Genomic DNA, 45253 nt, shown 5'->3' with positions numbered 1-45253 from the left:
CGGGCGTGCCCGCGAAGGGGCGCAAAGCGGCCCCACTATTTGACAAACGGATCAGATCTTGTCGAACAGGCTCAGCTGCGAAATACGCGCAAACGCCAACTGCGAGGCTTCGAGCATGGCCTGCTGCAGGGTCAACTGAATGGTCGCCGAGGCCATGTCGGTATCGCCAATAGCACTTTGCGTGCTTTTGTTGGCCAACCCCAGGCTTTCGTTTTCCTGCGCCTGAATATCCAGCGAGTTACCACGCGCACCGATAGAGCCACGGGTAATGTCGATGCGATCTCGAGCGCTGGCCAGGTTGGAAATCGCCGAGTCGGTAGCAGCCTTCAACGCTGCCTGCGCCTCAGGCGTGTCCAAGGGCTTTTCCAAGGCGCTGCGCAGCTGCCCCAGGGTGTCCAGCACGTTTTGTGTGCGGTGGGTATTGGCGTTCACCGAGAACTGATCCCCCTCGCCCGGCGCGCTGTCGAACTGGAAGGTCACGCCCGCGACCGTGATCGCATTGCCCACCCCTACCGTGCCCGTCGCAATCGCCTTGCTGTCGGCGGTATACGGCTGTGCATAAAGTGCGTATTCGGTGTCGCTGGTGAAGCGGATCACGGCACCATTGTCAGGGAAGGTGCCGCGGTAGGCTTCAGCATCGGAAATGCTGGTACCGGTCACCTGTGCTGTCGAAGGGTTACCGGCGCTGCGCGTTGCCGTGAGCGTATCCGGCTTGCCTTGCAGGGTGAACACATGGCCCGCCACCACCGCGTTGGCATCGTCACCTTCGGCGAGGTTCAGGTTGACCTCGAAATCAACACCCCGCAGCGAGATCATCTTGCCGCCTTCGGTGTTGACGTCAAACTTGCCCTTACCGGCGGTTTCGCTGGTGATGTCATTGCCAGCGGCATCCTTTACGCTGTACTCCGTGGCACTGGTGAAGGTGACGGTGTACGGCTGGCCAGCGGCGAACTGGTTGCTGTAGGTGTTGGCCGACGTCAACAAGCCATCAGACAACAGCACCTTGCCGTCATTTGGCGTCGGCGCCTGCAAGTTCGACTGGGTACGACTGTTGTTGGTGGCCTGGTCGAAAATACTGAAGCCGGTGTCGTTGGTGGCCAGGCGCAGGGTGTCGGACACCTGCAGGCTCAACTGGGTCTGGTCACCTTGGTAGCTGTAGGTACCATCAGCATTGCGCACATAGGGCGGCGTCGACGATTTGGAGCCGCCGAACATGTAGTCGCCATTGGCATCGCGCGAGTTCAGCAAGCCGAACACATTGGCTTCGATTTCCTTGATCTCACTGGCAATCGAGGTGCGGTCGGCATCGCTCAGGCCACCGTTGCCGGCCTGGATCGCCAGCTCGCTGGCGCGCTGCAGGGCGTCGTTGACGGTGGAAAGCACACTCTCTTCCTGCAGCAACGCATTCTTGACCGTGGTCATGTTGCCGCTGTACTGGTCCAGCAAGGCACTTTGTTGCTGCAACAGCAGCAGCCGCGCAGCACCGACCGGGTCATCCCCGGCAGACTGGATACGCGACTTGGAGGTCACCTGTTCGGTGGTCTTGGCCAGGTCCGAGTAGTTCTTGGAGTAACTGTTGGCGCTGGTCTCATAGAACTGAGCAGTTGAAATTCGCACGGTCAGCCCCTCCTTACAATGCGTTGATCAGGGTCGAAAAGGTTTCTTGCGCCGCCTTGATGATCTGCGACGATGCTGTGTAGTAGTGCTGGAATTTCACCAGGCTGGCTGCTTCGTCATCAAGGTTGACACCCGACACCGCGCTGCGGCTTTCAGTGGCGGACTTGAGCACTGCCTGGGTTGCCGTGGTATCGATGGTGGCCTGACTGGCCTTGGCCCCTACCCGCTCGACCAACGCGGCATAGGACGAGGTGAAGCTGGTGCCGGTGCCGGAGTTGGTGCCCACCGTCGACTTGGTTTGCAGGTCGAGCAAGGCACTGGCGTTGCGGTTGTCGGCCTTGCCGTCGGCATTGAACGACAGGGTGAAGCTGTCGTTGGTTGCCGGGCTGCCGCCAATGGTGGTCTCGACCGCAAAGGTGCGCGGGTTGCCGCTACCATCGAGGATCGGGTTGCCGCTCGCATCGCGCATCGGGACGGCGATGGACAGCTTGTTATCCTGCCCAGGCACAACACTGCCAGTACCGATCTGCGTGCCCTTGGAATCGTACAATTTGTAGCCTTGGGAACCACCACTGGCGGCGTCAAACACGACCCGTACCGGCATGGAGTCGCTGATTGCCTTCTGTACCAGCGCAGTATCGGCACCGCCATAGATATCAAGCGTTTCGCCCAGCGTAGGCTGGGTGATGGTGCCGGTACCGCTGTTGCCACTGCCTGCTGCGGCACTGATCGGCCCGGCAAAGGCCAGTTTGTTGGCATCGGTCAGGGTAGTGGTGATGCTGCCGGCAGCCGCCCGGGTGGGGATTACCTTGAAGCTGTCGCCTGCCGCCAGGCCACCGCCTTTCAGCGACAGGCTGAAGCCGTCGATCACCGGCGCCGGGTCGGTGCTGAGGTCGAAGCTACCCATGTCGATACCGTCGGAGCGGCGCACACTGTACTGGTTGGCGCTGGTGAACTTCACCTCGTAGTCGTAGGTGGTCAGCGCACCGCTGTTGGCGATGGTCACGTCCAGGTTGCCGGAGCCGGTGCTGTTGCTCGACGACGCCAGACTGCGCTGGGCAATGGCGGTGGCGCTATTGATGCTGGAGAACAGCGAGCTGCCGAACTGGCCATTGGCATCCAGGCCCTGCCCCAGTTGACTGTTGATGCTGTCCGACACCACCAGGGCAACACGGCCCAGCTCGTTCATGGACGGCATCAGCACGTCCTGGCGGTAGCGTAGCAGCCCGCCGATCGCACCACCGGTCACCACCGAGGTAACGTCGGAGCTGAAAGACTCGTAGTTGATACGCAGGCTGGCCTGGCTCTTATCCGCGGTACCCGGCTGCACCGACAAGGTGTTGGCCTTGTTGCCGGTAACCAGGGACTGGCCGCTGCCCAGGTACACGTCGTAGTTGCCGTCACGCTCCTGCACGGTCACGCCAACCAGCTCATTGAGCTGACGCACCGCTTCGCTGCGCGCATCCAGCAGGCTGTTGGGCGTGTTGCCAGTGCCCGAGGCCGCCGCGATCTGCTTGTTGTACTCTGCGATATTGGCGGTGAGCTTGTTGACCTGGCCAGCCATGGTGTCGAGCTGGGAGTTGATCGTTTCGTTCTGCTGGGTCAGCTGAGTGCTCACCGCGTTGAAACGGTTGCTCAGGGTTTGCGCCTGGGTCAGCAACAGCTGCCGGGAGGCAACGTCACCGGGCTTGGCCGCTGCTGTCTGCAGGGCCGAGAAGAACGCAGTAAGGACTGAGCTGATGCCGGTATCGCGGTCGGCCAGCAGCTTGTCGATGCTGGTGATCTGGTCCTGGAAGGCAACCGAGTCCGCTTGCAGCGAAGTGGCGGTCTGAAGCTGGTTGTCCAGATACGAGCTGTAGATGCGACGCACGTCGGCCAGCGTGGTACCGGTACCCAGGAACCCCGCGCCGATGTGGTGCGAGGGCCCCGCCGCCTGAACCGTCTGCTGGCGCGAGTAGCCACTGGTTGCGGCGTTGGCGATGTTGTTACTGGTTACCGACAAGGCCGCCTGGCTGGCACTCAGGCCACTCAGGCCGATCGAAATCAGGCTCGACATGATTTAGTCCTTTTATAGATTCGTGGTTCTGCCAGCCATGGCGTATTGCGGGGTTGACTGCATTTGCTGGGCGATGCTGATGATCTTTTTCGCATAGCCCGGGTCGGTCGCATAACCTGCCTTTTGCAGCTCTCTTGCAAACTGCTCAGGGTTATCGGCCGAGTCCAGCGCATCTTGATAGCGCGAATTGCTCTGCAACAGGCTCACCAGGTCGTGGAAGCTGTCCTGGTAGGAGTCGTAGCTGCGGAACGCCGCCGTTTCCTTGACGAACTGGCCATCGCGGAATTCGCTGGTGATCGCTCGCGCCTGCTCGCCCTGCCAACTGCCAGTGGCTTTGATGCCGAACAGGTTGTGGCTGCTGCTGCCATCGCTGTTGCGCATCACCGACTTGCCCCAGCCGGTTTCCAGCGCGGCCTGGGCCACCAGGTAGCGTGGGTCGATACCAATGCGCTTGGCGGCCTGCTCGGCCATCGGCAACATGGTGGCGACGAATTCATCACTATCGGCAAACGCCTTGTTCGGCGCCAGCGGTGGCTGGGCCACGGCACGACCGACAATGCGCAGGCCGTTGTCGGGCACGGCGAAGGCCTTGGCCACTTGCTGGCCGTCACGGGCTGGCACAGCGGCGGTATTGGTGGTGGCCGCCGACGGCACGATACCGGCCAGCAGGCGGTCGGTGAGCTTGCTCGGCAAGGCCAGGCGCCGCGAGTTGAGCGCAGCGACGTCGTTGCGGGTCGTGGACGCGTCCGTGGCATGCACCGGCTCTGCGACCTTGTTGCCCCACAATGCCGGGCCGCTGTTATCGACGCGCGGGAACGGGCTGGTGTTGACCGACGCACTGCGGCCCTTGGTCAGCTGACGCACCAGTACGTCCTGCAAGCCGATACCCCCCCCTTCACGGGACATGCTCACGGCCAACTGCTGGTCGTACATATCGCGGTACTGCTTGACCGTTTCGGTGTTCATCGGGTTGTCGTCGGCCAGCACATCACTGGCCTTGCGTGAGGCCTTGAGCATTTCGCTGATGAACAGCGACTCGAACTCCTGGGCCACCTTGCGCACGTTGGCTTCGCTGTCGCGGTCACCGTGCTTGAGGGCACTCAGGCGGTTAAGGTCGGTATAGGCGCCGCTGTCGACTCTGCCGGAAACCTGGCTTTTGATGTTCATCCGCGCCGTCCTCAGATCACGATCAGGTCGGCCTGCAAGGCGCCGGCCTGTTTCAGGGCTTCGAGGATCGCCATCAGGTCGCCGGGCGCGGCGCCCACCTGGTTCACCGCGCGGACGATTTCATCCAGCGTGGTGCCTGGGCCAAACTTGAACATTGGCTTGGCTTCCTGCTCGGCATTGACCCGCGAACGCGGTACTACGGCGGTCTGGCCATTGGAGAAGGCCCCCGGCTGGCTGACAATCGGGTCTTCGGTAATGGTCACGGTCAGGCTGCCATGGGTGACCGCCGCCGGCGACACCTTGACGTTCTGGCCAATGACGATAGTGCCGGTACGCGAGTTGATGATGACTTTGGCCACCGCCTGGCCTGGGTCGATTTCGAGGTTTTCGAGGATCGACAGGTAATCCACGCGCTGGCTTGGGTCCATCGGCGCACTGACCCGCACCGACCCACCGTCCACGGCCTGCGCCACACCTGGGCCGAGCAGGTCGTTGACCTTGTCGACGATGCGCTTGGCGGTGGTGAAGTCGGGGCGATTGAGGTTCAAGGTCAGGGTATTGCCCTGGTTGAAGCCGCTTGGTACTGCGCGCTCGACACTGGCTCCACCCGGAATACGGCCAGCCGAGGGCACATTGACGGTGATCTTCGAGCCGTCACGGCCCTCGGCGTCAAAGCCGCCCACCACCAGGTTGCCCTGGGCGATGGCATAGACGTTGCCGTCGATACCCTTGAGCGGGGTCATCAGCAGGCTGCCGCCGCGCAGGCTCTTGGAGTTACCGATCGAGGAAACGGTAATGTCCACCACCTGGCCAGGCTTGGCGAACGCCGGCAGGTCGGCATGCACCGACACCGCCGCCACGTTCTTCAGCTGCACGTTGCCGGAACCGGCCGGCACCTTGATGCCAAACTGCGACAACATGTTGTTGAAGGTCTGCAGGGTGAACGGCGTCTGGGTGGTCTGGTCACCCGTACCATTGAGCCCCACCACCAGGCCGTAACCGATCAGCTGGTTGGAGCGCACGCCAGAAATGCTGGCAATGTCCTTCAGGCGCTCGGCCTGGGCGCCAAAGGCACAGGACAGAAGCAGGGTTGCGGCAATCAGCTGCCTCACGTTGAACATGGTCATCCGTACTCAGAAAGGCCAAAGCGGGCTGATGAAGAAGCGGTCCAGCCACCCAGGCTGGCTGGCATCGGCGAACGAGCCAGTACCGGAATAAGTGATGCGCGCGTCGGCCACACGGGTGGACGGCACGGTGTTGTCGGTGGCGATATCGTCGGCACGCACCATGCCGGCAATGCGCACCAGCTCTTCGCCGGTGTTCAGGGTCAGCCACTTCTCGCCGCGCACGGCGATGATGCCGTTGGGCAGTACTTCGGCCACGGTCACGGTAATCGAACCGGTCAGGGTGTTGCCCTGGGTGGCCTTGCTGTCCCCTTTGGTGGCGCGCTCGCCGTTGTAGCCGGCTTCCAGCGACAAGTCACCACCGCCGAACGGGTTGTTGGTGTTCGGTGTGCTGCCAAACAGCGAGGTCAGGCCGATGTCGGCTTTGCTGTTCTTCTGGATCTGCGAGCCCGCGTTCTTGCTGGCCGAGGTTTTCTCGTTGAGGGTGATGGTGATGATGTCACCCACCCGGAACGCCTTGCGGTCGCTGTACAGGTTCTGCTCGAACCCGGCCTGGTAGATCGAACCGTTGTTGGCCGCTGCCGGCAATGGGGTGCGCGGCAACACCGGCGCGTAGTACGGGTCGTTGGGCTTGGGCGTCGGCGCGACGCAACCTGCCAGCAACACCGCCCCCCCCAGGGCGAAAACGGACAACAGACGATTCATGACGCTTACCTCACGGGTGCAACGAAGTGACAGGGCTTAGAGCTGCTGGGTTACGAACGACAGCATCTGGTCGGCGGTGGAAATGACCTTGGAGTTCATCTCGTAGGCACGCTGGGTGGTGATCATGTTCACCAACTCTTCCACGGTGCTGACGTTGGAGTTTTCCAGGGTCTGCTGCTGGGTGGTGCCGAAACCGTTCAAGCCTGGGGTGCCGACTTGTGGCGCACCACTGGCGGCGGTTTCCAGGAACAGATTGTCGCCGATCGCCTGCAGGCCAGCCGGGTTGATGAAGTCGGCGGTCTGGATGTTGCCGATCACCTGTGCAGCCGGGTTGCCGGCGGTGGTGATCGACACGGTACCGTCCTGGCCGACGGTGAACGTCTGCGCGTCGTTTGGCACCACGATCGCAGGCTCCAGAGCGTAGCCGTTGGCCGTGACGATCTGGCCGTCGGAGTTCAGGTGGAAGGTACCGTCTCGGGTGTACGACACGGTGCCGTCCGGCTGCAGGATCTGGAAGAAACCACGGCCGTTGACCGCCATGTCCAGCGGGTTTTCGGTGGTTTGCAGGCTGCCGGCGACGAAGCTTTTCTGGGTGCCGACAATGCGCACACCGGTACCGACTTGCAGGCCCGAAGGCAGCTCGCTGTCCTGGGTGGACTGGGCACCAGGCTGACGCTTGATCTGGTAGAGCAGGTCGGCGAACTCGGCGCGATCACGTTTGAAGCCGGTGGTCGAGACGTTGGCCAAGTTGTTGGAAATGACCGTCAGGTTGGTGTCCTGGGCGGACAGGCCGGTTTTAGCGACCCAAAGAGCCGGAAGCATGTAAGTTCTCCTCGTGCGCCTGTTTTACGGCACCCGTTCAAAAGTGATTAGCCGATTTGCAAAACCCGAGCCATGGCTTCGTCGCCTTCCTTGGCCGTGTTCATCATCTTGACGTGCAGTTCGAACTGGCGGGACAGCGCCAGCACCGAGGTCATTTCCTCGACAGCATTGACGTTGCTGCCTTCCAGGAAGCCTGCCACCACCCGCACGTTGACGTCGGCATCGGCCGGCTGGCCGGAGGTGGTGTGGATCAGGCCATCCAGGCCCTTCGTCAGGCCTTTGGTGTCGGGGTTGACCAGCTTGATGCGGTCGACCTCGGCCATCACCCGCGGGTCTTCACCCATGGAGCGAATGCTGATGGTGCCGTCGGCGCCCACCTCCACTTTCTGCTCTGGCGGGATGGCGATCGGGCCACCGTTGCCCATCACCGGCATGCCATTGCCAGCACGCAGAACGCCGAGTGCATCGATGTTCAGGCTGCCGGTGCGCACATAAGCCTCGCTGCCGTCCGGTGCCTGCACGGCGATGAATCCCTTGCCGGTCACGGCAACATCCAGGTCACGCCCCGTCTCGACCAACGGACCTTCGCTGAAGTCGGTGGCCGGGCGCTCGGTCATGGCAAAGGCGCGCGCCGGAAAGCTGTCGCCAAACACCGGCATCGAGCGGGCCTGCTCTAGGTCACGCTGAAAACCGTTGGTGGAAATGTTCGCCAGGTTGTTGGCGTGGGCCTTCTGCGCCAGCGCGTTCTGGCTGGCACCGGTCATGGCCACATAAAGCAACTTGTCCACAGTATCTCCTCTGCGCGTCGCTGCCGCGCTGTCACTGAGCGGGTTCGAAGCAATAATCGAACCAAGTCTGAAACTGCCTGTTTATGGGGGTTGCAGCGTGACAAGGGACAACAAACGTCAGTTTGTCGGCGGATGTTTGCCGCCAGCGGCAAGGGCTTGCTCAGTTGGTGCGGCAAGCAGCGTTGTTATAGGGGCCGGAATGCCGCACCCAACCATCGCCTGGGTTGCTGGCCGAGCACATGTAGCGGCCGGTGGCCAGGCTTTGCCATTGGTAGAACGGCGCGGGGGCGGCCGAGAGCGGCAAGGCCATGGCCAGAAGGGGAAACAGGGCCAGTAGCGAAAGCCGTTTCATGAGCATGAACCCTCAAGATGTTGGGGCCGCATAGCGGCCCCAATTACAGACAAAACCACACCAGCAAGCGACCATCAGGTCATCTGGATGATGGTCTGCATGATGGTGCTTTCGGTGGAAATGGTCTTGGCGTTGGCCTGGTAGTTACTTTGCGCCTTGATCAGGTTGACCAACTCACCGGTCAGGTCGACGTTGGAGTCTTCCAGCGCGCCGCCGGTAATCTGGCCCAGAGTACCAGTGTCCGGAGCGCCGATCACCGGCACGCCCGAAGCGTAGGACTCTTTCCAGCTGGTGCCGCCAATCGGGGTCAGGCCCTGCAGATTGGCAAAGTTGGCGATAGCCACCTGGCCGATCACCTTGTCCTGGCCGTTGGTGAAGTTGGCGAACATGTTGCCGCTTTCGTCGATGGTCAGGCCCGACAGCTCACCGGTGGCAAAGCCGTCCTGGCTCTTGGCGGTAGTGGCGGAAGCGGCGTTGTACTGGGTGGTGCCCAGCATGTCCAGGTTGACCCCGGCAACGTTGGCGGTAGCACCGTTGGCACCCCATACACCGGCAGCGTTCTTCTGCGCCGGGATCCAGTTGCTAAGGGTAAAGGTCTTGTTGTCTGCGATGGTCAGACCACCCGTTACCGGGCCGGCGGTCATGGCGGCAGTATCCAGGGTACCGTCAGACTTGAATGGCAGCTTGTTGGCCAGCGGCGTGGTCGACGTCGGGTCAGCCGGGTTGCGGCCATCGATGGTGGTGTACATGGTCCAGGAGTTGCTGGCGGCATCCTTGACGAAGTACTGGTTCAGCTGGTGCGCGTTACCCTGGCTGTCGTACACGTCGGTATTGAACGTGTAGTTGTAGGTGCCGGTGTTGGTCGGATCGAACGGCGACTGGGCTGGCGCGGTTGCGGTGGAGTTGAGGTTGACGTTCTCGGAGATGCGTCCGGTCGGGTTCGGCGTCAGGTTCGAGGTGTCGATCTGCAGGTTGGTCAGCACACCCTGGATGATCTTGCCATTGGCATCCACTGCGTAGCCTTGCAGATTGGCGCCCGACGAGCTGACCACATAGCCATCCTTGTCGCTGTAGAAGGCACCGGCACGGGTGTAGATTTTCGAGCCGTTGTCGTTCATCACGAAGAAGCCGTTGCCATCGATGGCCATGTCCAGCGCCTGGCCGGTGCCATTGATGTTGCCGGGGGTGAACAGCTGCGACACGGCGGCAGTCTTCACACCTGTACCCACTACGTTCTTGCCGGCACTGGTGCCGCGAATGGAGTTGGAGTACTGGTCGGCGAACTCGGCACGCGACGACTTGAAGCCGGTGGTGGCGACGTTGGCAATGTTGTTGCCGGTAACGTTCAGGGCCTTGTTTGCTGCATAGAGGCCGCTAAGGCCGATATTGAAAGACATGTGTAACTCCTGTCGTTTTGCTCAGGCCCTAGATGCCGATGCTTTGGATTTTGGAAAGTGCGACACTGCCCAGCCCAGCCAGGTTGAGTGTCATCTCCGAACCGTTGGTACCCATGGTCACACTGGTAACCGAGGCCGGCAGATTGGTGGTCATGGCCGTGGCCTTGCCGTCGATCGAAGCGGTAGCCTTGAAGGTGTAGGTACCTGCCGCCGCCACTTCGCCGTCTTCGTTCTTGCCATCCCAGGTAAAGTCGATCTTGCCGGCTTTCTGAGTACCCAGGTCGAGGGTGCGTACCAGCTTGTCGTCCTTGTCGTAGATGCCCACCGAGGTTGAGGTGCTGGACGACGTCAGGTTGACCGTGCCTTTCATATCCTTGCTGGTGTCGACCACAGCCTTGTCGGTCTGGACAATCACATTGCGCCCGACCAGTGATGAAGCCTGCAGGGCCTGGGAGGACTGCAGCCCTGCCGCGATATAGGTCACCGAATCATTCAGCGATTGCATGCTCTCGAGACTGCTGAACTGTGCCAGCTGGGCGACGAACTCGCCGTTTTCCTGCGGATCGAGCGGGTTCTGGTTTTTCATCTGGGTAACCAGCAACTGCAGGAAAGCATCCTTGCCCAGTGCACTGCCTGCAGCGCCGGTGCTGCTGTCGGTCTTCGACGTCTGCTTCTGCAGCGAGGTCAGGTACGCACTGCTGACGTCAGAGGTGGAATTGGTAGTGGTCATGTAGGCTTCCTATCACTGCCCCAGGGTCAGGACTTTCTGCATCATGTTCTTGGCCGTGTTCATCAGCTCGGCGTTGGTCTGGAACGCGCGACTGGCGGAGATCATGTCAGCCATCTCCTCGACCACATTGACATTCGGGTAGTAGACGTAGCCGTCCTTGTTCGCCGCCGGGTGGTTTGGCTCGTAACGTGCCTCGAGGGTGCTCTGGTCTTCGACGATGCCTTTTACCTGCACGCCCTGCCCTGCTTCACCCTGGTCTTCGAACAGCGACTGGCTGCTGCCGGCCTGTGCGTCCTGGAAGGTGGTAGCGAACACCGGATGGCGGGCGCGGTAGGTCTGGTCAATGCTCGAAGACACGGTCTCGGCGTTGGCGATGTTCGACGCCACGGTGTTCAGGCGCGTGTTCTGCGCGCTCATGCCGCTACCGGCAATGTTGAAAACACTGGAAAGGGACATGGTCATTCTCCCCGCAGGGCGGAAACCAGCCCTTTGAATTTACTGTTGAGCAACGTGAAGCTGGCCTGGAAGCCAATGGCGTTTTCGGTGTAGTTCGATTGCTCGATCTGCGCGTCCACGGTGTTCTGGTCGATCGACGGCTGCAGCGGCGTGCGGTACTTGAGGGTATCGTCAGCGGCGATGGCGAGGCCTTCGGCTTCGATGTGCCGGCTGTTGGTACGGTCCATGGCGAAGCGGCCGCTTTGCTGCTTGCTGGTTTCGGCGGCGAGCACCGAAGAAAAGTCCATGTCACGCGCCTTGTAGTTGGGCGTGTCGGCGTTGGCAATGTTGTTGGCCAGCACTTCGGCGCGCTGGGCGCGGAAGCCGAGTGCCTTTTCGTGAATGCCAAGCGCCTTGTCGAAACTGATGCTCATGTCGGGGAAACCTTCAGAGGTTGACCGGAATGTCGTTGAGCAAGATATAGCAAGGGCTATGCCAACGCGTGCAAAGCCCGGAAACACGGGCTTTCTGGGTAGGGTGGGGTCAGGGTAATGCCAGAAAAGCGGCAAAGGCCTTCCGCCTTGGGCGGCGAAAGCGGCAATTGGTGGGTGGCAAAAGCGGCAAAACAAAAAATTGACGTCAGGGCTTGGCGGTAGAGGTGTTGCGCCTGCGAGATCGAGCGCCGCCCGCGCGGCGCATCGCGAGCTGCGCTCGCTCCTACGTTTGTTTCGGGCCAATTATTCCTGGGGGATTTGCGCGCGGACGCCTTGGCGCATGGCTCGATATCGCGTCGTACAAACAAGACGGTCGCGTGCGTCTGCTACAGGAATACTGGCCCGAAACAAACGTAGGAGCGAGCGCAGCTCGCGATGCGCCGCGCGGGCGGCGCTCGATTTCACTGCCACCACAACCCTTAAGGCAAACCCTACTTGGCCTGGTAAATGATCCCCGGACTGCACTGCACCATCTGGTAATGGTCCGGCAACCCGTTCAGGGCTTCCGAGGCGCCGAGGAACAGGTAGCCACCCGGTTTCAGGGTGCTGTGAATGCGCAGCAGGATGTCCTTCTTCACCTGGGCCGAGAAGTAGATCAGCACGTTACGACAGAACACGATGTCGAACTTGCCCAGGCTGGCATAGCTGTCGAGCAGGTTGAACGAGCGGAACTCGACGCGACTGCGAATGGCCGGTTTCACCGCCCAGCGTCCTGGCCCCTTGGGGTCGAAGTAGCGCTGCAGGCGCTCCTGCGACAGGCCGCGGGCAATCGCCAGGCTATCGTACTCACCGGTCTTGCAGTTGGTGAGCATGGTGCCGGACAGATCAGTGGCCACAATCTGCGCGCCCATCTTCAGCTGGCCCAGGTTGCTGCGCTCGAACTCGTCGATGGCCATCGAGATGGAATACGGCTCCTGCCCCGACGAACACGCCGCCGACCACATGCGCAGGCGCTGGCCGGGGTTGTTGCGGATGAACTCGGGAATCACCTTGTTCTTCAGCACTTCGAACGGGTAGGTATCGCGAAACCACAGGGTCTCGTTGGTGGTCATGGCATCCACCACCTGCTCGCGCAAACCGCCGCGCGGCTGGGCCTGGATACGCTGCACAAGCTCGCCCAGGCTCTTGATGCCCTGTTGCTCCATCAGCTTGTTGAGACGGCTGGAAACCAGGTACTGCTTATTCTCGCCCAGCAGGATGCCACAGGCTTTCTCCAGGAATACCCGGAACTGTTCGAAATCCAAATTACCCGTAGACACTACTGCCGCCTCTTTTCAATCACTGGTGCCGGGGGGCTGCCCCCGGCTGCTTCAATGCGCTGCCTTGATCCGGTCGACCACCCGCTGGGCCAGGTCGTCCGGCTTGAACTTGGCCAGGAAGTCATCGGCGCCGACCTTCTTGACCATTGCCTGGTTGAACACCCCGGAAAGCGAAGTATGAAGGCAGATGTGCAATTTTTGCATGCGCGGGTCGCTGCGGATCTCTGCCGTTAGCGTATAGCCGTCCATTTCCGGCATTTCAATGTCCGAGATCATCATCAGGAACTCTTCTTCCGGCTTTTTGCCCTCGTCCACCAGCTGACGCAGGTAGTTCAAGGCCTGACGGCCATCATTGAGCGCCACCACTTCCACCCCCACGGTCTGCAGGCAACGGCTGACCTGCTTGCGCGCCACCGACGAATCGTCGACGGTCAGCACCCGCATCAGTACGGCCTTGTCCTGCACTTCGGCGTCGATCACCCCGGCCGATACCGATTCCGACAATGGCGACACTTCGGCCAGCACCTTCTCCACATCGATGATCTCGACCATCCGGTTGTCCACCCGGGTAACCGCCGTCAGGTAGTGGTCACGGCCAGTACCCTTGGGTGGCGGATGGATCTCTTCCCAGTTCATGTTGACGATGCGCTCCACCGAGTGCACCAGGAAGCCCTGGGTCTTGGTGTTGTACTCGGTGATGATCACGAAGCTGTTGCGCGTGTCTTCCTGCAGCGGCCGCAACCCGGTGGCCATCGACAGGTCGAGAATCGGGATGGTCGCCCCGCGAATGTTGGCAACGCCACGCACCACCGGGTGCGCCTTGGGCAGCAGGGTCAGCGCAGGGCACTGCAGCACTTCCCTGACCTTGAACACGTTGATGCCGTAAAGCTGCTCGCCATTGAGGCGAAACAGCAGCAATTCCAGGCGATTCTGCCCCACCAGCTGCGTGCGCTGGTTGACCGAATCCATAACACCCGCCATGCCAGACTCCTTAATCTTTCAGCCTTTCGTTTCAACTCGGGTAGCGAGTCGGCACGGGCTTTGCTTTTTTGAGCGTCATGCACACGAAAACGACATTTTTCCGACGATTGACGCGCCTGCTGACCGGCTTGCTGGCCACGCTGTGCCTGCTGGCGCCCGGCGTTCGTACGTTAGCGGACGCGTTCACCTTGCCTGAACAACTTATCGGTGTCACCCAAGGGTTTCTTGAATTCACCGTAGAAGATTACCTGGCCACCACCCAGACAGCCGGCCGTTACGAAATCCAGGTCAACCCGCTGGACCCGCGCCTGCGCATGCCGCTGTGCAGCCAGCCACTGGACGCCTCGCTGGAAAGCCCCGCGCAGCCACTGGGACGGGTGACGGTGCGGGTTCGCTGCGACAGCGCAGCCCCGTGGACAGTGTTTGTGCCGGCCACCGTGCGGCTGTTCCGCGACGTGGTTGTGGTAACCCGCCCGCTCAAGCGTGACAACACGGTTGGCGAGGGCGACGTGGCCCTGCGCGAGCGCGATGTCGGCACCCTTGGCCAGGGCTTTCTGACCGAGCTGGACCAGGCAGTAGGCATGAAGATGCTGCGCCCCACGGTGATCGACCAGGTGCTCACCCCGCAACACCTGGAACAGGCCGAGGTGGTCCGCAAGGGTGACCAGGTGGTGATCATTGCCCGCAGCGGCAGCCTGAGCGTGCGCATGCCGGGCGAGGCCCTTAGCAAGGGCGGGCTGAGCGAGCAGATCCGGGTACGCAACCTCAATTCCAAACGGGTGGTCAAGGCCAGGGTGACCGGCCCCGGCCAGGTCGAGGTCAGTATGTAGGCCTGCCACCAGATTGCGCTGGCAGAGAGGAACCGCTTTTCCTAAACTGTGTCAGAAAACGGGTTCGCGAGCTTGCTGACAGGCGGCAATGCATTTGTGCCTAAAGTTTCTATCGGGTTGGCCGAAAACAAGGCAAGCGTCCAAATACCCAGAGGTTTCTGATCATGGTCATCGACTTCAGTCGTGTAAATAACTCTCCGTCCGTCACGGGCGGCGTGCGCGGCAACACCGCGTCCGGCAGCGCCGAAAAGCCGGCAGCCAGCCAGGAAGCAGCCAGCGCCACCAGCACCAGCGGAGAAGCGGTACACCTCAGCCAAGAGGCACAGCAGTTGCAGAAGATCAGCGACAAGCTGCGCGACGAGCCGGTGGTCAACAGCGCCCGTGTGGCCCAGTTGAAACAGGCGATCGCCGACGGCAGCTACCAGGTCGATGCCGGCCGGGTCGCCAGCAAACTGCTCGATTTCGAAGCCCAGCGCTGACCGTACGGCGCGCTGACTTCACGGACGCTAGAAAAGCCAAGAGTTAGCCATGCACGACACGACCTTGCTGCAACTGATCGAAGATGACATTGCCCCGATGCAGGAACTGCTCGACCTTCTGCACAAGGAGGCGATCGCCCTGCATGGCCGCGACATGCCGCTGCTGGAGCAAATCCTGGCGCGCAAACAGTCGTTGATCATCTTGCTCGAGCAGCACGGCCAGCGCCGCAGCCAGTTGCTTGGAAGCCTGGGCCTGAGTGCCGATCGTGCCGGCGTGCAAGCAGTGGCCGCCCAATCGCCCCACGGCGAGGTGATGCTTCAGCGGCTCGATATGCTGTCGCAACTGATGGACGAGAGCCAGCAGGTCAACCAGACCAATGGCCGGATCATCCAGGTGCAGCAACACGTCACCAACAACCAGATCAGGATCCTCATGGGCGGCGACTCGCCGTCGCTCTATGACAGCCGCGGCAGCACCTCGCCGCTGGCCAAGCCGCGGGCCCTCAGCCAAGTGTGATTTTTCTATCAAGGCACAGAACATACTGGCAAAATGCCGTTACTTGCGTGTGTCGCTTTTGCCTGGAGAACGATAAGCCGTGTTCAATGAATCCGATGCCCCGCAACCGCCAAAGGTGCTGAGCACCCCCTTGGAGATTGCGGCCAACTTGCGGCAGCTGCAGGAAAGCCACGACCCCCTCATCATCACCTTCCACGACCGTAGCCAGCGCTTCCAGAGCTATGTGGTGCACGTGGACCGTGAAAGCAACACCCTGGCCCTGGACGAAATGATCCCCCGCGACGGCGAGAAGTTCATCGAGAACGGCGAGCACTTCCGCATCGAAGGTTTCCACGATGGCGTGCGCATCGCCTGGGAATGCAACCACGCGCTGAAGATTACCGAAGTCGACGGCCACCGCTGCTACAGCGGCCCCCTGCCAGAAGAGATGACCTACCACCAGCGCCGCAATGCCTTCCGCGCCGCGCTGAAGTTGTCGCAGCTGGTCGATATCATCCTCGACGGTGCCCACCTGAAGGGCAACGGCGCCCTGCGCGGCAAACTGCTGGATATCTCGGCTACCGGCTGCAAACTGCGCTTCGACGGCAATGTCGAAGACCGCCTGCAACTGGGCCAGGTGTACGAGCGTTTCAAGGCGGGTAACCCGCTGGGCCTGGTGGACACCATGGTCGAACTGCGCCACCTGCACTATGAAGAGCGCATCAACACCACCTTTGCCGGCGTACGCTTCCATAACCTGAGCGGGCAGGCACAGCGCAAGATCGAGAGTTTTGTGTACCAGCTGCAGCGTGAGGCGCGGCGGTTCGACAAAGACGACTATTGATCGTCGGCTGAATGAAAAAACGCCACCTATTGAGGTGGCGTTTTCATTTGTGTTCTTCCTGTGCCGGCCTCTTCGCGGGTAAACCCGCGAAGAGGCCGGTACAGGCTTACACCGACTTGCTGACTTCTTCCGGCTCAGCGGGCTGTGGCTCAGCCCCCTTCCCTTCATCCTCGGTATCCTCAGCCGCCACCGGTGCCTGCATCACCTCCTGCACGGTCTGCTCATCCACCCGTGGGTCCAGCGCCGCCGACAATGGCGAACCCGCCGCCGGCATCGCCACGTGGCCCAGCGGCGCATCCTGCACCTGATGCAGCCCGGTAACCGCTTTCGGCCGAATGCGCCACACCAGCACCAAGGCGAAGAACACAAAGAACGCATACAGCATCTGTGCGCCCAGCACATTCATCAGCACGCCCGCCGCCAGTGGCCCGATGCACGCACCCACACCGTAGGTCACCAGCAGCATGGCGGTCAGCGACACCCGCCGCTCGCTTTCCACATGGTCGTTGGAAAACGCCACCGCCAGCGGGTACAGACAGAACTGCAGCAACGAAATCAAAAAGCCGATACCGAACAGCAACTCAAGCGGCACACTGGGCAGTATTGCCAAGGGCGCAGCGGCCAACGCCAGGCCAATTGCCACGCTGCGGATCAGCACCGCCCGGTCGTAACGGTCAGACAACCAGCCCAGTGGCCACTGCACCAGCAGGCCAGCAAAAATACAGCTACCCATGAACAGACCGATCTGCTCGGTCGTCATCCCCTGGCTGGAGGCATACAAGGGCGCCAGGCCGTAGAACGAGCCGACGATCAATCCCGAACCCAACACCGTACTGAGCGATTGCGGCACACGCTTGATGAAGAACTTCGGCTCCATCGGCGCCGGGCGCAAGGGCGCCGGGTGAATGCGCCGGGTCATCGCCACCGGCACCAGGCACAGGGCAAAGCACATGGCCACCAGCATCAGCAGCTCCGGGCCAAGCGCGGGGTGCACCACCAGGATCAGCTGGCCAAGCACCAGCCCCAGGTACGAGGCAATCATGTAGCCGCTGAACACCGCACCACGGTGCTTCACGTCAGCCTGCTCGTTGAGCCAGCTCTCGATGACCATGTATTGGCACATCATGCCCAGGCCCACGATCATGCGCAGCCCGACCCAGGCCGGCAGCCAGCTGGTCAGGCCATGGCCTAGCACTGCCGCACCGACGATGCCGGCGCAGGTGGCATAGGCGCGTATGTGCCCTACCCGGCCGATCAGCCGGTGGCCGACCTTGCCGCCCACCGCCAGGCCAAAATAGTTGGCCGCCATCAACGCCCCCACCCACAGGCTGTCGACGTGATCGGCCGCCAGGCGCAAGGCCAGGTAGGTACTGAGCAGGCCCGAACCGATCAACATCATCAGCGCGGCGAAATACAACGACTGAAACGGCTTCCATACATTTCGCATACGTCCCGCAATGCTCCCTGGTCAGGTGGCGGTAGGTGCTAGCAGCATAAGGGCAAACGACGATCCGTGCAGGCCCCCGACTGCAAAATGGTGCAACCGGGGCGTGTCCGGTGCAGGTCCTGTCGCGATCAGGCCTGTGCCGCCAGGACCCGGCGCTCCCACGGGGTGATTTCGTCGAAGAAGTCGGTCAGCTCCAGGGTCTTGCTGGCGATGTAGCCTTCGATGAACTCACTGCCGAACAGTTCCCGCGCCAGCGCGCTGCGCTTGAGCCGCTCCAGCGCCGCATGGAGGGTGCATGGCAAGCTCAAGTGCTCCGGCACCTCGAACTCGCCCTGGATGGCCGGCGAAGGTTGCAGGCGCTGCTCGATGCCGTGCAACCCCGCGGCCAGGCTGGCGGCGATGGCCAGGTAGGGGTTGGCGTCGGCGCCGGGCAAGCGGTTTTCCACCCGCCGCGCGACCGGCGCACTGGCCGGGATGCGCAGGCCCGCAGCGCGGTTATCCTCGGACCAGCAGGCGTTGTTCGGCGAAGCATAGGGGTGGCACAGCCGCTGGTACGAGTTGACGTTGGGCGCAAAGAGCGCAGTGAAGTCGGCCATGCATGCCTGCAGGCCGCCGATGAAATGGTGGAAGGTATCCGTTGGCTGCCCTTGCTCATCGCTAAACACGTTACGCCCGCTGCGGGTATCGACCAGGCTCTGGTGAATATGCATGGAACTGCCAGGCGTACGCGCCAGCGGTTTGGCCATGCACACCACGGTCAGCCCGTGCTTGAGTGCCACCTCCTTGAGCAGGTGTTTGAACAGGAAGGTATGGTCGGCCAGCAGCAGCGGGTCGCCGTGCAACAGGTTGATTTCGAACTGGCTGACACCCATTTCATGCATGAAGGTGTCGCGCGGCAGGCCGAGCGCGGCCATGCACTGGTACACCTCCTTGAAGAACGGGCGCAGGCCGTTGTTGGAACTGACACTGAATGCCGAGTGGCCAAGCTCACAGCGGCCATCGATGCCTACGGGTGGCTGGAACGGTTGCTGGGGGTCGCTGTTGGGGGCAAAGACGAAAAATTCGAGCTCGGTCGCCACCACTGGCGCCAGGCCCAGCGCCGCATAGCGGGCGATCACGGCCTTGAGCTGGCCACGGGTGGACAGCGCCGAGGAGCGACCATCCAGTTCATTGGCGTCGCAAATGGCCAGGGCGCGGCCGTCGTTGCTCCAGGGCAGGCGATGGACCTGGCTGGGTTCGGCGACCAGTGCCAGGTCGCCGTCGTCACTGCCGTAGAACTTCGCCGGCGGGTAACCGCCCATGATGCATTGCAGCAGCACCCCGCGTGCCATCTGCAGGCGGCGGCCTTCGAGGAAGCCCTCGGCGGTCATTACCTTGCCGCGCGGCACGCCGTTGAGGTCGGGGGTGACGCATTCGATTTCATCGATGCCCTGAAGCTGAGCGGTGCTCATGACGCTTGTCCTTGTTGTTGTGCGCTGACAACAACATAGGCTGGGGGTGTTTAAAATATCAAGCACCCTCTTTAGCACCTGTGCTGCCCGCTACTCCCGCAAGGTCATGCCATTGGCCGGCAAGGGTAAAGCAGTCTTGTACCGCACCTGCTTCAAGGCAAAACTCGACCGTATATTCGCCACCCCCGGCAACCGCGTGAGGTAATCGAGAAACCGCTCCAGCGCCTGGATGCTCGGCAGCAGCACCCGCAACAGGTAGTCCGGGTCGCCCGTCATCAGGTAGCACTCCATCACCTCGGGCCGTTCGGCAATTTCTTCCTCGAAGCGGTGCAACGACTGCTCTACCTGTTTTTCCAGGCTGACATGGATGAACACATTCACATCCAGCCCCAACGCTTCGGGCGACAACAAGGTCACCTGCTGGCGGATCACCCCCAGCTCTTCCATGGCCCGCACCCGGTTGAAACAGGGCGTAGGCGACAGGTTGACCGAGCGTGCCAACTCGGCATTGGTGATGCGGGCGTTTTCCTGCAGGCTGTTGAGAATGCCGATATCGGTACGATCGAGTTTGCGCATGAGACAAAATCACCGGTTTTTTGTGTTTATGCGGAATGTTTATCTGCCCCGCTTGGCAAAGGCAATCAACTTGAGAGAAAAATTCTCCTGCCGGACCACTAAGATGTAGGGGACGCTGACTTACCAGTCACAAGCCGGTACTCAGCGGCGGCCGCTTCAGAGCTCACAAAAACAAATACCCGAGCGAGCGTAAAAAGCATGAACGAGTACGCCCCCCTGCGTTTGCATGTGCCCGAGCCCACCGGCCGGCCAGGCTGCCAGACCGATTTTTCCTACCTGCGCCTGAACGATGCAGGTCAAGCCCGTAAACCCCCTGTCGATGTCGATGCTGCCGACACCGCCGACCTGTCCTACAGCCTGGTCCGCGTGCTCGACGAGCAAGGCGACGCCCAAGGCCCGTGGGCCGAAGACATCGACCCGCAGATCCTGCGCCAAGGCATGCGCGCCATGCTCAAGACGCGGATCTTCGACAGCCGCATGGTGGTTGCCCAGCGCCAGAAGAAGATGTCCTTCTACATGCAGAGCCTGGGCGAAGAAGCCATCGGCAGCGGCCAGGCGCTGGCGCTTAACCGCACCGACATGTGCTTCCCCACCTACCGTCAGCAAAGCATCCTGATGGCCCGCGATGTGTCGCTGGTGGAGATGATCTGCCAGTTGCTGTCCAACGAACGCGACCCCCTCAAGGGCCGCCAGCTGCCGATCATGTACTCGGTGCGCGAAGCCGGTTTCTTCACCATCAGCGGCAACCTGGCGACCCAGTTCGTACAGGCGGTCGGCTGGGCAATGGCCTCGGCCATCAAGGGCGATACCAAGATTGCCTCGGCCTGGATCGGTGACGGCGCCACCGCCGAGTCGGACTTCCACACCGCCCTCACATTTGCCCACGTTTACCGCGCCCCGGTGATCCTCAACGTGGTCAACAACCAGTGGGCCATCTCTACCTTCCAGGCCATTGCCGGTGGCGAGTCGACCACCTTCGCCGGCCGTGGCGTGGGCTGCGGCATCGCTTCGCTGCGGGTGGACGGCAACGACTTCGTCGCCGTTTACGCCGCTTCGCGCTGGGCTGCCGAGCGTGCCCGCCGTGGTTTGGGCCCGAGCCTGATCGAGTGGGTCACCTACCGTGCCGGCCCGCACTCGACCTCGGACGACCCGTCCAAGTACCGCCCTGCCGATGACTGGAGCCACTTCCCGCTGGGTGACCCGATCGCCCGCCTGAAGCAGCACCTAATCAAGATCGGCCACTGGTCCGAAGAAGAACACCAGGCCACCACGGCCGAGTTCGAAGCGGCCGTGATTGCTGCGCAAAAAGAAGCCGAGCAGTACGGCACCCTGGCCAACGGTCACATCCCGAGCGCCGCCTCGATGTTCGAGGACGTGTACAAGGAGATGCCCGACCACCTGCGCCGCCAACGCCAGGAACTGGGGGTTTGAGATGAACGACCACAACAACAGCATCAACCCGGAAACCGCCATGGCCACCACTACCATGACCATGATCCAGGCCCTGCGCTCGGCTATGGATGTCATGCTTGAGCGCGACGACAATGTGGTGGTGTACGGCCAGGACGTCGGCTACTTCGGCGGCGTGTTCCGCTGCACCGAAGGCCTGCAGACCAAGTACGGCAAGTCCCGCGTGTTCGACGCGCCCATCTCGGAAAGCGGCATCGTCGGCACCGCCGTGGGCATGGGTGCCTACGGCCTGCGCCCGGTGGTGGAAATCCAGTTCGCTGACTACTTCTACCCGGCCTCCGATCAGATCGTTTCTGAAATGGCCCGCCTGCGCTACCGTTCGGCCGGCGAGTTCATCGCCCCGCTGACCCTGCGCATGCCTTGCGGCGGCGGCATCTATGGCGGCCAGACCCACAGCCAGAGCCCGGAAGCGATGTTCACTCAGGTGTGCGGCCTGCGCACCGTGATGCCATCCAACCCGTACGACGCCAAAGGCCTGCTGATTGCCTCGATCGAATGCGACGACCCGGTAATCTTCCTGGAGCCCAAGCGCCTGTACAACGGCCCGTTCGACGGCCACCACGACCGCCCGGTTACGCCGTGGTCGAAACACCCGCACAGCGCCGTGCCCGATGGCTACTACACCGTGCCACTGGACAAGGCCGCCATCACCCGACCCGGCAATGACGTGACCGTGCTCACCTATGGCACCACCGTGTACGTGGCCCAGGTGGCCGCCGAAGAAAGTGGCGTGGACGCCGAAGTGATCGACCTGCGCAGCCTGTGGCCGCTAGACCTGGACACCATCGTCGAGTCGGTGAAAAAGACCGGCCGTTGCGTGGTGGTACACGAGGCCACCCGTACCTGTGGCTTTGGCGCAGAACTGGTGTCGCTGGTGCAGGAGCACTGCTTCCACCACCTGGAGGCGCCGATCGAGCGCGTCACCGGCTGGGACACCCCCTACCCCCACGCGCAGGAATGGGCTTACTTCCCAGGGCCCTCGCGGGTAGGTGCGGCATTGAAAAAGGTCATGGAGGTCTGAATGGGCACGCACGTCATCAAGATGCCGGACATTGGCGAAGGCATCGCGCAGGTCGAGTTGGTGGAATGGTTCGTCAAGGTCGGCGACATCATCGCCGAGGACCAGGTGGTAGCCGATGTCATGACCGACAAGGCCACCGTGGAAATCCCGTCGCCGGTCAGCGGCAAGGTACTGGCCCTGGGTGGCCAGCCGGGTGAAGTGATGGCGGTCGGCAGTGAGCTGATCCGCATCGAAGTGGAAGGCAGCGGCAACCATGTGGATGTGCCGCAAGCCAAGCCGGCCGAAGCGCTTGCGGCCCCGATAGCCGCTAAACCTGAACCACAGAAAGACGTTAAACCGGCGGCGTACCAGGCGCCTGCCAGCCACGAGGCAGCGCCTATCGTGCCGCGCCAGCCGGGCGACAAGCCACTGGCCTCGCCGGCAGTGCGCAAACGTGCGCTGGATGCCGGTATCGAACTGCGTTATGTGCATGGCAGCGGCCCGGCCGGGCGCATCCTGCACGAAGACCTCGACGCGTTCATGAGCAAACCGCAAAGCGCTGCCGGGCAAACCCTCAATGGCTATGCCAGGCGCACCGACAGTGAGCAGGTGCCGGTGATCGGCCTGCGCCGCAAGATCGCCCAGCGCATGCAGGACGCCAAGCGCCGGGTCGCGCACTTCAGCTATGTGGAAGAAATCGACGTCACCGCCCTGGAAGCCCTGCGCCAGCAGCTCAACAGCAAGCACGGCGACAGCCGCGGCAAGCTGACACTGCTGCCGTTTCTGGTGCGCGCCCTGGTCGTGGCGCTGCGTGACTTCCCGCAGATCAACGCCACCTACGATGACGAAGCGCAGATCATCACCCGCCATGGCGCGGTGCATGTGGGCATCGCCACCCAGGGTGACAACGGCCTGATGGTACCCGTGCTGCGCCACGCCGAAGCGGCCAGCCTGTGGACCAATGCCAGTGAGATTTCACGCCTGGCCAACGCTGCGCGCAACAACAAGGCCAGCCGCGAAGAGCTGTCCGGCTCGACCATCACCCTGACCAGCCTCGGCGCCCTGGGTGGCATCGTCAGCACGCCGGTGGTCAACACCCCGGAAGTGGCAATCGTCGGTGTCAACCGCATGGTTGAGCGGCCTGTGGTGATCGACGGCCAGATCGTCGTACGCAAGATGATGAACCTGTCCAGCTCGTTCGACCACCGCGTGGTCGATGGCATGGACGCCGCCCTGTTCATCCAGGCCGTGCGTGGCCTGCTCGAACAACCCGCCTGCCTGTTCGTGGAGTGAGCATGCAACAGACTATCCAGACAACCCTGTTGATCATCGGCGGCGGCCCTGGCGGCTATGTGGCTGCCATCCGCGCCGGGCAACTGGGCATCCCTACGGTGCTGGTGGAAGGCCAGGCGCTGGGCGGTACCTGCCTGAACATCGGTTGCATTCCATCCAAGGCGCTGATCCATGTGGCCGAGCAGTTCCACCAGGCCTCGCGCTTTACCGAAGCCTCGCCGCTGGGCATCAGCGTGGCTTCGCCGCGCCTGGACATCGGCCAGAGCGTGGCCTGGAAAGACGGCATCGTCGACCGCCTGACCACCGGTGTCGCCGCCCTGCTGAAAAAGCATGGGGTGAAGGTGGTGCACGGCTGGGCCAAGGTGCTTGATGGCAAGCAGGTCGAGGTGGATGGCCAGCGCATCCAGTGCGAGCACCTGTTGCTGGCCACGGGCTCCAGCAGTGTCGAACTGCCGATGCTGCCGCTGGGTGGGCCGGTGATTTCATCGACCGAGGCCCTGGCACCGAAAACCCTGCCGCAACACCTGGTGGTGGTGGGCGGTGGCTATATCGGCCTGGAGCTGGGCATCGCCTACCGCAAGCTCGGCGCCGAGGTCAGCGTGGTGGAAGCACGCGAGCGCATCCTGCCGACTTACGACAGCGAACTGACCGCCCCGGTGGCCGAGTCGCTGAAAAAGCTGGGTATCGCCCTGCACCTTGGCCACAGCGTCGAAGGTTACGAAAATGGCTGCCTGCTGGCCAACGATGGCAAGGGCGGACAACTGCGCCTGGAGGCCGACCAGGTGCTGGTGGCCGTGGGCCGCCGCCCACGCACCAAGGGCTTCAACCTGGAATGCCTGGACCTGAAGATGAATGGCGCCGCCATTGCCATCGACGAGCGCTGCCAGACCAGCATGCACAACGTCTGGGCCATCGGCGACGTGGCCGGCGAACCGATGCTGGCGCACCGGGCCATGGCCCAGGGCGAGATGGTGGCCGAGATCATCGCCGGCAAGGCACGCCGCTTCGAGCCCGCCGCGATAGCCGCCGTGTGCTTCACCGACCCGGAAGTGGTCGTGGTCGGCAAGACGCCGGAACAGGCCAGCCAGCAAGGCCTGGACTGCATCGTCGCGCAGTTTCCGTTCGCCGCCAACGGCCGCGCCATGAGCCTGGAGTCGAAAAGCGGTTTCGTGCGCGTGGTCGCGCGGCGTGACAACCACCTGATCCTGGGTTGGCAAGCGGTTGGCGTGGCGGTTTCCGAACTGTCCACGGCGTTTGCCCAGTCGCTGGAGATGGGTGCCTGCCTGGAGGATGTGGCCGGCACTATCCATGCCCACCCGACCCTGGGTGAAGCGGTACAGGAAGCGGCACTGCGCGCCCTGGGCCACGCCCTGCATATCTGACACTGAAGCGGCCGAGGCCGATTTGGCCCGCCGCGCCGAGAGGCGCTGCGGGTCTTTTTTCATTCATGCGGCCAGCACCGGTTACTCGGCAATGGCGTTCTTGCCAGCCCCCTTGGCCCGGTACAGCGCCTTGTCAGCCCGTGCCAGCAGTGCATGCTGGTCTTCCCCTTCCTGCCACTGCACCACGCCATAACTCATGGTCAGTCGGCAATCGCCCACCGGTTCCCGTTGCGCCATCACCTGACGCAAGCGCGCAGCCATTTCAAGCGACTCCCCCAACGTGGTCTGCGGCAGTACGATAACGAACTCATCCCCGCCCCAGCGCGCCAACAGGTCCAGTTCGCGCAGGCAGGTCCGCAGGCTGTCGACCACCCGCACCAGCGCTGCATCGCCCCGGGCATGCCCGTAGCGGTCGTTGATCGGTTTGAAATCATCCAGGTCCATGGCGATCAGCGACAACGGCTGGCGGAAACGCTGCGCCCGCTCACACTCCTGCTGCAGGGCTTTTTCCAACCGATAGCGGTTGGCAATACGGGTTAACGCATCGCGCTCGGCCAACTCACGGTTCTCGTCCAGTTGCCGCTGCAACTGCTGGTTCACCCAGGACAACTCACGGGTGCGCTCGGCCACTTGCCCTTCCAGCGACTGGTTCTTCTGCTCCAGCTGCGCTACCAGGCGTTTGCCGGCGTCGATGTTGCGGTGCGCACCGAGCATGCGCGCCACCGAACCGTCTTCGTTACGGTCGATGATGTAGCCGCTGTCCTCGATCCACAGGTAGCTGCCGTCGTGGCAACGGCAGCGGTATTCGATGAGGTAGCGCTCGTTGCGCTGGCTGATGTACGCCTCGAAATGCGCCATTACCCGTGGGTAGTCCTCCGGGTGAATCACGCTTTCCCAGGAGAGTACCGAGTTGGCCATGGAGTGGCTGGCGTAACCGAGCATCGCGTACCAGCCCGGGTTGCGGTAGACGTAGCCGGTGTTGGCATTCCAGTCCCAGATGCCATCGCTGATCAACTCGAACAATGTGTGCAACTGCTGTTCACTGAAGCCGGCGGGGGCCGGCCTGGTTTCCTGATTCATGGACGCTCTCCCTGATGCCCAGCAACTGCGCTCCGGTCAAGGGGCTGCCGACAATGTGTAATTTGCCGCAGGCGGCAAGGTCATGCCTCTGACGGGCAAGCATATGCCCGCCGTGTCACGACCGGAATAGCCCCAGCGCTCTATTTACGCGCCACCCCGGCTGGCATGGCATTTGCCCCTCCTCGCCTGCCACTCACATTTCCAAGGAGGATTTCATGACGATCGCCCTCAACGGCCTCGGCTGGCAGGCCGCAGTCCACCAGCAACAACGCACCAGCGGCGTCGACCCGGCGGCAGGCGATATGCTGCAGTTCCACCTACCGGTAGTGGCCAGAAACGCCACGGCGCAACAGGGTAGTGAGAATACCTCGCAGCAGGACGCCGAAGACGCCCGCGAAGAAGCGTTTGCCAAGCTCAAGCTGCAATTGCAGAACCCTGGCACCAGCATCGGCCCGTCCGCTGACGCAAGCACGGAAGTAACCAGCAGTGCCAGGCAGGCGTTTCACGACTTCATGTCCAAGTCGCCCGCTGAGATGATCAAGGAAAAGCTGCTGCGTGAACTGGGCCTGACCGAGGACGACTACAACGCCTTGCCACCTGAGAAGAAGGAGCTGGTCGACCAACAGATCGCCCAGCGCATGAAGGACGATGTCGAGGCCAAGACCCTGGCGAAGGTCGACGCCTTGGCCACCGGCAACGAGGAGGAAGCACTGACGACAAGCCAGGTGTAAACCACTGCAGGCACTGAGCTGCTTGCTCAAGAAGTAAGGCTCAAGCCAACTGCAACAGCGCCTCCTCCACCGCAGCCACCACCTGGTTGCCCTTGGCACCCGGCAGCCGCCACGCGGCAATGGTCATGCCCAAGGGCACCGCGCAGTCGATTGGCGCCACCAGTTCGCCGCTGTCCAGGTAGCGTTGCACCAGGCTTCTGCGCCCCATCAGTACACCCGCAGCGAGCAAGGCCTGCTGCAATGCAATCGAGTACAGGGAAAAACCCGGACCGCGAGCCACGAACTTGTGCCCGGGCATAGCTACGCCGGTCCACACCGCCCAGTCATTCCAGCCTACGTCAGCAATGCAACGGGCATTGGCAAGGTCCGCAGGGGTGATGATGCTCTCTGCCAGGGCCGGTACGCATAAGGGCAGCACTTCTTCCGTGGCGATCCTGCGCTGCCAGCGCTCGGTTTTTTCGGTGTAGAACAGGCACAGGTCGAATGGGCTGCGTTTGAGGTTGGGCGGCTCATCCACCGTCGTAACCGAGATCTCGATGGGCGCCAACAAGCGGGTCAGTTCCGGCAGGCGTGGCCCTATCCACAACTGCGCCAGGGCCGGCGACGTCACAATGTGCACCCGCTGCGGCGCAGCCAGCCGCCGTAACGTGCGCGCGGCAGCTTCCACTGCATCGAACGCCTCGGTGAACTGGCTTTTCACGCTTTCACCCAAGGGCGTGAGGCGCACGCCCTTGGCATGGCGCTCGAACAACGCAGCGCCGTATTCGTTTTCCAGCGTCTTGACCAAAGCTGCGATGGCCCCTGGGGTGACCTTGAGTTCGAGTGCGGCACGTGCGAAACCACCCAGGCGCGCAGACGCCTCGAAGGCGCGCAAGGCATTGAGCTGGAGCGAGTGCCGGGTGGGGCTGTCGAGATACACGGTAGAAGGCCTATATTTTTTAGGCCTACTATTCCAGAAATCTGACGTTGTGGCCAACTGTCAGGCGCATTAACGTGAGGGTGTCCATGCGCCTTCCGAACATATCCAAGGAACTCCCATGCAGTACCCAAGCGCGACCCAAGCATTCAAGCAGGGCGCACAAAGCGTTCTGCCGTTGACCTCCGGGATTGTGCCTTTTGGCCTGATCACCGGGGTTACGGCAATCGGCATGGGCCTGTCACCGGCCGACGCCATTGGCATGACCTTGCTGTTCTACTCCGGCTCTGCACAAATGGTGGTGATGCAGTTGATGCAAAACGCCGCCCTGCCAGTGACGATGGTGGTTACCGCACTGGTGATCAACCTGCGCTTTCTGATGTACAGCGCCAGCCTGGCCCCACACCTGGGCCACCTCCCGCGCCGCCACAAGTGGCCAATGGCGTTCATGCTCTCGGACCAGTCCTTTGCCCTGTGCACACTGAAAATGGGCGCAGGCGGGCTAGGCCAGCAGGCCTACCCCTATTACGCTGGCACGGCGATCACCATGTGGTTCGGCTGGAACCTCTCGGTGCTGGCGGGCATGTACCTGGGCGCAGGCATTCCGGAAGACTGGTCATTGGGTTTTGCCATACCGTTGTCGTTCCTGGCCTTGCTGATACCCGGCATTCGCAATACCGCCATGCTCGGCGCCGCGCTGACCGGTGGCGTGCTTGCGGTGCTGGCCGTTGACCTGCCCTACAACCTTGGCCTGCTGACCGGCGCCGTGGGCGGGATCATTGCCGGGCTGGCCATCGAGAGCCGGCAAAAACAGCACGCCGTACCTGAAGCCTATACAGAGCAGAACGCATCATGAGCGAAACGACCCAGTGGATAACCTTCGTGCTGATTGGCCTGGGCACCTTCGCCATCCGGCTGTCGTTTATCGAACTGCACACGGTGTTGCGCATCCCGCCGCTGTTTCGCCGTGCACTGGCCTATGTGCCGGCCAGTGTACTGGCTGCGCTGGTGTTGCCGGCCGTGGTCTTCCCTGACCGACATGCCGGGTTCGACTGGACGAACCCGCAGCTACCCGCGGCAATACTGGCGGCGCTGGTAGCCTGGCGCACACGCAGCACGATGCTGACGCTGGTTGTGGGCATGGGAGTGTTGTGGGCGCTGAAGCACTGGGGGCTTTAGGGGAAAGTGTCAGCCACGCGGCATGAAGCGCAACAGCCCTTAGGAAAAATCCGCAGGATGTTGTGCACAGAATTCGTTTGAGGTCCTTGGCCTTACTGTCCATGGTGGCAGCCTGGTAGCTATTTGCCACGCGTGGACGCAGGCGCATGACAGTGCCTGCGTAGGGGGACGTTGTCGGCCCCCAATAATAAGAGAGGACAAGGAAATGCAATCCAACAGTTTGAAACAAAGCCTGAAGCAGCGGCACATCACCATGATTGCCCTGGGCGGGGTAATCGGTGCCGGGCTGTTCATGGGGTCTGGCGCGTTAATCGCCTCCGCGGGCCCTGCGGCCATCCTGTCGTACTTTATCGGGGGGTTGGTGGTCACCCTGGTCATGTTCATGCTCGGCGAAATGGCCTGCCGCAACCCGGATGCCGGTTCGTTCTCGACCTACGCCAACACCTACCTCGGTGACTGGGCCGGGTTTGCTGTCGGCTGGCTGTACTGGTTCAAGTCGATGATGACCATCACCCTCGAAGCCGTGCTGTTGGGCGCGATCCTGCATGACTTTCTACCTTGGTTGCCGATCTGGGCAGGCGCTTTCCTGATGCTGGTAACGCTGATGGCCAGCAACGCCTACTCGGTACGTTCCTTTGCCGAAGTGGAATACTGGCTGGCCGCGATGAAGGTCGCCACCATTGTCATCTTCATGCTGCTGGGCATTTCGATCCTGCTTGGCCTGCATAGCAACATTCCCTCCCCCGGGCTGGTCAACCTCACCGCCCATGACGGCTTCATGCCCAACGGCCTGTCACCGGTGATGGCCGGCGTGATCGTGGTGATCTTCTCGCTGGGCGGCAGCGAAATTGCCGCCGTGGCTGCAGGTGAGTCGGAAAACCCGCGACAGAACGTGATTCGCGCAATCAAGAGCGTGATCCTGCGGGTGATGCTGTTCTATGTAGGCTCGGTGTCGATCCTGATCCTTTGCCTGCCGTGGACCGACAAGGCCAACCTGGCTTCACCCTACGTTTCGCTGTTCAGCCTGGCCGGGTTCGGTGGTGCTGCGGTGGCCATGAAACTCGTGCTGTTCGTCTCGTTCATGTCGGTGATGAATTCGTTCATGTTCTCCAACTCGCGCATGCTGTTCTCCCTCAGCCAGCGCGGGCACGCACCCAAGCTGTTCTCGCGCACGAGCGCCAAAGGTGTGCCGATCAATGCATTGCTGCTTAGCCTGTCGATCTGCACGATGATCCTGACCGTTCACTTCATCAGCGGCGGCGACCTGTTCATGACCTTGGCCAAGAGCACCGGCAGCCTGGTGATGGTCGTATGGATCTTCATCATCATCGCCCACGTGGCCATGCGCTGGAAAACCCGCCACGAAGCGATCGACCCGACAGCCTTCCGGGCCTGGCTGTTCCCGTATGCCAACATCGTCGCGTTGTTCGCCTTGCTGGCGGTGATCGGCACCCAGGCATTCGAACCGGCGTCACGCTTCCAGTTCTGGTTCACAGTGCTCACAGTGGTACTGGTGGTGGCGGGGTACTTCGTGATGCGTCAGCGCCTGGCCGGTCGCAAGGCAGACGAACAACACCATCGCGCGTTGCAATGATGGAGGGCGGGCATGTGGGGAAACAGGAAATGGCGTCCCAGGCAGGAATTGAACCTGCAACCTTCCCCTTAGGAGGGGGATGCTCTATCCAATTGAGCTACTGAGACGCAAGCGCCGGCAGCGAGCGCTGCACAGCGGGACGGCCAGCATGTTAACCAGCATGCTGGCGTTTGTCATGCCTCTACCTGGCTTTTTCGCGTAATCCTTTTCTGGCACTGCTACACCGGCGGCAGCACCCCTTCATCGCGAAGCAGCCCGAACAGGGCCGCGACCGCTGCCTCCAGGCTTGTCGAGTTGTCCAGCACATGCACCGAAGGATCGGACAACACCTGCAAACGAGCACTGCGCGCCAACCGCTGCTCAACCTCTTCGACGCTTTCGCGGCCCCGGGCCAGCAAGCGCTGGCGCAGCACATCCGGCCTGACCTCAACCAGCACTGCCAGCATGCCCGGATAACGCTGACGCGCTTCGGGCAGGTAAGCCCGCGAGCCATTCACCAGCACCGCCTTGCCCGCCGCCAACCACTCATCCACCTGGCGGGGAATGCCATAGCCCAGGCCATTGGCCCGCCAGCACATGGCAAATGCGCCCTGCGCGCACAGGGTTTCAAACTGTTCCGCCGTGACCCCTTGGGCAGCTTCGCCCTTGGCTTCGGCGGAGCGGGTAATGACCCGACGGGCAACCTCTACCCCGGCGGCTGCCAGCCGCTCACGCGAAGCATCGATCAGGGAATCTTTTCCCGAACCTGACGGTCCTACCAGAAATATCAGCCGGCCTGTCCCTGATCGGCGGTCGCTTGCGTCATGTTGCATAGCCACTATGCTCTATGGAGGGAAACCGGCGCATTCTAGGGGTTTTCCTGTCCTTTTGCTGTGTTTTACCAGTTTTTGGCGGCAAAAGACTGACGGTCAGGCAAGCCGGATCATGTAAAACTTTTCAAACCAGTGCTCATTTCTGATAATTGGTACTGGCATAAAGCCTTTATCCGGCTCACTATTTGTCACAGAATTGACGCCAAGGAAACGGCGACCATGAGGCAAGATGAGCATCCATTTTTCACTGACGGTTGAACATTTTGTCGTCGCCACGGTCGTACTTCCACCCCGTGCGGCCAATTTGAGAACCGCTTCCCCTGAACCAAACTCCGGTCAATTTATATGCGCCCAATGAAACAGGCTATTTATTCGAGCCGCACCGCTGACAAGTTCGTCGTCCGCCTGCCAGACGGGATGCGTGAGCGCATTGCCGAGGTAGCGCGCAACCATCACCGCAGCATGAACTCCGAAATCATCGCGCGCCTGGAGCAGAGCCTTATCCAGGAAGGTGCGTTGGGTGACGAGCTGAGCATGCGCCTGGACAGCCCTGAGCTGTCCCTGCATGAGCGCGAGTTGCTGCAGCGCTTCCGCCAACTGTCTCACCGCCAGCAGAATGCCTTGGTCGCCCTCATCGCTCACGATGTGGAAATGGCCGCCGACGCCTCCTGAGGCCTGCAAGCGAGCACAAAAAAGCCAGCGTAAGCTGGCTTTTTTGTGGGTGGCTGGTTCTGCAAGAGACGCGAGCATTCGTAGGACCGTGTAAGTCACAAAGGCAGGATTACAGCAGGAACAGCGTGGCCAGACCGAGGAAGATGAAGAAGCCGCCACTGTCGGTCACGGCAGTGATCATCACACTCGCCCCCATCGCCGGGTCGCGCCCCAAGCGGGCCAATGTCATCGGGATGAGCACACCCATCAGCGCCGCCAGCAACAGGTTCAAGGTCATCGCGGCGGTCATCACCACGCCCAGCGACCAGCTGCCGTACAACCAGAAAGCCACGGCACCAATCACTCCGCCCCACACCAGGCCGTTGATCAGCGACACCGCCAGTTCCTTGCGCATCAGGCGGCTGGTATTGCCCGGCGATACCTGGTCCAGCGCCATGGCGCGGACAATCATGGTGATGGTCTGGTTACCCGAGTTGCCACCAATACCCGCAACGATCGGCATCAACGCAGCCAACGCCACCAGCTTTTCGATCGACCCCTCGAACACCCCGATCACTCGCGAAGCGAGGAACGCGGTAATCAGATTGATCGCCAGCCACGCCCAGCGGTTGCGGAACGAGCGCCAGACCGAAGCAAAGATATCTTCCTCTTCACGCAGACCCGCCATGTTGAGGACTTCGCTCTCGCTCTCCTCACGGATCAGGTCGACCATCTCGTCAATGGTCAAACGGCCGATCAGGCGCTCGCCCTTGTCTACGACAGGTGCCGATACCAGGTCGTAACGCTCGAAAGCCTGCGCCGCATCATAAGCATCTTCCTCGGGCTGGAAGGACACCGGGTCGGTCGCCATGACCTCCGCCACCTTCTTCTCCGGGTCGTTGACCAGCAGGCGCTTGATGGGCAACACACCCTTGAGGATGCCGTCGTAATCGACCACGAACAGTTTGTCGGTGTGGTTGGGCAGCTCTTTCAGGCGGCGCAGGTAGCGCAGCACCACTTCCAGGCTGACGTCTTCGCGGATGGTGACCATCTCGAAGTCCATCAGCGCACCGACCTGCTCCTCGTCGTAGCTCAGCGCCGAACGCACACGTTCGCGTTGCTGGGCATCGAGGGTTTCCATCAGCTCATGGATAACGTCGCGCGGCAGCTCTGGGGCCAGGTCGGCCAGCTCGTCGGCGTCCATTTCCTTGGCGGCGGCCAACAGCTCGTGATCGTCCATGTCAGCGATCAGCGATTGACGAACCGAGTCGGATACTTCCAGCAGGATGTCGCCATCGCGATCCGAGCGCACCAGCTGCCAGACCGTCAGGCGGTCTTCCAGAGGCAAGGCTTCGAGGATATAGGCGATGTCGGCGGGGTGCAGGTCATCAAGCTTACGCTGCAGCTCGACGAGGTTCTGGCGGTGGACGAGGTTTTCCACCAGGTCGTTGTGCGCGCCTTCCTGGCGGTGAGTCAGGTCTTCGACCACACGCTGGCGCTGCAGCAATTCGACCACCTGGGCCAGGCGATCCTGCAGGCTCTCTTGCGCTTTTTTTACTTCTACTTCCGTCATAGGCGAACTCCACTCCCAGCAGCGGAGCACGCCGGGAGAATCAATCGGTCAGATCTTTCTGTATGAATCGTGTTAGCGAGTAACTACTGGGTAAGTCCATGGTGGTTTTCCACAAGCCCCGGCGGGGCTGACGGGCGCAATCATACACTGCTAAAGCTGTCAGATCGCTTAAATTTTTGGCCAGAACAATCGTTTGCGTGATAAAGCTAGGACAACGCTCGAAGCTATCAGTGCGACGGTTGTTGTGGATGGGAAAGCACATTTGTCTGGGTTGCCGCACGGCGGCGCCAAGCTACACCACAATCATTACAGAAGAGCGTAGATCGACATCACCAACAATTCATTGGCGCAGAAAAACAAAAAGCCCGCTCAAAATGAGCGGGCTTCTTGATGGGGTATGGCGGACTCAGCAGGATTCGAACCTGCGACCGCTCGGTTCGTAGCCGAGTACTCTATCCAGCTGAGCTATGAGTCCGTGGTGGTAATTTTAGACCAGGTTACCACTGGTTGACTGAAACAGCTTTGCAAGCAGAGCCACTTCAAAAAGTGGCGGACTCAGCAGGATTCGAACCTGCGACCGCTCGGTTCGTAGCCGAGTACTCTATCCAGCTGAGCTATGAGTCCGCGATTGGCAGTTTTAGACCAGATTACCGCTGGTTGACTGAAGCAGCTTTGCAAGCAGAGCCACTTCAAGAAAGTGGCGGACTCAGCAGGATTCGAACCTGCGACCGCTCGGTTCGTAGCCGAGTACTCTATCCAGCTGAGCTATGAGTCCGCGATTGGCAGTTTTAGACCAGATACCGCTGGTTGATTGAAGCAGCCTTGCAAACAAAGCCACTTCAAAAGTGGCGGACTCAGCAGGATTCGAACCTGCGACCGCTCGGTTCGTAGCCGAGTACTCTATCCAGCTGAGCTATGAGTCCGTGTCTTGCCGCGCATTATAGGTCGCTGAAACATTTTTGCAAGAATGTTTTCGTTTAAAATCAACGACTTAGTATTCTTACCGTTTACAGCGCCCTACGCAAATAATGGCGGTGAAGGGGGGATTCGAACCCCCGATACCCTTATGAGGTATACTCCCTTAGCAGGGGAGCGCCTTCGGCCACTCGGCCACCTCACCGCAACACGAGGCGAATATTAAAGAACCTCTTTCACCTTTGCAACCCTTTTTTTGAAAAAAACTTCAAAAAAATTAAAGGCTTGGCTCTTCATCCTTCTCCTTCTTGATCCGCAGGTAGATTTCCTCGCGGTGAACAGCCACTTCTTTCGGGGCGCTGACGCCAATACGCACCTGGTTGCCTTTGACGCCAAGCACCGTCACGGTGATCTCGCCGTCTCCAATGATCAGGCTCTCGGCGCACCGACGAGTCAGAATCAACATAGCTTTCTCCTTACGCAAAACATTCAGGGGTAACAGTCTTGGGTATCAGGGCCAGTCGTGGACGACGACGGGACCCCAGTTACGCGCCACACAGGGCAGGACAGGGCCTGCGTGGCGAGCAGAAACGCGAAGGGCGCGGCACCAGCCGCGCCCTTCCAGGCAGCGCCTTACTCGCCCTGTCGGGCAGGAGCGTCGAGCTCAAACGCGGTGTGCAGCGCGCGTACGGCCAGCTCCAGGTACTTCTCTTCGATCACGACCGAGACCTTGATCTCGGAGGTGGAGATCATCTGGATGTTGATGCTCTCCTTGGCCAGGGCTTCGAACATGCGGCTGGCCACACCGGCGTGCGAACGCATGCCGACGCCAACGATCGAGACCTTGGCGATCTTGGTGTCGCCAATCACTTCACGGGCACCGATTTCGCGGGCGGTGTTTTCCAGCACGCTTTGCGCCTTCTCGTACTCGTTGCGGTGTACGGTGAAGGTGAAGTCGGTGGTGTTATCGTGGGCAACGTTCTGCACGATCATGTCCACTTCGATGTTCGAAGCGCTGATCGGGCCGAGGATCTTGAAGGCCACGCCCGGGGTGTCCGGCACGCCGCGAATGGTCAGCTTGGCTTCATCACGGTTGAAGGCGATACCGGAAATGATCGGCTGTTCCATGGATTCCTCTTCATCAATGGTAATGAGGGTACCCGGACCCTCCTTGAAGCTGTGCAGCACGCGCAGCGGGACGTTGTACTTGCCGGCGAACTCCACCGAACGGATCTGCAGCACCTTGGAACCGAGGCTGGCCATTTCCAGCATCTCTTCGAAGGTGATCTTCTCCAGGCGCTGAGCCTGCGGCACGACGCGCGGGTCGGTGGTGTAGACGCCATCGACGTCGGTGTAGATCTGACACTCGTCCGCCTTCAGCGCTGCCGCCAGGGCCACGCCGGTGGTGTCGGAGCCGCCACGGCCCAGGGTGGTGATGCTGCCGTGCTCGTCGACACCCTGGAAGCCCGCCACCACGACCACGCGGCCTTCCTTGAGGTCGGCGCGAATCTTCTGGTCGTCGATCTGCAGGATGCGCGCCTTGTTGTGCGCGCTGTCGGTAAGGATGCGCACCTGGTTGCCGGTGTACGACACCGCTGGCACACCGCGCTTGATCAAGGCCATGGTCAGCAGGGCGATGGTGACCTGCTCACCGGTCGACACGATCACGTCCAGCTCACGCGGAACCGGCTGATCGGTGATCTGCTTGGCCAGGTCGATCAGGCGATTGGTTTCACCGCTCATGGCCGACAATACAACCACCAGGTCGTCGCCCGCTTCACGGTGTTTCTTGACCTTTTCGGCTACCTGCTCGATCCGCTCGATGGAACCGACAGAGGTGCCGCCAAATTTCTGTACGATCAACGCCATTTCAATGGTGCCTCAGCCCATACAGGGCCCCAAAAAACAATCCAACATGAAGGGGCAAGTGACTAGACTACCCGCCCCTTCATCTCAAAGTCCCTGCTCTGCGAATGGCACGGCCAGCGCCAAGGCCTGGTCCAGTGCAGCGACGTCGACGCCACCACCCTGGGCCATGTCCGGACGGCCACCGCCCTTGCCACCCACCGCCGCAGCGGCTTGTTTCATCAGATCGCCAGCCTTGAGTTGGCTGGAGAGGTCCTTGGTTACGCCGGCCACCAGCACAACCTTGCCCTCATGCTCGCTGCCCAGCAGGATCACTGCGTGGCCGAGCTTGTTCTTCAGTTGATCGACCAGGGCCAGCAAAGCCTTGCCGTCCTGCCCATCCAGGCGGGCAGCAAGCACCTTGGCGCCCTTGACCTCAACGGCCGCATTGGAGAGATCGTCTCCGGCGGCGCTGGCGGCCTTGGCCTGCAGCTGTTCCAGCTGCTTCTCCAGCTGGCGGTTGCGCTCAAGCACAGCCGACAGCTTGTCGATCAGGTTGTCGCGATTACCTTTCACCAGTTGCGCGGCTTCCTTGACCTGCTCTTCGGCAGCGTTCAGGTAGGCCAGCGCTGCTGCGCCGGTAACGGCTTCGATACGGCGTACGCCAGAGGCCACGCCGCCTTCGCTGATGATCTTGAACAGGCTGATGTCACCGGTGCGCTTGGCGTGAATACCGCCGCACAGCTCAACCGAGAAATCACCGCCCATGCTCAGTACACGCACGGTGTCGCCGTACTTCTCGCCGAACAGCGCCATGGCGCCTTTGGCCTTGGCGGTTTCGATGTCGGTCAGTTCGGTTTCCACCGGGGTGTTCTTGCGCACTTCGCGGTTGACGATGTCTTCCAGGGCCTTGATCTGCTCCGGTTTCACCGCCTCGAAGTGGCTGAAGTCGAAACGCAGGCGTTGGCTGTCGACCAGCGAGCCCTTCTGCTGTACGTGCTCGCCCAGTACCTGGCGCAGCGCTTCGTGCAGCAGGTGGGTGGCGGAGTGGTTCAGCGAGGTGGCGTGCTGCACGTCGGCATCGACCTTGGCCTCGACCGGCGAGCCGATGACCAGCGCACCGCTGGCGACCACGCCGTGGTGCAGGAAGGCACCACCGGTCTTGGTGGTGTCGCGCACGTCGAAGCGCGCAGCGCCAGCCTGCAGGAAGCCGGTGTCACCCACCTGGCCGCCGGATTCGGCATAGAACGGCGTACGGTCGAGCACGACCACGCCCTGCTCGCCTTCACCCAGCTGGTCAACGGACTGGCCGTCCTTGTACAGGGCGATGATCTTGCCCTGGCCTTCGGTGACGTCGTAGCCGAGAAACTCGGTGGCGGTGTCGACCTTGACCAGGCTGTTGTAGTCCATGCCGAAGGCGCTGGCGGAGCGGGCACGCTCACGCTGGGCGTCCATTTCGCGCTCGAAACCGGCTTCGTCGATGGTCAGCTCACGCTCACGGGCAATGTCGGCGGTCAGGTCCATCGGGAAGCCGTAGGTGTCGTACAGCTTGAACACCACGTCGCCCGGTACCACGTCGCCTTTAAGCTGAGCCAGGTCTTGCTCAAGAATACGCAGGCCCTGCTCCAGGGTCTTGGCAAACTGCTCTTCCTCGGCCTTGAGCACGCGCTCGATGTGCGCTTGCTGGCTCTTCAGCTCTGGGAAGGCCTCGCCCATTTCGGCGGCCAGTGCGGCGACGATCTGGTAGAAGAAGCTGCCCTTGGCACCCAGCTTGTTACCGTGACGGCAGGCGCGGCGGATGATGCGGCGCAGCACATAGCCACGGCCTTCGTTGGAAGGCAGCACGCCGTCGGCGATCAGGAAACCGCACGAACGGATATGATCGGCCACCACTTTCAGCGAGGCCTGGCCGTCGTTGCTGCAACCGATGGCCTTGGCAGCCGCCGCCAGCAGGTTCTGGAACAGGTCGATCTCGTAGTTCGAGTGCACGTGCTGCAGCACGGCGCTGACACGCTCCAGGCCCATGCCGGTGTCTACCGACGGCGCTGGCAGCGGGTGCAGCACGCCGTCGGCGGTGCGGTTGAACTGCATGAAAACGTTGTTCCAGATCTCGATGTAACGGTCGCCGTCTTCTTCTGGCGAGCCGGGTGGGCCGCCCCAGATGTCCGGGCCGTGGTCGTAGAAAATCTCGGTGCATGGGCCGCACGGGCCGGTGTCGCCCATGGTCCAGAAGTTGTCGGAGGCGTACGGGGCGCCTTTGTTGTCGCCGATGCGCACCATGCGCTCTTCCGGCACGCCGACTTCCTTCGTCCAGATGTCGTAGGCTTCGTCGTCAGTGGCGTAGACGGTGACCCAGAGCTTTTCCTTGGGCAGGTTCAGCCATTGCTCCGAGGTCAGGAAGGTCCAGGCGAAGGTGATCGCATCGCGCTTGAAGTAGTCGCCGAAGCTGAAGTTGCCCAGCATTTCGAAGAACGTATGGTGACGCGCGGTGTAACCGACGTTTTCCAGGTCGTTGTGCTTGCCACCGGCGCGCACGCACTTCTGGCTGCTGACGGCACGGGTGTAGGCACGCTTCTCCGCGCCGAGGAAGCAGTCCTTGAACTGGTTCATGCCGGCATTGGTGAACAGCAAGGTCGGGTCGTTGTTCGGGATCAGCGAACTGGAGGCGACTCGGGTATGGCCCTGCTCTTCGAAGAAGCGAAGGAAGGCTTCACGGATTTCTGCGCTTTTCATAGGTTCTTCCACGGAAACGGCGGCCCTGGTGGGCAAACACGTCGACGAAACGACGGCAAAGGGCCGCATTATATCGGTCCTGCAAGCTCGGTGCAGTGTGTTTATGCAAAAGAAAGCGTCGATCGGACGGCTTTTGGCGCCCTTGCAAACGAAACTGACATGACCGGATGCTAAATGCAGCCTTTCGCCACTGGCAAGCCAATTACCGCCCACGGGAAGGGAAAATGGAACAGGCGGTGAATTAAAAGGTTTTCATCCGAGACAGGATCCAAAACTCGACCTCACAGGCGCATGAAGATGCCAGCTGCATGCGCTAGATAATTACCGCGATGCTTCGCGTCACCACGCTTACCTTGCCTGCCGTGCCACCTTCATCACAGGCAGCCCAGTGCATTCGAGGTAACAATATGAATCCCAAACCGACCTATTTCATTTCCGGAAGAACCAGTGGTTACACCCAGCGCAAGGACACGGCCACGCCCGACAAGACCCTGCATCACCTTATCGAGTACAGCGACGACCAGCAGGAAATCTATCTCGAACAGGTCTTGCTCGACGGAAACCGGATCCCGGCCCGACACCATATGGTGATCGAGAGCCGTACCGCCGGTGCGAACATCGAGATCTCGACCTACGATTGCCACCTGCGCGCCGTGGTCAACGGCAAGCGCTTCATCCTCGCGCCAACGCCCCACCAAACACTCATCCTCAAGACGAAAGACGGCGGCACCAAAATCAGCGTTGCCGATGATGTGCAAATCCCCCTGATCATCCTGGCTGGAGCCGGCAGGAACACCATCAAGACAGGCGGTGGCGTCACGGAAGTGTTCACGGAATCAAACACTATCGACATTACCGTGGGCACAGGACTGACATTCATCAACAGTGCCTCGGCCGACCTCATCCTCACCGGCCATGTTCTGATCGGCAACCCTCACGGATCGGGCCTCTATGCGCGAGGAAAACCCGGCGACGAACGTTTCCAAGCCCCCCTTGCAGCGCCCTTGGACAGCCTGGCCAGTGCCACCTTCGAGATAAAAGGCAGCATCAGCTTCACCCAGGCAGTCAACAATCATCTCACCTTCCTGCGCCATACCGCTTGTGGCCAGCGATTACTGACCCAACTGGCCAGGCGCTCGTGGATACGGATCAGCGAAACCCGAACGGCCACCCGCTTTGAGGTACACGTTTCAGACCCCACCGAGAATGACCATTACCTGCAGCAAAACGAAAGGATGCAGTGGGTATCCGGCTGGCCCGCCGAGGGCGGCGACCTGGCGCTTAACCTTGCGCGCTCGGACAGCGAAAACCTGCCACTGCTGGACTTCTACCGCTGCTTGTGTGAAGCCTACAATGCTTTTAAAGGCACTACCGTACCGGGTAGCCAGACGATCGAGACCTTCGATTACAGGGAAGTTCAGGTAAACGCGGCGCAACTGCAAGCGATAGGCCTGGAGACTGGCGTTTTCTATGATTTCGACAACGACCCGGCAACACCGCCGACCGACACCAACCCCTCGCCGTTCACCGAGAACGCCCTACGGCTCGAGCTAGGCCTGCCACCACGCCTCTATTACTAGTACCAGGCTGATACGCATGGTGGTGATGCACTGCCATGCGCCCCAGCCCGGGCGGCCATTCATCCCAGGCGCTGCCCAGAATCCGGCACGATCAGAATACCTGCCCGCAAACCGTTCTTGACCCTGGGGTTGGGGAAAATGATGCGTGCCCCCTCCTCTTCGACCACCCAGCGCATCTCAGCCAGATCCTCGGCCAACAGATACCCCTTGCTCAGTTCGGAGAAGTTCTCGATGTCCGCCGGCAGGTGCAGGTGGAAGCTGTCGCTGTGCTTGATGATTTCGCGAGACACGCTGAACAGTTGCAGGCCATCCAGCGAACCCTCGCCCTCTGGCTCGGTAGCCTCGATGATGCGGATCAGCCGCTCTTCCAGCTTGTCGAGGTTGACTTGCTCGTTCTGGCCGAACGGGCGAGCCTTGCCAAGCTCCAGGGTGAAGGCTTCAGCATCCAGCTGTTCATAGGTGAAGGCACTGAAAGTGATGGAGGATTTGCTCTGCAGCAGCACCGCCTCCATGCCCGCTGCCGCCAGGCGCGCCAACTCACGACGAGAATGCTTGCGCCCCTCTTTATAAGGGTACAAGGCGAATTGCTCGATCTTCGAACCGCGAATGGCGGTATGCAGGTCGTAATGCAGGCGGCTGCGCCCCGGCTTGCTAAAGAACACCCGGGCGAACTGCTCAAGCTCCGCGGCACGCAAAGCCTCGAAACCACTGGAAAGCTCATGGCGGCCGTTGAACAGCCGGTTGATGTCCTGCTCGATAAAGCGCTCACCCTTGCGGATGGCCGCTGGGTTGCCGAACAGGAACAGCAACCGAGCCTTAGGCTTGATCTTGCCATTGGCCACGCCGTGCAGCAGCCGCTCGAGCAATTCGATCGGCGCCGTTTCGTTGCCATGAATACCGGCAGACAACAGCAAGTCCAGCCCGCAATCTTCGTTTTCGGGCGGGCGTACTTCCAGCGCGCCCTCCCCCAACCAGCGCAAACGCGCGCCCTTGGGTGTCACTTGGGTCTTCTCGGCCGGTTCGTGATCGGTGAGGGTCAGCTCAAGCAATTTGCCAAGGGCGAGCATAAGGGCTTCCTTAGTGGTGGTGTCCGCAGTCAGGGCCATGGACGTGATCGTCGTCTTCGCCAACCTCGGCCGGCTCCATTTCCAGCTGCAGGCTGACCAGATTGGTGGCCATCGGGCGCAGCAGCAGGTTGGCATACTCGGTGTCGTCTTCTTCGACATCCACACCGATCAGCAGCTGGCCACGGCCGTCCTGCTGAATCCACACTTCCTTGCCTTGCCAGACCACGGCAAAACGGGTGCAGGAGGTTTCCAGCTGGGTGCCGTCTTCATCTTCGAGGATCAGGCGCAGGGCGTCGGTCATTGCAAAGTCTCTCTTCAAGGTTGGCGTTGGAACGGGTATACCGAGCCCAACTTCAGGATCTGGGTCAATTCATCCAGTGCTGTACGGCACTCCACCAGCAGTTGCGGGTCGGCCAAGTCCGCTTCGCCCAGGCGGTCGCGGTAGTGCTTGTCGACCCACTGCAGCAAGGTGTCGTACAGCGGGGCGGTCATGATAACGCCTTGGTTGACCGCTGCCAGTTCCGTTTCTTTCAACGCCACGCGCAAACGCAGGCAAGCCGGGCCACCGCCGTTTTGCATGCTCTGCTTGAGGTCGAACACCTTGACCTCCTTCACCGCGCCACCCTGGCTGGTCAGCTGGCCCAGGTAGGCCCAAACCCGCTCGTTGTTGCGGCACTCTTCCGGCACCACCAGCAGCATGGAACCGTCGTCGCGGCTGAGCAGCTGGCTGTTGAACAGGTAGGAACGCACCGCATCCTCAACCGTCACCGCCGCCCGTGGCACACAGATAGACTGGAAGTTGCCACCCTTGCTGGCCAGTTTAGCTCGCAGCTGGCCAAGCACCGTGTCGGTCTCCAGGAAGGCGTCCTCGTGGTAGAACAGCACCTCGCCGTTACCCACCGAAATCACATCGTTGTGGAACACGCCCTGGTCGATCACCGACGGGTTCTGTTGAGCGTAGACCACACCGCCATCACTCAGCCCATGCAGCCGGGCCACGGCCTGCGAGGCCTCCAGGGTTTGCCGGGCCGGGTACTTCTGCGGGGCCGGGTAGCGGCTGTCGAAGGCACTGCGGCCGTAAACGAAGAACTCAACGCCCGGCTCGCCATAGGCACGGCAGAAGCGCGTGTGGTTGGCCGCGCCCTCGTCACCGAACTGTGCCACGGCAGGCAATGCGGCGTGGTGGGCAAAGTGGTTCTCGTTGTTGAACATGGCGCCCAGCACACGGCTGGTGGTCGGGTGCTCGATGCTGCGGTGGTACTTGCAGTTCAGGTTGGCAGCGGTGAAATGCACGCGGCCATCCGCGGTGTCGGCACTGGGGCTGACCGTGGCCGCGTTGGCCACCCACATGCTCGATGCCGAGCAGCTGGCCACCAGCAGCGGCATCGCTTCTTTAGCCGCACGCTGGATCACTTCCGCATCGCTGCCGCTGAAGCCCAGGCGGCGCAGGGCGGCCACATCCGGGCGTTCCTGCGGCGCCAGCACGCCTTGCTTGAAGCCCAGGTCAGCCAGCGCCTTCATTTTCGCCAGGCCCTGGCGCGCGGCTTCACGCGGGTTGGAACCCTGCTGGCTGTTGCTTTGCGAAGCCACGTTGCCGTAGGACAGGCCGCCATAGTTGTGGGTAGGCCCCACCAGGCCATCAAAATTCACTTCATAGGATTTCATCGGCTAGGCTCCGTGACCTGTTGTTATAGGGTGACGCCCGGCGTCAACGTCGCCGGCAAGGCAAGGCTGGCGGTCTCCAGCGAAGCCACGGGGTAAGCGCAATAGTCAGCCGCGTAATAGGCGCTGGCGCGGTGGTTGCCACTGGCGCCCACACCGCCGAACGGCGCGCTGCTGGCGGCACCGGTCAGTTGCTTGTTCCAGTTGACGATGCCGGCACGGCTGCGCAGCCAGAAGTACTGGTAGCGGGCGCGGGAGTCGGACAACAACCCGGCGGCCAGGCCGTACTGCGTGTTGTTGGCTTCATCGATGGCCGCATCGAAGTCGGCATAACGGATGACTTGCAGCAGTGGGCCGAAGAACTCTTCGTCCGGTCGCCCGGCCACGCCAGTGACATCGACGATGCCCGGGGTCAGCAGCGCGGCATCGGCCTGCGGCTGGGTCATTTCCAGCAGCTTCACGCCACCGTTGGCAACCAGCTCGGCCTGCGCCGCCATCAGCGCCTGCGCCGCGTGCAGCGAGATCACCGAGCCCATGAACGGCGCCGGTTGCTCATCGAACGCACCTACCGTGATGGTTTTGCACACTTCGACCAGGCGCGCGATCAGCGCATCACCCCAGGCACCTTGCGGCACCAGCAGGCGCCGGGCACAGGTGCAGCGCTGGCCGGCAGAAATGAACGCCGACTGGATAATGGTGTACACCGCCGCGTCGATGTCCTTGACCTCGTCCACCACCAGCGGGTTGTTGCCCCCCATTTCCAGGGCCAGGATCTTGTCCGGGCGGCCGGCGAACTGCTGGTGCAGCAGGTTGCCGGTGCGGCTGGAGCCGGTGAAGAACAGGCCATCGATGCCTGGGTTGGCAGCCAGCGCTACACCGGTTTCGCGTGCGCCCTGCACCAGGTTCAGCACACCCGCCGGCAAGCCAGCGGCGATCCAGCAATTGACGGTCAGCTCGGCCACTTTGGGGGTCAGCTCACTGGGCTTGAACACCACGCAATTGCCTGCCAACAACGCCGGCACAATGTGGCCGTTAGGCAAGTGGCCGGGGAAGTTGTAAGGGCCGAAGACGGCCACCACGCCGTGGGGCTTGTGCCGCAACACCGCCGTGGCATCGGCCAGCGGGCCACTCTTTTCGCCGGTGCGCTCGCGGTAGCTTTGCACCGAAATCGCCACCTTGTTGATCATGCTGGTGACTTCGGTCGCCGATTCCCACAGCGGCTTGCCGGTTTCCTCGCCGATGCACTGGGCCATGGCTTCAGCGTGCGCTTTCAACTGCGCCGCGAACTTCTCCAGCACATCGATGCGCGCTTCCAGGCTCAATTGCGCCCAGGCCGGGAACGCCTGGCGCGCGGCCTGCACGGCGGCCTCCACCTGGCTGGCGTCGGCGCCCTGCCCTTGCCAGATCACGGCCTGGGTCACCGGGTTCAGCGACTGCAGGGCTTCGCCCTGGCCGGCCTGCCAATTGCCTGCGATTAAATGCGTGGTCATTTACTGGGCCTCCCGGCTAGCCGACAGCGGCACCGCACGCACATTGTCGCCAGCCCCCATGCGCAGGCGCTTGGCGGTCAGCGGGTCGACCACCAGGGTTCCGGCGGCCAACCGCGCAGGTGCAGCCGTGATACGGCAGTCGTCGCGCTTGCGGTTGTGGATGATGTAAGGGGTGGCGTCATCGCCCGGCGTACCGACCGCCAGCACCAGGGTCTGGCTCTCGCGCACGG

General features: G+C 61.7%; 44 protein-coding genes and 6 tRNA genes (1 of these 50 only partly in view). 14 read left to right on the top strand and 36 right to left on the bottom strand.

Annotation, left to right across the window (positions count from 1 at the left end; all coding sequences use genetic code 11):
- Nucleotides 1–51 precede the first annotated feature (51 nt).
- The 14 genes from ACF8MI_RS08355 to ACF8MI_RS08290 form a co-directional block, all read right to left on the bottom strand.
- Complete coding sequence (locus ACF8MI_RS08355) at nucleotides 52–1617, bottom strand: flagellar hook-associated protein 3 (protein WP_392517466.1); 1566 nt, start codon at nucleotides 1615–1617, stop codon at nucleotides 52–54.
- A gap of 13 nt (nucleotides 1618–1630) precedes the next feature.
- Nucleotides 1631–3673: a flagellar hook-associated protein FlgK gene (gene flgK / locus ACF8MI_RS08350; RefSeq protein WP_392517465.1), complete on the bottom strand. Its 2043-nt coding sequence runs from the start codon at nucleotides 3671–3673 to the stop codon at nucleotides 1631–1633.
- A 12-nt stretch (nucleotides 3674–3685) separates the two neighbouring features.
- Entirely contained in the window at nucleotides 3686–4840 is a 1155-nt protein-coding gene (gene flgJ, locus ACF8MI_RS08345; RefSeq protein WP_392492333.1) for a flagellar assembly peptidoglycan hydrolase FlgJ, read from the bottom strand.
- 11 nt (nucleotides 4841–4851) lie between these two features.
- Entirely contained in the window at nucleotides 4852–5961 is a 1110-nt protein-coding gene (locus ACF8MI_RS08340) for a flagellar basal body P-ring protein FlgI (protein WP_025753854.1), read from the bottom strand.
- A gap of 12 nt (nucleotides 5962–5973) precedes the next feature.
- On the bottom strand, nucleotides 5974–6669 hold the full coding sequence (flgH, locus tag ACF8MI_RS08335) for a flagellar basal body L-ring protein FlgH (RefSeq protein ID WP_012273524.1): 696 nt from the start codon (nucleotides 6667–6669) through the stop codon (nucleotides 5974–5976).
- 36 nt (nucleotides 6670–6705) lie between these two features.
- Complete coding sequence (gene flgG / locus ACF8MI_RS08330; RefSeq protein WP_019099723.1) at nucleotides 6706–7491, bottom strand: flagellar basal-body rod protein FlgG; 786 nt, start codon at nucleotides 7489–7491, stop codon at nucleotides 6706–6708.
- Nucleotides 7492–7538: 47 nt separating this feature from the next.
- Nucleotides 7539–8279, bottom strand: coding sequence for a flagellar basal-body rod protein FlgF (gene flgF, locus ACF8MI_RS08325; protein ID WP_012273526.1), 741 nt, complete (start codon nucleotides 8277–8279; stop codon nucleotides 7539–7541).
- A 160-nt stretch (nucleotides 8280–8439) separates the two neighbouring features.
- Nucleotides 8440–8631 carry a hypothetical protein gene (locus ACF8MI_RS08320; RefSeq protein WP_025753855.1) on the bottom strand — a complete coding sequence of 64 codons (192 nt, stop codon included), beginning with the start codon at nucleotides 8629–8631 and terminating at the stop codon, nucleotides 8440–8442.
- A gap of 74 nt (nucleotides 8632–8705) precedes the next feature.
- On the bottom strand, nucleotides 8706–10028 hold the full coding sequence (flgE, locus tag ACF8MI_RS08315; RefSeq protein ID WP_104834209.1) for a flagellar hook protein FlgE: 1323 nt from the start codon (nucleotides 10026–10028) through the stop codon (nucleotides 8706–8708).
- A 28-nt stretch (nucleotides 10029–10056) separates the two neighbouring features.
- Nucleotides 10057–10758, bottom strand: a complete 702-nt coding sequence (gene flgD / locus ACF8MI_RS08310) for a flagellar hook assembly protein FlgD (protein ID WP_019099727.1) — start codon at nucleotides 10756–10758, stop codon at nucleotides 10057–10059.
- A 12-nt stretch (nucleotides 10759–10770) separates the two neighbouring features.
- Complete coding sequence (flgC, locus tag ACF8MI_RS08305) at nucleotides 10771–11214, bottom strand: flagellar basal body rod protein FlgC (protein ID WP_026020520.1); 444 nt, start codon at nucleotides 11212–11214, stop codon at nucleotides 10771–10773.
- Between the two features lie 2 nt (nucleotides 11215–11216).
- Nucleotides 11217–11627 (bottom strand): flagellar basal body rod protein FlgB, encoded by a 411-nt coding sequence (gene flgB / locus ACF8MI_RS08300; RefSeq protein ID WP_016711821.1) that lies wholly within the window; start codon nucleotides 11625–11627, stop codon nucleotides 11217–11219.
- Between the two features lie 491 nt (nucleotides 11628–12118).
- A complete protein-coding gene (cheR, locus tag ACF8MI_RS08295; protein WP_004575768.1) occupies nucleotides 12119–12946 on the bottom strand; it encodes a protein-glutamate O-methyltransferase CheR in 828 nt (275 codons plus the stop codon).
- A 51-nt stretch (nucleotides 12947–12997) separates the two neighbouring features.
- Nucleotides 12998–13927: a chemotaxis protein CheV gene (locus ACF8MI_RS08290; protein ID WP_392517464.1), complete on the bottom strand. Its 930-nt coding sequence runs from the start codon at nucleotides 13925–13927 to the stop codon at nucleotides 12998–13000.
- 77 nt (nucleotides 13928–14004) lie between these two features.
- Here ACF8MI_RS08290 and flgA point away from each other — a divergent pair, with 77 nt between their 5' ends.
- From flgA to ACF8MI_RS08270, 4 genes are all read left to right on the top strand, one after another.
- The gene (flgA, locus tag ACF8MI_RS08285) at nucleotides 14005–14757 is read left to right on the top strand and encodes a flagellar basal body P-ring formation chaperone FlgA (protein ID WP_016711822.1); all 753 of its coding nucleotides are present in this window, start codon (nucleotides 14005–14007) and stop codon (nucleotides 14755–14757) included.
- A 164-nt stretch (nucleotides 14758–14921) separates the two neighbouring features.
- Nucleotides 14922–15236, top strand: a complete 315-nt coding sequence (flgM, locus tag ACF8MI_RS08280) for a flagellar biosynthesis anti-sigma factor FlgM (protein ID WP_104834208.1) — start codon at nucleotides 14922–14924, stop codon at nucleotides 15234–15236.
- 49 nt (nucleotides 15237–15285) lie between these two features.
- Nucleotides 15286–15753, top strand: a complete 468-nt coding sequence (locus ACF8MI_RS08275; protein WP_104834207.1) for a flagella synthesis protein FlgN — start codon at nucleotides 15286–15288, stop codon at nucleotides 15751–15753.
- A 79-nt stretch (nucleotides 15754–15832) separates the two neighbouring features.
- Nucleotides 15833–16576 (top strand): flagellar brake protein, encoded by a 744-nt coding sequence (locus tag ACF8MI_RS08270; protein ID WP_060500726.1) that lies wholly within the window; start codon nucleotides 15833–15835, stop codon nucleotides 16574–16576.
- 106 nt (nucleotides 16577–16682) lie between these two features.
- Here the strand turns inward: ACF8MI_RS08270 and ACF8MI_RS08265 are convergent, their stop codons facing one another.
- The 3 genes from ACF8MI_RS08265 to bkdR all read right to left on the bottom strand — a co-directional run bounded on the left by ACF8MI_RS08265 (nucleotide 16683) and on the right by bkdR (nucleotide 20050).
- Nucleotides 16683–18023: an MFS transporter gene (locus ACF8MI_RS08265; protein ID WP_104834206.1), complete on the bottom strand. Its 1341-nt coding sequence runs from the start codon at nucleotides 18021–18023 to the stop codon at nucleotides 16683–16685.
- A 128-nt stretch (nucleotides 18024–18151) separates the two neighbouring features.
- Nucleotides 18152–19393, bottom strand: coding sequence for a glutamine synthetase family protein (locus tag ACF8MI_RS08260; RefSeq protein WP_177337131.1), 1242 nt, complete (start codon nucleotides 19391–19393; stop codon nucleotides 18152–18154).
- 171 nt (nucleotides 19394–19564) lie between these two features.
- Nucleotides 19565–20050, bottom strand: a complete 486-nt coding sequence (bkdR, locus tag ACF8MI_RS08255) for a Bkd operon transcriptional regulator BkdR (RefSeq protein ID WP_012273540.1) — start codon at nucleotides 20048–20050, stop codon at nucleotides 19565–19567.
- A 198-nt stretch (nucleotides 20051–20248) separates the two neighbouring features.
- Here bkdR and ACF8MI_RS08250 point away from each other — a divergent pair, with 198 nt between their 5' ends.
- From ACF8MI_RS08250 to lpdA, 4 genes are read left to right on the top strand one after another with little or no spacing between them, the layout of a single operon-like run.
- Nucleotides 20249–21481: a 3-methyl-2-oxobutanoate dehydrogenase (2-methylpropanoyl-transferring) subunit alpha gene (locus ACF8MI_RS08250; protein ID WP_019099583.1), complete on the top strand. Its 1233-nt coding sequence runs from the start codon at nucleotides 20249–20251 to the stop codon at nucleotides 21479–21481.
- Nucleotide 21482: 1 nt separating this feature from the next.
- Complete coding sequence (locus ACF8MI_RS08245; RefSeq protein WP_012273542.1) at nucleotides 21483–22541, top strand: alpha-ketoacid dehydrogenase subunit beta; 1059 nt, start codon at nucleotides 21483–21485, stop codon at nucleotides 22539–22541.
- Nucleotides 22542–23813: a dihydrolipoamide acetyltransferase family protein gene (locus tag ACF8MI_RS08240; protein WP_104834205.1), complete on the top strand. Its 1272-nt coding sequence runs from the start codon at nucleotides 22542–22544 to the stop codon at nucleotides 23811–23813. It abuts the gene before it with no gap.
- Between the two features lie 2 nt (nucleotides 23814–23815).
- On the top strand, nucleotides 23816–25195 hold the full coding sequence (gene lpdA / locus ACF8MI_RS08235; protein ID WP_104834204.1) for a dihydrolipoyl dehydrogenase: 1380 nt from the start codon (nucleotides 23816–23818) through the stop codon (nucleotides 25193–25195).
- An 81-nt stretch (nucleotides 25196–25276) separates the two neighbouring features.
- On the opposite strand, the gene ACF8MI_RS08230 is transcribed toward lpdA, so the two are convergent.
- Nucleotides 25277–26275, bottom strand: coding sequence for a sensor domain-containing diguanylate cyclase (locus tag ACF8MI_RS08230; protein ID WP_060500717.1), 999 nt, complete (start codon nucleotides 26273–26275; stop codon nucleotides 25277–25279).
- 215 nt (nucleotides 26276–26490) lie between these two features.
- Between ACF8MI_RS08230 and ACF8MI_RS08225 the strand changes: the two genes are divergently transcribed.
- Complete coding sequence (locus tag ACF8MI_RS08225; protein WP_060500714.1) at nucleotides 26491–27006, top strand: hypothetical protein; 516 nt, start codon at nucleotides 26491–26493, stop codon at nucleotides 27004–27006.
- 40 nt (nucleotides 27007–27046) lie between these two features.
- On the opposite strand, the gene ACF8MI_RS08220 is transcribed toward ACF8MI_RS08225, so the two are convergent.
- A complete protein-coding gene (locus ACF8MI_RS08220) occupies nucleotides 27047–27925 on the bottom strand; it encodes a LysR family transcriptional regulator (protein WP_392517462.1) in 879 nt (292 codons plus the stop codon).
- A gap of 118 nt (nucleotides 27926–28043) precedes the next feature.
- Here ACF8MI_RS08220 and ACF8MI_RS08215 point away from each other — a divergent pair, with 118 nt between their 5' ends.
- The 3 genes from ACF8MI_RS08215 to ACF8MI_RS08205 all read left to right on the top strand — a co-directional run bounded on the left by ACF8MI_RS08215 (nucleotide 28044) and on the right by ACF8MI_RS08205 (nucleotide 30695).
- Nucleotides 28044–28778: an AzlC family ABC transporter permease gene (locus ACF8MI_RS08215; protein WP_104834202.1), complete on the top strand. Its 735-nt coding sequence runs from the start codon at nucleotides 28044–28046 to the stop codon at nucleotides 28776–28778.
- Nucleotides 28775–29101: an AzlD domain-containing protein gene (locus ACF8MI_RS08210; RefSeq protein WP_060500708.1), complete on the top strand. Its 327-nt coding sequence runs from the start codon at nucleotides 28775–28777 to the stop codon at nucleotides 29099–29101. The genes ACF8MI_RS08215 and ACF8MI_RS08210 overlap by 4 nt, the downstream gene beginning before the upstream one ends.
- Before the next feature lie 205 nt (nucleotides 29102–29306).
- Nucleotides 29307–30695: an amino acid permease gene (locus ACF8MI_RS08205; protein WP_060500707.1), complete on the top strand. Its 1389-nt coding sequence runs from the start codon at nucleotides 29307–29309 to the stop codon at nucleotides 30693–30695.
- Between the two features lie 30 nt (nucleotides 30696–30725).
- On the opposite strand, the gene ACF8MI_RS08200 is transcribed toward ACF8MI_RS08205, so the two are convergent.
- The 3 genes from ACF8MI_RS08200 to ACF8MI_RS08190 form a co-directional block, all read right to left on the bottom strand.
- Nucleotides 30726–30802, bottom strand: a tRNA-Arg gene (locus ACF8MI_RS08200).
- A 111-nt stretch (nucleotides 30803–30913) separates the two neighbouring features.
- Complete coding sequence (phnN, locus tag ACF8MI_RS08195) at nucleotides 30914–31507, bottom strand: phosphonate metabolism protein/1,5-bisphosphokinase (PRPP-forming) PhnN (protein WP_104834201.1); 594 nt, start codon at nucleotides 31505–31507, stop codon at nucleotides 30914–30916.
- A 96-nt stretch (nucleotides 31508–31603) separates the two neighbouring features.
- Nucleotides 31604–31783, bottom strand: a complete 180-nt coding sequence (locus tag ACF8MI_RS08190; protein ID WP_125474426.1) for a hypothetical protein — start codon at nucleotides 31781–31783, stop codon at nucleotides 31604–31606.
- Nucleotides 31784–31852: 69 nt separating this feature from the next.
- Here ACF8MI_RS08190 and ACF8MI_RS08185 point away from each other — a divergent pair, with 69 nt between their 5' ends.
- Nucleotides 31853–32179 carry an Arc family DNA-binding protein gene (locus ACF8MI_RS08185; protein ID WP_003254499.1) on the top strand — a complete coding sequence of 109 codons (327 nt, stop codon included), beginning with the start codon at nucleotides 31853–31855 and terminating at the stop codon, nucleotides 32177–32179.
- 109 nt (nucleotides 32180–32288) lie between these two features.
- Here the strand turns inward: ACF8MI_RS08185 and mgtE are convergent, their stop codons facing one another.
- From mgtE to alaS, 9 genes are all read right to left on the bottom strand, one after another.
- Nucleotides 32289–33731 (bottom strand): magnesium transporter, encoded by a 1443-nt coding sequence (gene mgtE, locus ACF8MI_RS08180; protein WP_016711838.1) that lies wholly within the window; start codon nucleotides 33729–33731, stop codon nucleotides 32289–32291.
- 398 nt (nucleotides 33732–34129) lie between these two features.
- Nucleotides 34130–34206: transfer RNA gene (locus ACF8MI_RS08175), tRNA-Arg, on the bottom strand.
- Nucleotides 34207–34278: 72 nt separating this feature from the next.
- Nucleotides 34279–34355: transfer RNA gene (locus tag ACF8MI_RS08170), tRNA-Arg, on the bottom strand.
- A gap of 74 nt (nucleotides 34356–34429) precedes the next feature.
- Nucleotides 34430–34506: transfer RNA gene (locus tag ACF8MI_RS08165), tRNA-Arg, on the bottom strand.
- Between the two features lie 71 nt (nucleotides 34507–34577).
- Nucleotides 34578–34654 (bottom strand) — tRNA-Arg (locus tag ACF8MI_RS08160).
- 106 nt (nucleotides 34655–34760) lie between these two features.
- Nucleotides 34761–34851: transfer RNA gene (locus ACF8MI_RS08155), tRNA-Ser, on the bottom strand.
- Nucleotides 34852–34923: 72 nt separating this feature from the next.
- Nucleotides 34924–35112: a carbon storage regulator CsrA gene (csrA, locus tag ACF8MI_RS08150; protein ID WP_003254503.1), complete on the bottom strand. Its 189-nt coding sequence runs from the start codon at nucleotides 35110–35112 to the stop codon at nucleotides 34924–34926.
- 167 nt (nucleotides 35113–35279) lie between these two features.
- A complete protein-coding gene (locus ACF8MI_RS08145; RefSeq protein WP_019099135.1) occupies nucleotides 35280–36515 on the bottom strand; it encodes an aspartate kinase in 1236 nt (411 codons plus the stop codon).
- An 84-nt stretch (nucleotides 36516–36599) separates the two neighbouring features.
- Complete coding sequence (gene alaS / locus ACF8MI_RS08140) at nucleotides 36600–39224, bottom strand: alanine--tRNA ligase (RefSeq protein WP_151458234.1); 2625 nt, start codon at nucleotides 39222–39224, stop codon at nucleotides 36600–36602.
- Nucleotides 39225–39631: 407 nt separating this feature from the next.
- Here alaS and ACF8MI_RS08135 point away from each other — a divergent pair, with 407 nt between their 5' ends.
- Entirely contained in the window at nucleotides 39632–40804 is a 1173-nt protein-coding gene (locus ACF8MI_RS08135; RefSeq protein ID WP_060500701.1) for a M91 family zinc metallopeptidase, read from the top strand.
- 59 nt (nucleotides 40805–40863) lie between these two features.
- On the opposite strand, the gene astE is transcribed toward ACF8MI_RS08135, so the two are convergent.
- The 5 genes in view from astE to astA are tightly spaced (at most 23 nt apart) and all read right to left on the bottom strand, a layout consistent with a single transcriptional unit that may run on beyond the window.
- Nucleotides 40864–41871, bottom strand: coding sequence for a succinylglutamate desuccinylase (astE, locus tag ACF8MI_RS08130; protein WP_060500699.1), 1008 nt, complete (start codon nucleotides 41869–41871; stop codon nucleotides 40864–40866).
- 10 nt (nucleotides 41872–41881) lie between these two features.
- Nucleotides 41882–42172: a topoisomerase II gene (locus tag ACF8MI_RS08125; RefSeq protein WP_003256592.1), complete on the bottom strand. Its 291-nt coding sequence runs from the start codon at nucleotides 42170–42172 to the stop codon at nucleotides 41882–41884.
- A 14-nt stretch (nucleotides 42173–42186) separates the two neighbouring features.
- On the bottom strand, nucleotides 42187–43536 hold the full coding sequence (gene astB / locus ACF8MI_RS08120; protein ID WP_060500698.1) for an N-succinylarginine dihydrolase: 1350 nt from the start codon (nucleotides 43534–43536) through the stop codon (nucleotides 42187–42189).
- A 23-nt stretch (nucleotides 43537–43559) separates the two neighbouring features.
- Nucleotides 43560–45023, bottom strand: a complete 1464-nt coding sequence (astD, locus tag ACF8MI_RS08115; protein ID WP_060500696.1) for a succinylglutamate-semialdehyde dehydrogenase — start codon at nucleotides 45021–45023, stop codon at nucleotides 43560–43562.
- A protein-coding gene (astA, locus tag ACF8MI_RS08110; RefSeq protein WP_060500694.1) for an arginine N-succinyltransferase crosses the window boundary here: on the bottom strand, nucleotides 45024–45253 show its 3' end. 799 nt of this gene lie beyond the right edge of the window; only the last 230 of its 1029 coding nucleotides appear in the window; the start codon falls outside the window, past its right edge; the stop codon is at nucleotides 45024–45026.

This window comes from Pseudomonas sp. yb_9, from assembly GCF_043103635.1.
In the GTDB taxonomy this organism is placed as follows: domain Bacteria; phylum Pseudomonadota; class Gammaproteobacteria; order Pseudomonadales; family Pseudomonadaceae; genus Aquipseudomonas; species Aquipseudomonas monteilii.
Note: the sequence above shows the minus strand (reverse complement) of the source record. Positions and strands in the feature narration are given on the sequence as shown.

Bases quoted from the DNA above. Each gene is read 5' to 3' on its own strand.
- ACF8MI_RS08185 (WP_003254499.1), top strand. From the start codon at position 31,853: ATGCGCCCAATGAAACAGGCTATTTATTCGAGCCGCACCGCTGACAAG.
- astE (WP_060500699.1), bottom strand. From the start codon at position 41,871: ATGCTCGCCCTTGGCAAATTGCTTGAGCTGACCCTCACCGATCACGAA.
- alaS (WP_151458234.1), bottom strand. From the start codon at position 39,224: ATGAAAAGCGCAGAAATCCGTGAAGCCTTCCTTCGCTTCTTCGAAGAG.
- ACF8MI_RS08320 (WP_025753855.1), bottom strand. From the start codon at position 8,631: ATGAAACGGCTTTCGCTACTGGCCCTGTTTCCCCTTCTGGCCATGGCC.
- ACF8MI_RS08250 (WP_019099583.1), top strand. From the start codon at position 20,249: ATGAACGAGTACGCCCCCCTGCGTTTGCATGTGCCCGAGCCCACCGGC.
- ACF8MI_RS08145 (WP_019099135.1), bottom strand. From the start codon at position 36,515: ATGGCGTTGATCGTACAGAAATTTGGCGGCACCTCTGTCGGTTCCATC.
- flgG (WP_019099723.1), bottom strand. From the start codon at position 7,491: ATGCTTCCGGCTCTTTGGGTCGCTAAAACCGGCCTGTCCGCCCAGGAC.
- flgD (WP_019099727.1), bottom strand. From the start codon at position 10,758: ATGACCACTACCAATTCCACCTCTGACGTCAGCAGTGCGTACCTGACC.
- ACF8MI_RS08135 (WP_060500701.1), top strand. From the start codon at position 39,632: ATGAATCCCAAACCGACCTATTTCATTTCCGGAAGAACCAGTGGTTAC.
- flgE (WP_104834209.1), bottom strand. From the start codon at position 10,028: ATGTCTTTCAATATCGGCCTTAGCGGCCTCTATGCAGCAAACAAGGCC.
- ACF8MI_RS08275 (WP_104834207.1), top strand. From the start codon at position 15,286: ATGCACGACACGACCTTGCTGCAACTGATCGAAGATGACATTGCCCCG.
- astD (WP_060500696.1), bottom strand. From the start codon at position 45,023: ATGACCACGCATTTAATCGCAGGCAATTGGCAGGCCGGCCAGGGCGAA.
- flgC (WP_026020520.1), bottom strand. From the start codon at position 11,214: ATGTCCCTTTCCAGTGTTTTCAACATTGCCGGTAGCGGCATGAGCGCG.
- ACF8MI_RS08340 (WP_025753854.1), bottom strand. From the start codon at position 5,961: ATGTTCAACGTGAGGCAGCTGATTGCCGCAACCCTGCTTCTGTCCTGT.
- flgK (WP_392517465.1), bottom strand. From the start codon at position 3,673: ATGTCGAGCCTGATTTCGATCGGCCTGAGTGGCCTGAGTGCCAGCCAG.
- ACF8MI_RS08210 (WP_060500708.1), top strand. From the start codon at position 28,775: ATGAGCGAAACGACCCAGTGGATAACCTTCGTGCTGATTGGCCTGGGC.
- flgA (WP_016711822.1), top strand. From the start codon at position 14,005: ATGCACACGAAAACGACATTTTTCCGACGATTGACGCGCCTGCTGACC.
- ACF8MI_RS08125 (WP_003256592.1), bottom strand. From the start codon at position 42,172: ATGACCGACGCCCTGCGCCTGATCCTCGAAGATGAAGACGGCACCCAG.
- ACF8MI_RS08260 (WP_177337131.1), bottom strand. From the start codon at position 19,393: ATGACCGCCGAGGGCTTCCTCGAAGGCCGCCGCCTGCAGATGGCACGC.
- bkdR (WP_012273540.1), bottom strand. From the start codon at position 20,050: ATGCGCAAACTCGATCGTACCGATATCGGCATTCTCAACAGCCTGCAG.
- flgJ (WP_392492333.1), bottom strand. From the start codon at position 4,840: ATGAACATCAAAAGCCAGGTTTCCGGCAGAGTCGACAGCGGCGCCTAT.
- ACF8MI_RS08225 (WP_060500714.1), top strand. From the start codon at position 26,491: ATGACGATCGCCCTCAACGGCCTCGGCTGGCAGGCCGCAGTCCACCAG.
- ACF8MI_RS08205 (WP_060500707.1), top strand. From the start codon at position 29,307: ATGCAATCCAACAGTTTGAAACAAAGCCTGAAGCAGCGGCACATCACC.
- mgtE (WP_016711838.1), bottom strand. From the start codon at position 33,731: ATGACGGAAGTAGAAGTAAAAAAAGCGCAAGAGAGCCTGCAGGATCGC.
- astB (WP_060500698.1), bottom strand. From the start codon at position 43,536: ATGAAATCCTATGAAGTGAATTTTGATGGCCTGGTGGGGCCTACCCAC.
- phnN (WP_104834201.1), bottom strand. From the start codon at position 31,507: ATGCAACATGACGCAAGCGACCGCCGATCAGGGACAGGCCGGCTGATA.
- flgH (WP_012273524.1), bottom strand. From the start codon at position 6,669: ATGAATCGTCTGTTGTCCGTTTTCGCCCTGGGGGGGGCGGTGTTGCTG.
- lpdA (WP_104834204.1), top strand. From the start codon at position 23,816: ATGCAACAGACTATCCAGACAACCCTGTTGATCATCGGCGGCGGCCCT.
- ACF8MI_RS08240 (WP_104834205.1), top strand. From the start codon at position 22,542: ATGGGCACGCACGTCATCAAGATGCCGGACATTGGCGAAGGCATCGCG.
- ACF8MI_RS08290 (WP_392517464.1), bottom strand. From the start codon at position 13,927: ATGGCGGGTGTTATGGATTCGGTCAACCAGCGCACGCAGCTGGTGGGG.
- ACF8MI_RS08215 (WP_104834202.1), top strand. From the start codon at position 28,044: ATGCAGTACCCAAGCGCGACCCAAGCATTCAAGCAGGGCGCACAAAGC.
- csrA (WP_003254503.1), bottom strand. From the start codon at position 35,112: ATGTTGATTCTGACTCGTCGGTGCGCCGAGAGCCTGATCATTGGAGAC.
- ACF8MI_RS08245 (WP_012273542.1), top strand. From the start codon at position 21,483: ATGAACGACCACAACAACAGCATCAACCCGGAAACCGCCATGGCCACC.
- ACF8MI_RS08265 (WP_104834206.1), bottom strand. From the start codon at position 18,023: ATGCGAAATGTATGGAAGCCGTTTCAGTCGTTGTATTTCGCCGCGCTG.
- flgM (WP_104834208.1), top strand. From the start codon at position 14,922: ATGGTCATCGACTTCAGTCGTGTAAATAACTCTCCGTCCGTCACGGGC.
- ACF8MI_RS08230 (WP_060500717.1), bottom strand. From the start codon at position 26,275: ATGAATCAGGAAACCAGGCCGGCCCCCGCCGGCTTCAGTGAACAGCAG.
- flgB (WP_016711821.1), bottom strand. From the start codon at position 11,627: ATGAGCATCAGTTTCGACAAGGCGCTTGGCATTCACGAAAAGGCACTC.